The sequence below is a fragment of the Microbacterium oleivorans genome, assembly GCF_001691565.1.
Taxonomy (GTDB): domain Bacteria; phylum Actinomycetota; class Actinomycetes; order Actinomycetales; family Microbacteriaceae; genus Microbacterium; species Microbacterium oleivorans_B.
Map to the genome: position 1 here is coordinate 1,154,766 of NZ_MAYO01000003.1, position 56,490 is coordinate 1,211,255.

Below are 56,490 nucleotides of genomic sequence, written 5' to 3' on the forward strand. Positions count from 1 at the left end.
GTCACGCTCTTCGCTCGACTCCCGAACGAGACGGCACGCAACGAACAGAAGATCGTTGTCGGGCTCGTCACCACGGGCTTCGAGGTGGAGTCCCCATCCTAGACCACAAGGTCATGTTCTCTCTAGGAGAGCTTTGGGATGGATTTGGTTCTCCGCTTGAGGGGGCCGGAGGCCTTTCGGTCTCTCGCTCTTCCCTGTGGGGCGAACAAGTAATAAGTTACGCGGCTCCTGCAGGTCGGGCAAATCACGCCCGCATCCCGGGCGTGTCGCGCATGTTTCCGGGCGGGAACGCGAGAGGCCGCCCTCCCCTCCTCGGGTGGGCGGCCTCTCGCGCGTCGAACGTCAGGAGACGAACACGCCGGCCATCGTCTTCTTGCCGCGTCGAAGAACCGAGACACCACCGGGCAGCGATCCCGTGATGGCGTGTCCTTCATCGACGACCTTGACTCCGTCTACCGACACACCGCCTTGCGAGATCGCCCGTCGGGCTTCGCTCGCGCTGGAGACCAGACCGGTTTCCAGGAGCGCCTGCACGACCGGGATCTCCCCGTCGGTCGCAACGTGCGGCAATTCCTCGAGTGCGGAGCGAAGCGTCGGTGCATCGAGGGACGTGAGGTCGCCCTGCCCGAAGAGTGCATCGGATGCGGCGGCGACGGCAGTCGCGGCATCCATTCCGTGCACCGTCGTCGTCACCTCCATCGCGAGACGACGCTGAGCAGCGCGACGGAACGGCTCAGCGGCGACGAGACGCTCGTACTCCTCGATCTCGGCGCGAGTGAGAAATGTGAACACCTTGAGGCGGGCGACGACGTCGGCGTCGTCGGTGTTCAGCCAGAACTGGTACATCCGGTACGGGCTGCACATGTCGGCGTCCAGCCAGACCGCGTTGCCTTCGCTCTTACCGAACTTCGTCCCGTCGCTGTTGGTGATCAGCGGCGTGCCGATGGCGTGGACCGACGTCCCTTCGACGCGGTGGATCAGATCCGTGCCGCTCGTCAGGTTGCCCCACTGGTCGCTGCCGCCGGTCTGCAGGACACAGCCGTACTGGCGGTAAAGCTCGAGGTAGTCCATCCCCTGCAGAATCTGGTAGCTGAACTCGGTGTAGCTGATGCCCGCATCGGAGTTGAGGCGAGCCGCGACGGCATCCTTCTTCAGCATCGTGCCGACCCGGTAGTGCTTACCGACCTCGCGGAGGAAGTCGATCGCGCTCATCGGCGCCGTCCAGTCGAGGTTGTTGACGAGTCGGGCGGCGTTGTCGCCCTCGAAGCTCAGGAACCGTTCGACTTGACCGCGCAACCGTTCCACCCACTCCGTGACCGTCTCGCGGGTGTTGAGCGTGCGCTCCGCCGTCGGCCGCGGATCGCCGATGAGGCCGGTGGATCCGCCGACCAAGCCGAGCGGCTTGTGGCCGGCGAGCTGCAGACGCCGCAGCAGCAGGAGCTGGACGAGGTTGCCGAGATGCAGGCTCGGGGCCGTCGGGTCGAAGCCGCAGTAGTACGTGATCGGACCGCCCGAAAGGAGTTCGCGAAGCGATGCTTCGTCAGTCGACACGTGCACGAGACCACGCCAGACGATCTCGTCCCACACATTCGCGAAGGACGGGTCGTTGGCGGGCGCGAGAGCCGTCAGTTCGGCGCTCCTTACGGATTCAGACACGTCTTCCAGGCTATCAGCGGGGTTCCCGCCGATCAGTCCGGCGACACCTCGTCGTACAGGCCGATGATGTTGCCCTCGGAGTCGCGCAGGTACACCCATCGCGACCGCTCATCGAGGGGCTGGATATCGCCCATCTGCTCGCCGCCCGCGGCCACCGCGAGCGCAACCGTGTCTTCGATGCGCTCGACGGTGAAGACGACGGTGGGATGCGGCAGCACGCCCCGCACGTGCAGGTCCCCGTTCACCCCTTCGCCGTCGGGCTGCTCGATCGTCCCCATGTCGTCGCCCCAGGGGGTGTAGTCGAAGCCGAGCACGTCCTTGTAGAAGGCCTGGGCGCGAGGCATATCGTCGACCGGGATTTCGAAGTGTTCCATTTTCGCCATGAACAGAGGCAAGCAGATCCCCGCATCCGCGGCAAGGTTCAGGCGGCGGTGCCCCACCACAGGAGGAACGCGGCGCCGAGCGCGGTCACCCAGCTGACGAGACTGCCGATCAGGAAGTACTCCGCCCGCGTGCCGAGGTCGGTGTCGCGCGAGATCTCGGGAAAGCGCACGATTCCTTTCGCGGCGAGTACGGCGGCGAGGAGCGTGAACGCGCCGGTGGCCGTCAGGGCGAACACGAGAACGCGCTCGAGCGGACCGATCAGGCGCCCGCCCTTGAGGATCGTCGGGGCATCGGCGGCGACCTCGCCGCCGCGCAACGCCGCGCGGACGACGACGTTGCCCGACTCGCTCAGGAACACCAACGCACCGAGCACGAAGACGCCGACGTCGAGACTCACCGCGCCCAGGGGGGAACCCGTCGGCCAGAGCGCTCCGAGGGGACCCTGATCCGCGCGTACTCCGACCACCGCCACGGCGCTGAGGGACACGAGCGCGACGACGATCAGAGGCCACAGACCGGCTCGGCCGCCCGTCGATCCCGGGGTGGCGACCACCCACATCACAGCGAGACCGGCCGCCGCGAGCGCCCAGACCGCGGCATCCGCTCCCGCTGCCCCGACGAACACGACGAGGAACGCCACGACGTAGAGCAGAGTCCTCAGCCGCGTCGGCGCGTGGCGTCGGATGAGGTCGGCGAGGCCGACGGCGAGGAGGACGATGCCGGCGCCGATCACGACGGATCCTTCGCGAGGTCGGAGAAGCCTGCGACGAGGGCAGCCGAGCCGGCGGCGGAGAGCGCCTGGGAGACCGCCGGTTGGCTGATCCCTTCGGCATCCGCCAACTCTCGCTGGGTCCGTCCGAGACACCGACCGTAGGTGAGACGGCGAGTGCGGCCCGTCATCGCCGACACGAGCTCGTCCCGCGCAAGGAGGTACGCGTTGGCGAAGGCGATGCGATCGGTCATGACGGCATCCTGTCCCGCTTCGGTCGCGATCCGAGTGCGCGCGTGCGGCACGGCGCGGTCCTGCAGTCGGTGCGCCTGCTCGATCGCGGCTCGCGCCGCCCACCATCCGGGCCCGTCGGTGATGGCTTCGTCGACGGGCTCGACCGCGCCGACACCGAGCCCGAATCGAAGCTCGACGCCGTCGGGGAGATGCAACTGCAGCAGCAGCAGGGAGGTCAATGCGGACGCCAGGCCGGGGTACACCGCTTGGAACTCGTCACCGACCGTGGCCGTCAGCGGCGATGCAGCGACCGGGTGGTCGGCGTGGACCTGCTGCGCCGAGGCGACGATCGCGCGCTGCGCTCCGGCGCGATCGGTCAGCGCACGAGAACCGACGATGTCCGCGATGACGGCGACGCGAGAGGGCATGGAGGCATGGTATGTCGCTTATCTCTCGACCGCAATAAGCCTATGACTTATCTTGATGCGGATATAAGCGAAGAAGATCAGACCCGGAGATCGCGAGCCAGGTCCTGCACCCGCGACACCAGCGCCGCGCGCTGCTCTCCCACCCGGACGGGGGCGGTGCCGCCGACGCCGTCGCGGCTCGCCACCGAGCCCTCGACCGTCAGAACGTCCCGCACCGCGGGGATCAGATGGGGCGAGACTTGGGCGAGGAGCGCGTCATCCGCATCCTCGAGACCGATGCCGAGCTGCTCGCACGCCTGCACCAGCGCACCGGAGATCTCGTGAGCGTCGCGGAACGGCACCCCCTGCTTGACGAGCCAATCCGCCACGTCGGTCGCCAACGAGAATCCCTCCGGAGCGGATGCCGTCATCCGGTCGGTGTCGAAGCGGAGGGTCGCGATCATCCCCGCGAACGCGGGAAGCAGCACCTCGAGGGTCGTCACCGAGTCGAAGATGGGCTCCTTGTCCTCCTGCAGATCGCGGTTGTATGCCAGCGGGAGTGCCTTCAGAGTTGCGAGCAGACCCGTGAGGTTGCCGATCAGACGGCCCGACTTCCCCCGGGCGAGCTCGGCGATGTCGGGGTTCTTCTTCTGCGGCATGATGCTCGACCCCGTCGAGAACCCGTCGTCCAGGCGCACGAAGGAGAACTCCCGCGTGTTCCAGATGATGATGTCCTCGGCGAAACGCGAGATGTCGACGCCGATCATGGCGGCGATGAACGCGAACTCCGCCACCACGTCGCGCGCCGACGTCCCGTCCATCGAGTTCTCGGCCGGTCGCGCCAGTCCTAGGTCCTGTGCGACGGCGTGGGCGTCGAGCCCGAACGTCGCACCGGCGAGCGCTCCCCCGCCGTAGGGCGAGACCGATGCGCGGGCCGTCCAATCACGCAGCCGTTCGAGATCGCGCACGAGAGGCCAGGCGTGCGCCTGGAGGTGGTGAGCGAGCAGCACCGGCTGCGCATGCTGGAGGTGGGTCCGCCCCGGCATGATCGCCGTGGAGTGGGCCTCGGCCTGGGCAACGATCGCGTCGATGACGCGGACGATGTCACGAGCGATCACGCGCGAGTGGTCGAGGAGGAACAGGCGCACCAGGGTCGCGATCTGGTCGTTGCGGCTGCGACCGGCGCGGAGCTTGCCCCCCAGCTCGGGCCCGACCTCACGGATCAACGCGGCCTCGAGGGCTCCGTGGACGTCCTCGTCGGACGCCACGGCGACCAGGTCGCCAGACCGCACGGCGTCACCCAGCGCGTCCAACCCGGTGTGCATCCGCGCCTCTTCCTCGGCGGTGAGGTATCCGGCGGCGGAGAGGGCACGCGCGTGGGCGTGCGAACCTGCCAGGTCGTAGTGGGCCAGAGCCCAGTCGAAGTGCGTGGATCGACTCAGTTCGACGAGCTCCGGAGACGGGCCGGTGGCGAAACGTCCGCCCCACAAAGCACCCTGATTCGTCGCGTCGTTCTTGCTCTCACTCACGTGACCACCCTATCGGCGGGGTCGAGGTGCCATCCGGGCACCAGCTTTCGCGAGAGGAAGGCCAGCCCGCGTTCCAGGGGGCCTCGGCCGTTCAGGAGAGCCCACGACGTGCAGAAGACGACCGCTCCGAGGCAGAACCACCAGAAGAGACCGAGCTCACGGAACGCCGTGAGGTCGGTCGTGTCGTCGAAGACGCCGAGCGCGACGACGGCCCAGACGACGACCTGCCCCACGTAGGCCGTCAACGGCATGGAGCCCACGGCGCGCAAGGGGGCGACGAGCCACGTGATCGGCGTGCGACACAGGAGCAAGCAGGCTCCGAGGATCGCCAGGGCGAATCCCCCCGACCCGATGACTTCCGCGAGACCGCCGCTGTGAGCCTGTGCGGAGAAGACCGCCTCTCCGTAGGTCCCCGGCAATGCCATCCCTGTCACCTCCGCGACGATCGAGATGATGCCGCCGACGACCAGCGCGGCCACTCCCGCCGCGAGGATCGTCACCTGAACCGTCGTGCTGCGCAGATCGGTCCGTCCGAGTGCGATGCCGGCAACGATGAAGGCGATCCACAGCGGGAACGGGTACGCCCACCCCGTGAAGAGGAACAGGTCGCGCCCGGACTCCCCGTCCCACATCGGAAGCGCATCGAGGAACGGGAGAACCCACGGCATCACGAGCGCAACCGATGCCGCGATGGCCCAGAGCGTGCGGATCGACAGCGCGAGGAGCGGAAGCGCGAGGAGGAACAGGATGCCGTAGGCCTGGAGGATGACGTAGATCGGCACTCCCGACAGCGTGAGGATCACCCCGATCAGCCACAGCGCGACGGCGCGGACGGCGAGACGCCTGCGGCTCACGCCCAGCCGTGCGCCGCGATGCGGCATCCGCCCACCGGTCATGAGCGCGATGGAGACTCCCGCGAGGGTGGCGAAGAGGATCGACGATCGGCCGTTGACGAGGTCCACCCACGTCGACGGCTCCGTCAGAGCGACGGGCTCCTCGATGGTGAGAAGGTGCGCGGCGAGCATGCCGAAGACGGCGAGCGCCCGGGCCAGGTCGAGGCCGTGGAGCCTGGCGGGGCCGTTCCAGCTCAGCCAGGCGCGGTTCAGCTCTGCCGCAGCAGCCACACCAGCAGCGCTTTCTGCGCGTGCAGGCGGTTCTCCGCCTCGTCCCAGACGACACTCTGCGGCCCGTCGATGACCTCGGCGTCCACTTCGTACCCGCGATCTGCGGGAAGGCAGTGGATGAACACGGCGTCGTCCTGAGCGAGTGTCATCGTCTCCTGCGTCACCTTGTAGGAGCCGAGGTCCCGCAGGCGCGCGATCTTCTCCTCTTCCTTGCCCATCGACACCCACGTGTCGGTGACGATCACGTCGGCGCCGGCTGCCGCCTCGTTCGGGTCGGTGTAGAGCGTCAGCGAGCCGCCGGTCTCGGCCGCCCGGCGGTCGGCGTCGGCGACGACGTCCGCGCGGGGCGCATAGTCCTCGGGCGAGGCGATGCGGACGTGCATCCCCGCCGTGACGCCCGCGAGCGCGTACGAGTGCGCCATGTTGGAGAGTCCGTCGCCGAAGAAGGCGAGAGTGAGCCCCTTCAGTTCGCCCTTGTGCTCGCGGATCGTGAGCAGGTCGGCAAGCAGCTGGCAGGGGTGGAAGTCGTCGCTCAGGGCGTTGACGACGGGGACGCGGGTGCCTCTGGCCATCTCCTCGAGCCCGGCCTGCGCGTAGGTGCGCCACACGATCGCCGCGACCTGGCGCTCGAGCACGCGGGCGGTGTCGGACGGCGTCTCCTTGCCGCCGAGCTGGCTGTTCGCGGTCGAGATGATGAGCGGAGAGCCGCCGAGGTCCGCGATACCGACGGCGAAGGACACCCGCGTGCGCGTCGACGACTTGTCGAAGATGACGGCGACGGTCTGCGGGCCTGCGAGCGGCTTCTCCTTCCAGCGGTCGGCCTTCAGCTCGACGGCGAGGTCGAGGATCTCGGCCTGCTCGGCGGGGGTCAGGTCGTCGTCGCGCAGAAGGTGGCGGGTCATGCGGAAGCCTCCGGGGTGTCCTGGGTCGTATCGTCGAGCATGAGGGCGTCCTCGACCGTAGCGAGGGCGCGGGCGAACAGCGTCTGGAACTCGTCGATCTCGACGTCTCCGATGGTGAGCGCCGGAGCGAGACGGATCGTCGCGTCGTTGGCGGCGTTGATGATCAGACCGTGCTGTTGAGCCGCGGCGACCACGGCGCCGGCGACGGGATGCCGGAGGGCGACGCCGATGAGCAGGCCCTGGCCGCGGCATCCCTCGACCAGATCGGACCCGATCGCGTCCACCGCGTCGCGGATCTGATGCCCGCGCTCGGTCGCAGCCTCGACGAGCCCCGCGCTCTCGATCTCATCGAGGACGGCCGAGGCGACGGCTGTCGCGAGCGGATTGCCGCCGAACGTGGAGCCGTGGGTGCCCGGATAGAAGAGGTCGCTCGCGGCGCCGAAGGTGATAAGAGCGCCGATCGGGATGCCGTTGCCGATCCCCTTCGCGACGGTGATGGCGTCGGGGGTGATCCCGGTGTGCTGGAACGCGAACCAGGCCCCCGTGCGCCCGGCGCCCGTCTGGATCTCGTCGATGATCAGCAGCGCGCCGTGCCGCCGCGTGATCTCCCGCGCCGCGGCGAGATAGCCCTCGGGGAGTTCGAGGACACCGGCTTCGCCCTTGATCGGCTCGACGAACAGCGCCGCGACGCGATCGTCGATGGCCGCTTCGAGCGCCTCGATCGTAGAGTCGAGGAACTCGACGCCGGGGACCATCGGCTCGAACGGTCGCTGCATCGCGGGCTTGCCGGTGAGGGCGAGCGTTCCCATGGTGCGGCCGTGGAAGGCGTTCTTCAGTGCCAGGATGCGGGGCCGGTCCGTGCCGCCGTGGAGGCGGGCGAGCTTGAAGGCTGCCTCGTTCGCTTCGGCGCCGGAGTTGCCGAAGTAGACGCGACCGGTCTCGCCCGTGCCGGCGAGGCGCTTCAGCCGTGCCGCCAGGCCGAGCTGGGGCGGAGTGGCGAAATAGTTCGAGACGTGCCCCAGAGTCGCCGCCTGGTCGGCGACGGCCTGCACGAAGACGGGGTGGGCGTGGCCGAGGGAGATCACTGCGATGCCGCCCAGGAAGTCGAGGTAGCGGGTGCCCTCGTCGTCCCACAGGTGCGCACCTTCGCCGCGCACGAGCAGAGCGAACCGGTCACCCGAGTTGAGGACGAGGTCGCGCGACGCGTCGTCCTTCCAGCCCAACGTCGTCTGCACGGTCATCCCGCCACCACCTCTGTTCCGATCCCGCGTTGTGTGAAGAGCTCCACCAGCACCGAGTGGGGTTGACGTCCGTCGATGATGGCCGCGCGGTCGACGCCGCCGTCGACCGCGTCGAGGCAGGCCTGCATCTTCGGGATCATCCCCGATTCGAGGCTGGGCAGCATCGTGCGCAGCTCCGTCGACGTCAGGTGCGAGACGAGCGAATCGCGGTTCGGCCAGTCGGCGTACAGGCCCGCCACATCGGTGAGGACGACCAGCTTGACCGCGCCCAGCGCGACGGCGAGCGCCGCAGCTGCGGCATCCGCGTTCACGTTCAGGGAGCTGCCGGGTTCGTCGACGTCGGGCGCGATCGATGAGACGACGGGCACCCGATCGGCCGCGAGATGGTCGAGGATCGGCTGCGGATCGACGCCGACGACGTCGCCGACGTGCCCGAGGTCGTGCTCGGCCCCGTCGACCACGACACCGCGGCGGCGGCCCCGGAAGAGCCCGGCGTCCTCCCCCGACATCCCGGTGGCGAATGAGCCGTGCGCGTTGATCCGCGACACGAGCTGAGGGTTGATCTGTCCGGCGAGCACCATGCGGACGACCCCGATCGCCTCGGTGCTCGTGACGCGGTAGCCGCCCTTGAACTCACTGGGTATGTCGAGCCGGTCGAGCATCTTCGAGATCTGCGGCCCGCCGCCGTGCACGACCACCGGCTTCACGCCGACGTGGTGCAGATAGGCGATGTCCTCCGCGAAGGCGGCCTGCAACTCCTCGCTGACCATCGCGTTGCCGCCGTACTTGATGACGACGATCTGATCGCGGAAGCGTTTGAGCCAGGGCAGGGATTCGACGAGGACCGCGGCCTTGCCGGCGGCCTCCTCGGGTGTGGTCTGCTGGATGTCGGTCATGACGAGTAGGCGCTGTTCTCGTGGACGTAGTCGTGGGTGAGGTCGTTGGTGCGGATCGTCGCCGCCGCCTGGCCGACACGCAGGTCGACGAGGATGCGCGTCTCGCGCGGGGTCAAGTCGACCTCCTCGCGGGGACGGTCGGGACCACCCGCAGTGCACACACGCACCTCGTTGAAGGACACGTCGACGTCGTAGGGGTCGAAGGCAGCGTCGGTCGTCCCGATCGCGGCGAGGACGCGGCCCCAGTTGGGGTCGTTGCCGAAGATGGCAGCTTTGAAGAGGTTGTTGCGCGCGATGGAACGGCCGACCGCGACCGCATCGTCCTCGCTCGTTGCGCCGACGACCTCGATCGTGATGTCGTGGCTCGCGCCCTCGGCATCGCCCTGCAGCTGCACGGCGAGGTCGAGGCACAGCTCGGTGAGGGCCAGCGCGAACGAAGCAGGCTCGGGACGGATGCCGCTGGCTCCGCTGGCGAGGAGCGTCACCTGGTCGTTCGTCGACATGCAGCCGTCGGAGTCGAGCCGGTCGAAGCTCACCCGGGTGGCCTGACGCAATGCGGTGTCGGCCGCGGCGGCATCCAGGTCGGCATCGGTGGTGATGACGACGAGCATCGTCGCCAGGCCCGGCGCGAGCATGCCGGCGCCCTTCGCCATGCCGCCGATCGTCCAGCCGTCGCGCGAGACCACGGACCGCTTCGGGCGCGAGTCGGTGGTCATGATGGCGAGGGATGCCGCCTCTCCCCCGTCGGCGGAGAGGGCGTCGACACACCTTCCGACGCCGTCGAGGACCTTACCGCGGAAGATCTCGTCGCCGGTGCCGATGAGACCGGTCGAGCAGACGAGCACGTCACCGGCGCCGACGCCGAGGAGCTCGGCGGCCTTCTCGGCGGTCTGATGCGTGGTCTGGAATCCGAACGCGCCGGTGAAGCAGTTCGCTCCCCCGGAGTTCAGGACGATCGCCTCGACGACACCGTCCCCGATGACCTGCTGCGACCACAGGATCGGGTTGGCCTTGGCGCGGTTGGTGGTGAAGACGGCCGCACCGACCTTCTTGGGCCCACGGTTCACGACGACGGCGACGTCGTTCGCGCCGCTCGACTTGAGGCCTGCGGCGACGCCGGCCGCCTCGAATCCCTGTGCTGCCGTGACGCTCACGGTGCCACCCCGTTCACGCTCAGGCCCGTCGTCTCGGGGAGACCGAGGGCGATGTTCATCGATTGGATCGCGGCACCGGCGGTGCCCTTGACGAGATTGTCGACGGCGGCGACGACGACGACGCGTCCGGCGGCGCGGTCGATCGCGAGTCCGAGGAGGGCCGTGTTGGCACCCAGCACATCGGCCGTCCGCGGAAACGACCCCTCGGGCAGAAGGTGGACGAACGGCTCGTCGGCGTACGCGGACTCCCACGCGTCGCGGATCTGCGCGTCGGTGGCACCGGGGGCGATCGGAGCGGTCGAGGTGGCGAGGATGCCGCGGGACATGGGGACGAGCACCGGGGTGAACGAGATCCGGATGTCGGACGCGGCGGGTGCGGCGGCGGCGAGCGCCTGCCGGATCTCGGGGATGTGCCGGTGCGTGCCGCCGACGGCGTACGGGTTGGCGGTCCCGAGGATCTCGGACGCGAGGAGGTTCGTCTTGAGGCTCTTGCCCGCCCCGGAGGGCCCGACGGCGAGCACCGTCACGATGTCGCCCGGGTCGATGACGCCGGCGGCGACGCCGGGGGCGAGGCTCAACGAGACGGTGGAGGCGTTGCAGCCGGGGGCCGCGATGCGCCTCGCGCCGACGAGGGCGCCACGTTGCTTTGCCCCTCCGACCGCGAGTTCGGGCACCCCGTAGGCCCACGGCTCGGAGAACGCGCCCCCGTAGAACGCGTCCCACGCGGAGGGGTCCGTGAGGCGGTGGTCGGCCCCGGCATCGATGACGAGCGGAACATCCTCGAGCATCTCGGTGTACTGCGCGGACTGGCCGTGCGGCAGGGCGAGGAAGACGACGTCGTGACCGGAGAGGACCTCGGGGGTCGTGTCCTGCAGGGTCAGGTGCGCGAGCGAGCGCAGGTGCGGCTGGTGGTCGATGAGGGGCTGCCCGGCGTTGGAGTGCGCCGTGACGGTGCGGATCTCGACGTCGGGGTGCGACGCGAGGAGGCGGAGGATCTCGCCGCCCGCATAGCCGGAAGCGCCGGAGACGGCGACCGAGAAGGTCATGGGTTCAACCTTATTGTCTGGGGTGGATGGGCCGAGGACGGCGACACCTGCGGCTCGATCCGCGAAGTGCGGAGAGCGGGAGGGGTCGCCTAGCGTCGGCGGTCGCCCAGACGTCGACGCGCGCGGACCACCGTCGAGACGGTGAGGGTCGCGGGCGAGGACATACCGCGACGGTATCGTCGCGGCATCCGTCGTCGCAAATCGAGCTCAGCGCTGCGCGCGCAATGCCTCGATGAGGGCGAGCTCCTCGGCGCGTTCGAGACCGGCGGCCCGTGACCGCGCGACGCCGCGGGCCCGCTCGTCCGCGAGGACGCAGTCGATCGTCTCGGACAGGGGACGGATGCCGCCGCCCGCCGCCCGGTAGGCGGCACCGCTCCGCGACGCGAACCCCGGCACGTCGGCCGGGAGCCAGAGCGGGAGCGACCGCGGTCCCGCCCAGAAGGCGACGCCGTGGCGTTCGAGCCAGTCGGCGGGAGCGGTCAGCACCTCCCCGGTGTGGCCGGCGGCCTCTCGCGCGAGGGTGAGGACGCCGGCGAGGGGGTGGGAGTGACCGACCGCGTCGACGACGCCGTCGAATCCGCGCGCGCCCGATGCGACGACGAAGGACACGAGGTCGTCGACGTCGATCACCTGCGCGCGGAGGTCCGGGCCTTCGGGGACGAGAACGGGCTCCGTGCCGGCGGCGGCGAACCGCGCCGGCCAGTAGCCGAACCGGTCCGTCGGGTCTCCCGGTCCCACGATCAGCCCGGGGCGAATGATCGAGACACGAGCGCCGAGCCCCGCGGCGGCCCGCTCTGCCGTCACTTTGGCGCGGGCGTGATCAACGGGGTCGTCCTCGCCGAGCGGTTCGACCAGGTCCGCGTCCTCGTCGGCGCCCGGGGTGCTCGCGTCGGCGTAGACCGACACGCTGGAGAGGTACGTCGCATGCGGCGAACGGTCTCCGAGAACGGATGCCGCATGGGCGACGTGCGCCGGCACGGAGGAGACATCGACGATCTCATCCCATTCTGTGCCGACGAGTGCGTCGTAGGCGCCGGACAGCCCGCGATCGGTGACGACGAGGTCGGCGCCATCGGGAGCGGAGCGGCCGCCGCGAGCTGTCACCGTCACTCGCGCGCCACGGTCGATCCAGGCCTCCGCGATGCGCCGGCCCACCCATCCGGTGCCGCCCAGGACGAGGACCCGATCGCTCATGACGGCAGCGCCCGGATGCGCTCGAGAAGTTCAGGACCGGACCGGTCGAACGTGCGGCCTCCGATGACCACACCGAGCGCTGCGACCCCTCCGCCGACCACGAGCCCGGTCGCAAGGGTCGCCCACCCCCAGGAACCGACGCCCTGGACCATTCCGGTTGTCGCCAGGATGAGGACGGGGACCGACAGCACGGCGATGACGGCCCACACCACGAACACCAGCAGGCCGCCGACGAAGGTCTGCCCGGGAACACTCTTGAACGGGCTGTCCCCCGGAGCGGCGACAGGCGTGATGATCATCGCGGATGTCACAGCGGCGACGCCGTACCCGGTGAGGAGGACGCCGAGGGCGGCGCCGAGGACGAGCGGCAGACGGGCGGCATCCCCGCCCGCGACGCTTGTGACGACCGACAGGACGACCACCAGCGGGATGCCGACGCACGCCGATCCGAGCAGGCGTCCGAGGCGATCGTCCCGCCCCCGGACGCCGGTGGCCAGGACGGTGGCATAGGCCGAGCCGTCGTAGGAGACGTCGCTGTACCCCGCGATCGCGAGCACGAACGCCACGAGCACGGGCGACGCGGCGAAGAGGAACCCGTCCACGCCGCTGACGAAGGCGAACAGGATCGGGAAGATCGGGACCACCAACAGCTGGCGGAGATATCGCGGATCGCGGAGCCACGCGCTGAGCGATCGGGCCCAGGTCGCACCGACGCCGCCGGTCGGCATGACCCCGAACAGCCCGAGCCTGCCGGCGGCGACCTGCCGGCTCGACGGGCGGGGCGGCGACGCGGTCGCTCCGCCGACCGCACGCGACCAGCCCCACCACAGGACACTGAGACTGGCGAGGGCGATGGCGGCGCGTGCGAGCGCGATGAGCCCGTCCCCGGCAGCGAGTGCGGGAGCAACGCCCCAGGCGGCTCCGAGGGGCGTCCAGGGGAGGACCGCCGCGGCGGCACCGAGCCGTTCCCCGAGCGATCCGTCACCGCCGTCGAGCAGGCTCAGGACACCGGTGATGATGGGACCGGCGAGCATCGCCACGACGAGCACGACCGTGCCGATGAGCTCGCGCCAGCGACGGTTGCCGCCGACGCCCTCGGACAGTTCGGCGACGAGGCGGGAGGCGACGACGCAGATCCCCACGCCGACCAGCGCGGCGGCAAGACCCGCCAGGGCGGCGAGCGGCCACCGCGCCCACAGGATCACCGAGGTCAGGGCGACGAGGGTCGTCACGATTCCCGGGATGCCGGTCGCCCCCGTTCCGGCGAGCGCGAGCATCGTCTGACGACGGGTGAACGGGAAGGGCGCGAGACGCCGCGCGTCGATCGACGTGTCCATCCCGGCCACCACGATCGGTCCGACGATCCATCCGAGCACGAGCGCGCTGCCGGCGATGATGCTGACGCCCGCTGACGCCTCGAGCGACCCGAACAGGCTGAGCGAGACGATGCCGGCGACGACGGAGACCAGGATGCCGAAGCCCCACAGGACGCCGAAGATGAAGCCGACGAGCTGCCAGGGCCGACGGGCGAGCGTGTTGAAGAGCGCGCGATAGCGGAGCTTCAGGACTGTCGCAACCACTGCGGCCCCTCGCTCGTGTGACGGCCGCCGACCAGCTCGACGAAGCGGTCCTGCAGGCTGCGCCCGGCTCGGACCTCTTCGACCGTGCCCGCGGCGAGGACGCGTCCGGCTGCGATGACCGCGACGTGGTCGCACATGCGCTGCACGAGGTCCATGGAGTGGCTCGAGACGATGACCGATCCGCCCGAGGCGGTGTAGCTGCGGAGCACGTCCTCGATGTTCGCCGCCGACACAGGGTCAACGGACTCGAACGGTTCGTCGAGGACGAGCAGGCGGGGCGCGTGGACGAGGGCGCAGGCCAGCGCGACCTTCTTGGTCATGCCGGCGGAATAGTCCGCGACGACGGTGCCCGCCGCCGGACGCAGGTCCATGAGGTCGAGCAGATCCGACACCCGCGGCGCGATATCGGCCCGCGGCAGGCCGAACATCATCGCGGTGTAGGTGATCAGCTGCTCGCCGGTGAGGCGGTCGAAGAGGCGGTTCCCGTCGGACAGGTTGCCGATCACGCGCTTGGCGGCGACAGGGTCCCGCCACACGTCGATGCCGTGCACCCAGGCGCCGCCCGCGTCGGGCCGCAGGAGCCCTGTCGCCATGGACAGCGTGGTGGTCTTACCTGCCCCGTTCGGGCCGACGAGCCCGTAGAAGGACCCGGCGGGCACGGACAGATCGATGCCGGCGACGGCCGGTGTCGACCCGAACTGCTTCACGAGTCCGGAGAGCTGAAGGGCGGGAACGCTCTGTTGCTGGCTCACCCCGGCGAGCCTAGCGAACCGCGGTGTCGCGATGTCGACGCCACCTGGCAGGGTGAGGGGATGCTGCGCACGCTCGCCGTCTCCGGCTACCGATCCCTCCGCGACATCGTGCTGCCCCTGGGCGAGCTCACGGTCGTCACCGGTCCGAACGGGTCCGGCAAATCCAACCTCTACCGCGCACTGCGGCTTCTGGCTGCGGCCGCGCGCGGTGACCTGGTGGGGGCGGTCGCACGCGAAGGGGGTCTGCCCTCGCTCCTGTGGGCAGGACCGGAGGACGGGGGCGATCACGGCACCGTGCGGCGGAATCCGATCGCGGTGCAGCTCGGGTTCGCGTCTGACGAGCTCGGGTACCTCGTAGATCTCGGTATTCCGCAGGCGTCGCAGGACAGCGTGTTCGCCCGCGATCCCGAGATCAAGCGTGAACAGGTCTTCGCCGGCCCTCTCGCAAAACCCGCGACGCTCCTCATCGACCGGCTGCGCACCCAGACGCGGGTCCGCGACGAGGCGTGGGTCACCCTCGACCAGAAGCTCGCGCCGTTCGAGAGCATCATCACCGATCTGGCCGATGGCGACACCGCTCCGGAGCTCCTGGGGCTCCGGCGGATCATGAACGGCTGGCGCTTCTACGACCACTTCCGGGTGGACGCGGATGCCCCTGCCCGGCGTCCCCAGGTCGGTACGCGGTCGCCCCTCCTCGCCCATGACGGGTCCAACCTTGCCGCCGTCTGGGCCACGGTCCACGACATGGGCTTCGGCCACCAGCTCGACCGTGCGGTCGACGAGGCCTTTCCCGGCAGTCGCGTTCGCGTCGAGGCGACGGGCGGCGTGCTCCGGTTGACGGTGCGGCAGCCGGGGCTGCTCCGCCCCCTGGACGCGGCCGAACTCTCGGACGGGACCCTCCGTTACCTGCTCCTGTGCGCGGCGCTCCTGCCCGCCAGGCCCGCACCCCTCACGGTCCTCAACGAGCCGGAGTCGAGCCTTCACCCGAGCCTGCTCGAACCGTTGGCGCATCTCGTGCGGGCGGCATCCGAGCAGACGCAGGTCATCCTGGTGTCGCACGCGTCCGGGCTCGTCGACGCGATACCCGATGCCAACCGGGTCTCTCTCGAGCGGTACAGCAACGGCACGGCCGTCGAGGGATCGGGCCGATTGGACGGCCCGCCGTGGAACTGGGGCAAGCGCTGAGCAGTCCCCTCGACGGATAGCGTTACGGGATGCCGCCACTCGCCGTCCCCGGTCCGATCCCGACGCGCTCCGGGCCCGTCACGGGCCTCCGCGACGGCGACGTCATCCGCTACCGGGGAATCCCCTACGCGACCGCCGCCCGCGGAGAGGCGCCCGTGGCGGCGCAGGCCGGACGCACAGTGCTCAGCGCGGTGACTCCGGCACCTGCCTGTCCGCAGCCGTCGTCGCGGATCCTCGACACCCTCCTGGAGGGCGCCCTCGACGGTGTGAGCCAGTCGGAGGACTGCCAGCGCCTGTCGATCACGCTGCCGGCGGACCTCGATCCCCGTGAGGTCGTTCCCGTCATCGTCTGGTTCCACGGCGGCGGATACACGACCGGTGCCGGCGATCTCGAGATCTACGATCCCCGCGCCCTCGTCGCCGAACAGCGCGTCATCGTCGTCGCCGTGACCTCACGGCTCGGGCTGCTGGGCTTCGGCGGCGGCGGATCCGGGCCGAGGCACCCGCACGACGGACCGCCCGCCAACCTTGGCCTGCTCGATCAGGTCGAGGCGCTGCGCTGGATCCACGCGTCGATAGGCGCGTTCGGCGGGGATCCGGCAACCCTCACCGCGATGGGTCAGTCCGCGGGCGCCGACGCGATCCTGCACCTTTTGATCAGCGAGGGGGCGCGCGGACTCATCCGCCGGGCCATCGTGCAAAGCCCGCCCCTCGGTGTCACCGTCGGGCGGGAGCGCATGTTCCGAGCGATGGCGCGCGTGACGCGGGCGCTCGCCCCCGACGCCGCGACCGATGCGGTGCTTCAGCGGCAAGCCGGGGCGGAGCGCGCCTCCTGGGCCTTCGGCATCCGTTCGGGGCTTCCGTGGGGCCCGCGCTACGGGCACGCTCCCCTCCCGACCGAAGCGCAGCGGGATGCCGCGTGGCAGGCAGTCGCATCGGACGTCGACCTGCTCATCGGCACCACCCGGGACGAGATCGCGATGTATCTGCCGGCGCTCCCCGTGGTCGCGCCGCTCCTGCGGGTCCCCGTGCTGGGCCGGGGTCTTCGAGCGCTGCTCATGCGCGCGATGGTGGCTCCGCTGACCCGCGTCGTCTACACGCGGCCCGTGCGCGCATTCGTCGATCGCCACCGAGCGGCGGGCGGTCGCGCCGTTCGGTACCTGCTGGAGGCCGCGCCGGCATCCAGCCCGATCGGAGTGGGCCACACCGTGGATGTCCCGCTGGTGCTCGGCACCCGGGATGCCTGGACGCGAACAAGCCTCGTCCCACCCGAGGCCTGGGCCGAGGTCGACGCCCGCGGGCCCGCGGTGCGCCGGGTCTGGGCCGACTTCGCGCGGACCGGCAAGGTCGCACCCGACGCGGATGCCGACGCCTGCGGCATGCGCTTCGATCGCGGCTGACCGCGCACGCCCCGCAGGGCGGCCGGCTCAGTCGCGGATCGCCGCTCCGTGCCGCTCGGCCGCGACGGCGACGCCGGCGAGCTTCGCGTCCGTGGCCTCCGAAGCGGTCAGCGTGCGGTCGTCGGCGCGGAAGCGCAGGGCGAACGTGAGGCTCTTCGAGCCGTTCGGCAGACCGGTGCCCCGGTAGTCGTCCACGAGGCGGATGTCCTCGAGGAGAGGGCCGGCCCCGTCCACGAGCGCATCGCGCACCTCACCGGCGGTGAGGTCGGCGGGCACGACGAGCGAGACGTCCTGCGTGGCGGCCGGGTAGGTCGCGAGCGAGGGTGCGGCATCCGGTGCGGGCGTGAGGGCGAGCACCGCGTCGAGGTCGATCTCTGCGACGAAGACGCGGCCGTGCAGGTCGGCGGCCTCCACGACGGCGGGGAGCAGCTCGCCGACGTAGCCGACCTCGGTCTCCCCGACGAAGAGCGATCCGGCGCGTCCGGGGTGAAGAGCCGCGCGCTGCGACTGACGGACATCGATCGCGACGCCTGCCGACGCGGCGATCGTCTGGACTGCGCCGAGCGCATCGGCGAGGTCGAAGGCGACCGCCGGCTGGCCGGGGCGCTTCGCCTGGGCGTTGCCGTGCAGCAGGACGGCGACGTTCCGCGGCTGCGGCGGGATCGACGCGTGCAGGGCGACGAGCGTGGCTTCATCGGGCAGCTGCGCGAGCGGCGGCACGGTCGTGGTGCCGTACTCGACGCCCTCCACCGGCGCGAACACCGTGCCGGTCTCGAAGAGGGCGATGTCGGTGAAACCGCGCGACGCGTTGCGGTGTGCGATCTGCAGGAGCCCAGGCAGCAGCGAGCGACGGAGGAACGGCGCCTGACCGTCGAGCGGGTTCGCGAGACGGATCGACGGGACGTGATCCCCCGACGGCGAGCCGTGGAGGTCGTTCTGCTCCTCGGTCGTGAACGGGAACGCGACGACCTCGACGTGACCGGAGGCAGCCAACGCATTGGCGACGCGACGGCGTCCGCGCTGCGCCGCCGTGAGGCCGCGGCCTGAGGGCGGCGTCGGAAGGATCGAGGGGATCCGGTCGAGCCCGTGCAGGCGCGCCACTTCTTCTGCGAGCGTCCACCGGTCGGTGAGGTCGGGGCGCCACGAGGGCGGGATGACCTCCCAGCCGCCGTCGCCGTCGATGACCTCGCACCCGATGGTCTCGAGCGCGTCGACGATCTCTTCGGGCGTGTAGTCGACGCCGATCAGGCCGCCGACGAACGACTCGGGGAGGTCGACGGACGGGACGAACACCTCGGCGAAGAGGGCGCCGCCCGTGGTCGTGTCGAGCGTGCCGCCGGCGAGGTCGACCATCAGGTCGGCGACGCGCCGCGCCGCGACGAACGGGATGAGCGGATCGACGCCGCGCTCGAAGCGGCGGGATGCCTCACTGGGGAGCTTGTGACGACGCGCGCTCCGCGCGATCGACACCGGGTCGAAGATGGCCGCCTCGATGAGGACGTTGCGCGTGGCATCCCCCATCTCGGTCTTGCCGCCGCCCATGACGCCCGCCAGGCCGATGGGTCCGGACTCATCGGTGATGAGCAAGTCCTCGGCGTCGAGCGTGCGCTCCTTGCCATCGAGGGTCGTGAGCTTCTCCCCCGCCGACGCGCGGCGGACGGTGATGCCGCCCGTGAGCGTGTCGAGGTCGTAGCCGTGGATCGGGTTGCCGAGTTCGAGCATCACGTAGTTGGTGATGTCGATCAGGATGCCGAGGGAGCGGATGCCGGCGAGCGACAGGCGCGCGGTCATCCAGGGCGGCGTCGGCCGCGATGGGTCGACATCGCGCACGATGCGCACGACGAACTCGCTCGCACCGGGCTTGCCGTGGATCGGAGCCGTGTCGTCGACGGTGACGTCGAACCCGCCGGTGGGCTGCTCGAGCTCCTCGAAGGGGCGAAGCCCGGGGTCGGTGAACGTGCCGCCGGTCGCGTGCGCGTACTCGCGCGCGGCGCCACGGATCGAGAGGGCGTACCCCCGGTCGGGCGTGACGTTGATGTCGACGGCGACGTCATCGAGTCCGAGGAGGGCGATCGCGTCGGTCCCGACCTCGGGGTCGAGGCCCAGTTCCGTCAGGCGGAGGATGCCGGAGTGCTCGTCGCCCAGGCCGAGCTCCTTGGCGGAGGCGATCATGCCGTCCGAGACGTGACCGTACGTCTTCCGCGCCGCGATCGGGAACGGGCCGGGGAGCACGGCTCCCGGCAGCGTCACGACGACCTTGTCGCCCTCGAAGAAGTTCCCGGCGCCGCAGACGATGCCGCGGACACCGCCGTTCGCCTCGCCGACGTCGACCTGGCACCACCGGATGGTCTTGCCGTTGGACTGCGGTTCCGCGTCGAACGAGACGACGCGTCCGACGACGATCGGACCGGTGAGGTCGAACGCGTGGACGTCCTCCTCCTCGAAGCCGACCGAGACGAAGGAGGCGAGGACGTCCTCGGGGGTCGTGCCTTCGGCCACGTCGACGTACTCGCCGAGCCAAGAGAGCGGGACGCGCATCAGACCACCATTCCGAACTGCTCGCTGAAGCGGACATCGCCCTCGGCCATGTCGCGCATGTCCTGCACATCGCTGCGGAACATCAGGGTCCGCTCGATGCCCATACCGAAGGCGAAGCCCGAGTAGACCTCGGGGTCGATGCCGGCGGCGCGGAGGACGTTGGGGTTCACCATCCCGCATCCGCCCCACTCGATCCAGCGCGCGCCACCGGGGAAGGTGGGGTGCCAGAGGTCGAGCTCGGCGGACGGCTCGGTGAAGGGGAAGTAGTTGGTGCGGAACCGGGTCTTCGCCTCGGCACCGAAGAGGACCTTCGCCGCGTGGTCGAGGGTGCCCTTGAGGTGCGCCATCGTGATGCCCTTGTCGATCACGAGCCCTTCGAACTGCGTGAAGGCGGGCAGGTGCGTCGCGTCGAACTCGTCCGTGCGGTAGACCCGGCCCGGGCAGAGGATGTAGATCGGCACGTCGCGCTCGAGCATCGAGCGGACCTGCACCGGGCTCGTGTGCGTGCGCATGACCAGGTGCCGGGCGACCGGGTCGACGAAGAACGTGTCCTGCATCTGACGAGCCGGGTGATCAGGCGCGAAATTGAGGGCGTCGAAGTTGAACCATTCGTGCTCGAGTTCGGGCCCCTCCGCAATCTCCCAGCCCATGCCGACGAAGAGGTCGGCGATCTCCTCCTGGAGGAGGGAGATGGGATGCCGCGCCCCGACACGCCCGCGCGGGGCGATCGCGGTGATGTCGACGCGCTCTGCGTCGAGCTTCGCGGCGGTCTCCGCCGCGGCGAGCTCGGCCTCGCGTGCCGCGAGGGCCTGGTTGACGCGCCCGCGGGCCTGGCCGACGAGCTTGCCGAGGGCGGCCTTCTGGTCGTTCGGGACGTTCCGCAGCTGCGCGTTCAGCCCGGCGAGGGGCGACCCCTCCGCGGTGTGAGCCGATCGTGCTGCTTTGAGCGCGGCGGTGTCGGGTGCGGCGGCGAAGGCTGCCAGCGCGTCCGAGACGGCGGCATCCACCGCCTCGGGGGTGATCTCGGGTGCGTCGGACACGAGAGACGAGTCTACCGGCGGGCCGGAGTGCGGCCCGCCGGTAGGAAGTCAGAACCCCCGGCCGGTACCCGAGTCCTTCGAGCTCGCCCTCAATTGAGTGGCGATGAGCTCGGTGTCGGTCCTCTCCTGAAGAGGCCGAGCGGGCGCCGCGCCGGGGGTGCCCGGAGTGCGGCTGAGACGCTTCTCCACCAGCTTGGCCACACCGGACAGTGCCAGACACAGACCGATGTAGATGATCCCTGCGACGATCGTCGCCTGCACGATGGGTCGGTCGAGCGAGTTCTGCGAGCCGAGGTACTTCGCGTAGAAGAGGAGTTCCTCATACGTGATGATGAAGCCGAGAGCGGTGTCCTTCAACGTCACCACGAGCTGAGCGATGATCACCGGCATCATGGCCCGGATCGCCTGCGGCAGGAGGACGAGGCGCATGACGCCCGACTTGCCGAGGCCGAGGGCATAGCCAGCCTCGGATTGTCCTCGCGGGAGCGATTCGACCCCTGCGCGGATGACCTCGGCGAGCACCGAACCGTTGTAGACGATCAGGGCGATGACGACGACCCAGTACCCCTCGATCCGAACGCCGAGTACCGGCATCCCGTAGTAGAGGAGGAACATCGTCACGAGCACGGGCACCGCGCGCAGGAATTCGACGACGGCGGCGACCGGGACACGCACCCACGCGTGATCCGACAGACGACCGATCGCGAGGATGAATCCGAGGGCGAGCGCTCCGACCGCTGCGACGGCGAAGGCCGCCAGCGTCCGACCCGCGGCCATCAGGAACTGCTCCCAGATGCGAGTGTAGGTGAAAGCGTTCCACTTCTCCGCCGAGAACTGTCCGGTCACGGCGAGGCGCCAGACGAGGAAGCCGATGACGGCCGCCACCACGAGGACAACAACCACACCGATGATGCGGTTGCGTGCAATCGCCCGGGGGCCGGGGACGTCGTAAAGGACGCTGCTGCTCATCGCGCCACCTTCCATCGGTTCTCGAGTGTCCGCTGACCCCACGAGAGAAGCACGACAAGGGCGACGAAGATGACCATGACGCAGATGATGACGACGAGCTGGTTCTCGCCGCGCTCGCTCAGCCAATCGCGGGCGGAGCCGAGGTTCATGACCGAGAACCCGGCAGCGACGGTCGTGTTCTTCAGGAGTGCGATGAAGACGCTCATCATCGGGGGGATGACGGATCGGAACGCCTGCGGGAGCACGACGAGCGACATGACCTGCCCGAAGGTCAACCCCAGCGCGCGAGCGGCTTCCGCCTGCCCCACGGGCACGGTGTTGATCCCAGACCGAACGGTCTCTGCGACATAGGTGGCCGTGTAGATCCCCAGGGCTGCGACGGCGAACGCGACCTGAACGCCTCCGCTCGACCTGATGTCGAGGAGAGGCGGAAGCGTGAAGGCGAAGCCGAAGAAGACGAGCGTGAGGGGGGTGTTCCGGATGGTGTTGACGTACGCCGTGCCGACCGCGCGCGCGATGGGAACGGGCGAGACGCGCATCGCGCCCACGATGATCCCGAGGATCAGCGCGAGAAGCCCTCCACCGAAGAACAGCACCAGGGTGCCTCGGAGCGCTTCTCCCCAGAAATCGAGGTTGTCGGTGATGACGCCCATGCGGTCCTTTCGAACGTCTCAAGAAGGGGAACCCCGGGGGGCGAATCAACGCCGCCCCGGGGTATCAGGTCAGTCGACCTGGGGCTGCGTGGCCTCGACGCCAGCCGGCTCGAGGTACTTCTCGTACAGGGCGGTCCAGACGTCGCCGCCATCCGTGAACAACGTGTTGATGTGATCCTTGAGGACCGTGTCGCCGTCTGCGAGGCCCACTCCGTAGCGCTCCTCGCTGAAGGGCTTACCGGCGAGCTTGAGCTTGTCCTTGTCCTCCGCGACGTAGCCGGCGAGAATCGCCTCATCCGTCGTGATGGCGTCGACCTGACCGTTCAGCAGCTGCTCGACGCACTCGGAGTACGTCTGACGCTCCGTGACCTCGCCGTTGTACTCGTCACGGATGCGCTGCAGCGGGGTGGAACCCGTCACCGAGCACGTGACCTTGTCCTTGAGGTCATCCGGACCGTTGATCGAGTCGTCATCGGCCGCGACGAGCAGACCCTGCCCCGTGATGAAGTAGGGGCCCGCGAAGTCGATGACCTCGTCGCGTGCGTCCGTCATCGAGTAGGTGCCGACGTAGTAGTCGATGTTTCCGTTGACGATCTCCTGCTCACGATTGGCGGAGGGGATCGTCTGGAAGTCGATCTGGTCCTCGTCGAACCCGAGGGATGCCGCGATCCAGCGTGCGATGTCGACGTCGAAGCCCGTGCGCTCACCGGAGACGGCGTCCTCGTAGCCGAGGCCGGGCTGGTCGCTCTTGACACCGACGACGATCTTGTCGGCCTTCGACGCGCGGTCGAACGTCGGGCTGCCGTCGAGCTTCACGTCGCTCGCGACCTCCCACAGGCCCTTCGTGTCGTCGTCGCCGCCGGCGGCGCCGCCGGGGCTGGCGGGGCTGCCGCTGTTGCAGCCGGCGAGTGCGAGTGCCGCGATCGCGATGCCGGCGAAGGCGCCGGCGAGTCGTGTCTTACGCATGTGATCCTCCTGGTTTCGTGTCTTTCGTCGTTCGTCGCGCCGGTGCAGGGCGCGGACGTCTCAATGGGTGATGAGCTTGGAGAGGAAGTCCTTCGCGCGGTCGCTCTTGGGGTTCGTGAAGAACTCCTGCGGAGCCGCCTCCTCGACGATCAGCCCGTCGGCCATGAAGACCACGCGGTCCGCGGCCTTCCGTGCGAAGCCCATCTCGTGGGTGACGACGATCATCGTCATCCCGTCCTGCGCGAGGCCGACCATGACGTCGAGGACCTCGTTGATCATCTCGGGGTCGAGTGCGGAGGTCGGCTCATCGAAGAGCATCACCTTCGGCTTCATCGCCAGGGCGCGGGCGATCGCGACACGCTGCTGCTGACCGCCCGAGAGCTGGGCCGGCAGCTTGTCGGCCTGGTGCCCCACGCCCACCCGGTCGAGGAGCTCACGGGCGAGCTTGTCGGCATCCGCCTTCTTCATGCCCTTGACCCTGATCGGGCCGAGCGTGACGTTCTCGAGGATCGTCAGATGCGAGAACAGGTTGAACGACTGGAAGACCATGCCGACATCGGCGCGCAGCGCCGCCAGCGCCTTGCCCTCGGCGGGGAGGTCCGCTCCGTCGATCGTGATCGAACCGCTCGTGATCGTCTCGAGGCGGTTGATCGTCCGGCACAGCGTCGACTTGCCCGACCCGGACGGACCGACGACGACGACGACCTCGCCGCGGTTGACCGACAGGTCGATGTCGGTGAGGGCCTGGAAGTCGCCGTAGTGCTTCTGCACGTTCGTCAGGACGACGAGCGGCTCGCCTCGGCGGACGTCGATGTTCGACGTGCGCGGCGCAGGGTCGGCAGCAGGAGTGGTCATGATCCGACCCTATGGGTCATGACGACCCGAGACCCGCCTGGTTGCGCGGGGTTTACAGTTCCGTAATCATTCGGAGTCGTTGCCGGCGCGCTGCGCGAAGGCGGACTCGTAGAGACACACGCTCGCCGCCGTCGCAAGGTTCAGCGACTCCGCCCGGCCGTAGATCGGGAGTCGGAGCGACAGGTCGACGAGGGCGAGGGCCTCATCATCGAGCCCTCGTGCCTCGTTGCCGAAGACCCAGGCCGTCGGTTCGGAGAGCGTCGCACGGTGGTCGACGAAGTCCTCTCCCCCGACGTCGGCGGCAACGATCCGCAGCCCGGCCGAGCGGGCACGGCCCGCGGCATCAGCCAGTTCGATACCGACGGACACCGGAAGGTGGAAGAGCGAACCGGTCGTCGCGCGGACGACCTTGGGGTTGAAGGGATCGACCGTCCTGCCGGTGAGGATGACCGCGTCGGCACCGACGGCATCCGCTGCTCGGATGATCGTGCCGAGATTGCCGGGGTCCCGCACCTCTTCGCAGATGACGATGAGCTTCGGATCATCGGCGAAGATGTCGCGCACCGATGTCGGCACCTGGCGAGCCACGGCGATGATCCCCTGCGGGGTGACGGTGTCGGCCATCGCTTCGATGACTGCCTCGCTCGCGAACTCGACGTCGACGTCCGCATCGGATGCCGCATCGCGAATGTCCTGGTGCTTCTCCCATGCCGACGGGGTCGCGTACAGCTCGACGAGGGTGTCGGGCCGCCACACGAGGGCCTCACGTGCGGCCTGCGGACCTTCGAGCAGGTAGAGCCCGGTCTCTTGACGGGCTGCGCGCTTGGTCAGCTTCGCAACGGCGCGGACACGCGGCGATCGGGGGTTCTCGAGCACGTTCTCAGTGTAGGGCGCGGGTACGGCGGGCATGCGAAAGGGCGCCCTCCGAAGAGGGCGCCCTTTCTCAGAAGGTGACGCGATCAGGCCTTGGGGGCGTTGACGTCAGCCGGCAGCGCGGCCTTGGCGGTCGCGACGAGCGACGCGAAGACGGCGGGCTCGTTCACCGCGAGCTCAGCGAGCATACGACGGTCGACCTGGACACCCGCGAGGCCGAGGCCCTGGATGAAGCGGTTGTACGTGATGCCGTTCTGGCGAGCGGCGGCGTTGATGCGCTGGATCCAGAGGCGGCGGAAGTCGCCCTTGCGCTTGCGACGGTCGCGGTACGCGTAGACGAGCGAGTGGGTGACCTGCTCCTTCGCCTTGCGGTACAGGCGCGAACGCTGTCCGCGGTAACCGGAGGCGCGCTCGAGGATGACGCGACGCTTCTTGTGGGCGTTGACAGCCCGCTTGACTCTAGCCATTTCTTCTACTTCCTAAATCTGCGTCGGCGATCAGATGCCGAGGAGCTTCTTGGCGACCTTGGCGTCACCCTTGGCCAGGACCTGCTCCTGGTCGAGGCGGCGCGTGCGACGGGTCGCCTTGCCCTCGAGGTTGTGGCGCAGGTTGGCCTGCTGCTTCATCAGCTTGCCGCTGCCGGTGACCTTGAAACGCTTCTTGGCACCCGAGTGGGTCTTCTGCTTCGGCATATCTCTTCCTTCGTTGGGGATCCCGCGGACGGGAGTCTGTGGTGCGCTTACTCCGCCGGAGCGGAAGCGGGGGTCTGTTCGTCGTCGGCCTGTCCACCGCGCGCATCGCGCGCCGCCTGCTTCGACGCCGCGCGAACGGCGTTCTGCTCGGTCTTGACCTCGGACTTGTTCTTGTGAGGGGCTACCACCATCACCATGTTGCGGCCGTCGATCGTGGGGTTGGACTCCACGGTGCCGAACTCGGCCACATCCTCGGCGAACTTGCGGAGGAGGCGGACACCCTGCTCGGGACGCGACTGCTCGCGACCGCGGAAGAGGATCATCGCCTTCACCTTGTCGCCCGCCTGGAGGAACCCCTCCGCGCGCTTGAGTTTGGTTATGTAGTCGTGCGCCTCGATCTTCAGACGGAACCGGACCTCCTTGAGGACGGTGTTCGCCTGATTGCGCCGCGCTTCCTTGGCCTTCTGCGCAGCCTCGTACTTGAACTTGCCGTAATCCATGATCTTGACCACGGGGGGCTTCGAGTTCGGGGCTACCTCGACGAGATCGAGGTCGGCCTCCTGGGCCAGGCGCATGGCCACCTCGATGCGGACGACGCCGACCTGTTCACCCGCGGGTCCGACGAGGCGGACCTCGGGGACGCGGATGCGGTCATTGGTGCGGGGATCGCTGATGCGGAACTCCTCTTCGTGCGATGGACGGCCTCCGGTGACACGGAAAATGTGTCGCCGGGCGGAAGATCGTCACGTCCACCCCGCACGATGCATGCATCGGCGTTCTGTTCTGCACCCTGGACAACCTCGACGAGCGAGGCGGAGTGCGAGACCCGGTAGCCTGGAGCGGCAAGCGCGGGTGGGATGTGATCCTCTTTCGACACGGAGCAGAACACTCCGGTGCCCGCAGAAGTCTAGCAGAGAGCAGCACGTGAGCACTATTCCGGCCGACCACAGCGATCACGACCCCCAGCGCCTCTCGCGTTGGGACGAGCAGGAACGGGTCGCACAGTCCGCCACCCGAGACATCGCCGACGTCCCCGCGGTCGAGGTGATCACGACGACATCGGTCCACCTCATGAGCGCCGCCGCCGTCAAGCTCGGCCTCGCGGACGACCCCGACCAGCAGAAGGACCTCGACGAGGCCCGCAAGCTGATCAATGCCCTCGCGGGCCTGATCACCGCCGCCGCCCCCGAGGTGAGCGACATGCACGCCCGCTCGCTCCGCGACGGGCTGCGCACGCTGCAGCTCGCCTTCCGCGAGGCGTCGTCGATCCCCGACCCCATCGGTAAGGGACCCGGCGAGAAGTGGACCGGACCCGTCAACTGACACCGATGCGAAGGGGGATGCCGAGCGGCATCCCCCTTCGTCTTCGTCAGGCGCGGACGAGCTTGACCGTCAGCGAGTCCACGAGGACCGCGACACGGTCGTCGGTCGCCCATCTCGACGCGAGGCGCTGGAGGATGGCGTCGAGTGCCGCCTGGTCGAGACCGTCGACGAGGTGCAGACTGACGACGAGCTCGGGACCGCGCAGACGCGAGTGCGGATCGCCTGACGACACCGACAGGTCGAGGACGCCGAGTTCGGTGCCGATGGACTCCTGAAGCCCGGCGAAGACGTCTGGCGACACGTGCGGCGGCTCCCACGCCTGCCCCTGCCCGATCGCCCAGACGGCGGGGCGGCGGAGGACGAATTCCGTGTCGCTGCCCGGGTCGATGACGATGAGGTCGGTGTCGTCGGCCGCCGCAGACAACGCGGTACGGACGCCGTCGGCGGGGACCGGGCGGGCAGCGGCATCCCATTGAGACATGGTCGCGACCGACGTGAACACGGGGAGCACACGTCGTCCGTCGGGAGCCGCGACCGTCACGATCGACAGCTCTTGCGTCTTGTCGACCTTCAGCCCCGTCGGCCCGACACCCTCCTCGCCCTTCTCCGCGACGAGAGGGATGAGCAGGCGAGCCTCACGGTAGGCGTCGACGACGGCATCCGCCGATCCTTCGCCGGCGTGGAACGCAGTCAGCGCGGCGAGGAGGGCCGGATCGGCACTCCCGTCGTCGCCGCTGTGCGGATTGGCCTGGAAGCTGCGCCCCTCCCAGGGGACGCCCGCCGAGTCGGCTGCGTGGCCGGAGTGAGGGTCAGTGTCCGGCGACATCCAGCGCCTCGGCCAGCGTGAACGCGCCGGCGTAGAGAGCCTTGCCCACGATCGCACCCTCGACTCCGAGCGGCACGAGTTCGCGCAGAGCGACGATGTCGTCGAGGCTCGAGATGCCGCCCGAGGCGACGACGGGCTTGTCCGTACGCACGGCGACCTCGCGCAGCAGCTCGATGTTCGGACCCTGCAGGGTGCCGTCCTTCGTCACATCGGTCAGCACGTAGCGGCTGCAGCCGGCGTCCTCGAGACGGTCGAGGACCTGCCAGAGATCGCCGCCGTCGCGGGTCCAGCCCCGCGCGGCGAGGGTCGTGCCGCGCACGTCGAGTCCGACCGCGATCGCCTCGCCGTAGCGGAGGATGACGTCGGCCGCCCACTCGGGGTTCTCGAGCGCCGCAGTGCCGAGGTTGATACGGGTCGCACCCGAGTCGAGGGCGGCGTCGAGCGACTCGTCGTCACGGATGCCGCCGGAGAGCTCGACCTTCACACCGCGGAGCGACTTGATGACCTTGCGCATGAGGGACGCGTTGGAGCCGCGACCGAAAGCGGCGTCGAGGTCCACGAGGTGGATCCACTCCGCACCCTGTCGCGCCCACTCCTGCGCAGCATCGACGGGATCGCCGTAGCTCGTCTCGGTGCCGGCCTCACCCTGCGTCAGTCGGACGGCTTTACCGTCGGCGACGTCCACAGCGGGCAGCAGGGTCAGTTCGGGCGTGGATGCGAATTCGTTCATGGCTCCGGATGGGACGGTGTGCTCGCCGGGCGCGCGCACAAGGGGACAGGTTACTCCGACGCGGGGAGCGAGGAGATCCAGTTCGAGAGCAGGCGGATGCCGGCAGCCCCCGACTTCTCGGGGTGGAACTGCGTGGCCGAGAGAGGACCGTTCTCGACGGCGGCGAGGAACGGCCGCCCGTAGTCGCACCAGGTCAGCACCGGTTCGCGGAACGGCTTGATGACGTCGAGTGTCCAGTCCTGCGCCCCGTAGGAGTGGACGAAGTAGAACCGCTCGTCCTCGAGACCCGCGAACAGCGTCGATCCTGCCCCGGTGCGGACCGTGTTCCACCCCATGTGAGGGAGGACAGGAGCCTGGAGCTCGGTGACCGACCCCGGCCACTCCCCCAGACCCTGCGTGTCCACGCCGCGCTCGACGCCGAGCTCGAACATGACTTGCATCCCGACGCAGATGCCGAGGACCGGCATTCCTCCCGCCAGGCGACGACCGATCAGCTCGTCGCCCCGGCTCGCGCGGAGCGCAGACATGACGGCGGAGAAGGCGCCGACACCCGGGACGAGGAGGCCGGCGGCGTCGGCGATCAGCCCACGGTCCTTCGTCAGCCGAGCGTCCGCCCCCGCCTCGACGAGCGCCTTGACCGCGGAGTGGACGTTGCCCGATCCATAGTCGAGGACCGCGACCACCGGCGCTGACGTCACAGGGCGCCCTTCGTGCTCGGGATGCCCTGAACGAGCGGGTCGATCGCCTTCGCCTGGCGGAACGCGCGGGCGAACGCCTTGTACTCCGCTTCGGCGATGTGGTGCGGATCGCGTCCGGCGACCAGCGTGATGTGAACGGTCAGGCCGGCGTGGAAGGCGATGGCCTCGAAGGTGTGGCGCACGAGCGAGCCGGTGAAGTGGCCGCCGATGAGGTGGAACTCGTAGCCCTCGGGTTCGCCCGTGTGGACGAGGTAGGGCCGGCCGCTGATGTCGACGACCGCTTGCGCGAGCGCCTCATCGAGCGGAACGAGAGCGTCGCCGTAGCGCGAGATGCCCGCCTTGTCGCCGAGCGCCTGACGGATGGCCTGCCCCAACACGATCGCCGTGTCCTCGACGGTGTGGTGGGCGTCGATGTGGGTGTCCCCGCTCGCACGGACGGTGAGGTCGATGAGCGAGTGCTTGGCGAAAGCCGTGAGCAGGTGGTCGAAGAAGGGAACAGTCGTCTCGATCGTGCTGCGGCCGGTGCCGTCGAGATCCAGCTCGAGGTCGATCGTCGACTCGCTGGTCGCACGCCGGACGGCGGCGGTGCGGGGCGCGGGGGTGCTCATGCACCGAGTCTATCGACGCCCGGCATCCGTCCCGCCCGCGTGACGACGCGGTGGGACTCAGAGCGACGCGAGCGCTTCGAGGAACGCCGTCGACTCCTCTTCGCTTCCGGCAGACACCCGCAGTGTGTGCGGCAGACCGACGTCACGGACCAGGATGCCGCGTTCGTACAGACCCTCCCAGGTCGCCTGCGGATCCTTCACCCCGCCGAAGAGGACGAAGTTCGACCAGCTCTCGTAGGGCGAATAGCCGAGCGCGGAGAGCGTCGCCGAGATGCGGTTGCGCTGGGCGACGATGTCGTCCACCATCCCCAGCATGGTCGGCGCGTGCCGGAGAGCCGCGGTCGCGGCCGCCTGCGTGAGCGCGCTCAGGTGGTATGGCAGGCGGACGAGCCGGAGAGCGTCGATGACCGCCGGGTCGGCGGCGAGATAACCGACGCGCGCACCGGCGAAGGCGAACGCCTTGCTCATCGTCCGCGACACGACCAGACGCTCGCGCCCAGGCAGGAGCGCGAGGGCGGACGGCTCGTCGCGCGGGGCGAACTCCTGGTACGCCTCGTCGACGATGACGATACCTCGCGACGCCTCGTAGACGGCCTCGATGACGTCGAGGCGCAGCGGCGTGCCGGTCGGGTTGTTCGGCGCACAGAGGAACACGACGTCGGGCTGTGCTCGGTCGATCTGTTCCGCGGCGTCCGAGGCCGTGAGCGTGAAGTCCTCGCCACGCGTACCGCTCACGTAGGTCGCACCGGTCGCGCCCGTGAGGAGGGGGTACATCGAATAGGTGGGCGTGAAGCCGAAGGCCGTCCGCCCAGGCCCCGCGAAAGCCTGGAGGAGGTGATGCAGCACCTCGTTCGAGCCGTTCGCCGCCCAGATCTGCTCCGCCTGAAGGCCGTGCCCCAGGTACTCGGCGAATCCTTCACGCAGTCCGGTGAACTCGCGGTCGGGGTACCGGTTGATGTCTCGGAGCGCCTGCGCGACCGCATCGAGGATGTCGTCCGCGACGTCCTCGGGAACCGGGTGGGTGTTCTCGTTGACGTTCAGCGTCACGGGGAGTGACGCCTGCGGAGCCCCGTAAGGGATCTGCCCGCGCAGGTCGTCGCGAAGGGGTAGGTCGTCGAGACTCGCACTCACCCCGCCATCGTAAGACGTCGCGCCGACTACTCGGCCGCCAGGGCGGTGTAGCTGGTCGGGATGGCGAGCGACTGCCCCGCGTCGACCACCGACGAAGGCAAGGCGTTCAGGCGCACGATGTCGTCGATGACGTCACGGGGATCGCTGTCGGGAGCGACGTCCCGCGCGATCGTCCAGAGCGAGTCGCCCGGGTGCACCGTGACCGTCTCGAACGTCCCTGCTGCAGACCCCGCATCGCCGCTGGCGAGCGCGCCACCGCTGGAGAGGATGCCGACACCCAGCGCCACGACAGCCGGCAGCGCCGCGAACGTCGCGATGACACGACGACCGCGCGTCGTGAGCCGCAGACGCGTGCGGACGACGGGGCGGGCGGATGCGGGGGTGATGGTGGTGTTCGAGTTCATGGTGTCCTCCTCCTCGGGGCGACCCCGGTCAGATGAGATCTTCGCCCCCGCCCGTCGGCCGGGACGAGCGGGTGCGAAGTTCTCTTCCGAATCTATCTTCGATATTCGTACACTGTCAAGGGAGCGGTTATCCGCAGATCGATCGAAGACGACACGCGGTCGGCTGCGGCCCGATCTCATCGACACCGGATACGGTTTCGATGACCAGAGCCCATCACCAACCTCCGACATTCGAAGGCGAGTGCCCCCGGCTCGACGTCCGACGCCGGGGATCGGCGGGGACGCGGGACCGTGAAAGGAACGACATGAGCGACAAGCCGCAGACGCGTCGGCGAAAGAGCCTGAGCGACAAGCAGCTCGCGATCCTCGAGGTGATCCAACGGTCGATCGCTCGGTACGGGTATCCGCCGAGCATGCGGGAGATCGGCGACGCGGTCGGCCTGAAATCGCTCTCGAGCGTCACGCACCAGCTCAACCAGCTCGAGCTGAGCGGCTACCTCCGTCGCGATCCCGGCAAGACCCGCGCGATGGAGGTCCTCATCGACCTCCCGGGCGCCGCCGGCGAGAACCCGGCCGACACGGCACCTACCGTGGGCGACGCCGCGATGGTCCCGCTGGTCGGGCGCATCGCAGCCGGAATACCGATCACCGCCGAGCAGCAGGTGGAGGAGATCTTCCCCCTGCCCCGTCAGCTCGTCGGCAAGGGCGACTTGTTCATGTTGAAGGTGTCGGGTGATTCGATGATCGACGCGGCGATCTGCGACGGCGACTGGGTCGTCGTGCGTTCGCAGGCGGACGCGTCCAACGGCGAGATCGTCGCGGCGATGCTCGACGGCGAAGCCACGGTCAAGACCTTCCGCCAGCGCGACGGACACACGTGGCTCCTCCCCCGCAACTCCGCCTTCGAACCGATCCTCGGCGACGATGCCGTCGTGCTCGGCAAGGTCGTCGCGGTACTCCGCGCCGTGTGATCCCGAGGACGCCACCGCGTAGCGTGAGGGCATGACGACGATCGCTCCGTACGGTTCGTGGATCTCACCCCTGTCGGCTGCGGACGCTTCGACCGCCTCGGCCCGCTACGACGGCGCGCGCTTCGTCGGCGACGAGGTCTGGTGGGGTGAGTCACTGCCCGATCAGGGCGGCCGCTCGTCCGTCAGGCGCTCGGTCGACGGTGAGGTCGAGGATCTCCTCCCCTCCCCGTGGAGCGCACGCTCCCGCGTGCACGAGTACGGCGGCGGATCCTGGACGACCGATGAGGGCGGTCGGCTCTTCTTCGTCGAGAAGTCCGATCAGCGCGTTTGGGCCCTGAAGATCGGCGAAGAGCCGACGGCGCTCACCCCCGACGACCCGCAGGCCCGGCACGGCGGCCTGCGGTGGCAGCACGGTGCGCTGCTCGCGATCCGCGAAGTGCACGACGGCAGTCCCGTTCCGCGGCGTTCGATCGTGTCCATCCCCCTCGACGGCGGCGACGTGCGCGAGATCGTCGCGGGGAGCGACTTCGTCGCGCAACCGGCGCTGTCCGCAGACGGTACGCAACTCGCCTGGGTTGCGTGGGACCACCCCGACATGCCCTGGGATCGCACGCAGGTCCGGGTCGGCGATGTCGCCGACGGCGTCGTGACGACCTGGCGCTCGGTCACGTCGGGCGATACCGCGGCGCTGCAACCCGAGTGGGATGCATCCGGTCGGCTCGTCTACGTCGACGACCCGGTGGGCGGGCCCTACGCCGGTCGGTGGAACCTCTGGCGGCGGGACGCGGCATCCGATCCGCCCGCGGAGCCCGTCGCGCCGGCGGACGCCGACACCGGCGGCGGGCTGTGGGTTCTCGGTGTCCGGTGGTACGCACTCCTGCAGGACGGCGACATCGTCGCGGTCCGGACGCACGGGGCCGACGAGGTGGTACGCATCGACCCCGGCGGGGCCGTCCGAGCTACCGGCATCCCCGTCCGCTCGCGCGCGGTGGTCGAGGACGTCCGCGGATCCCGCGTGCTCGTGTCGGGGATGGCACCCGGGGTCACCGGGATCTGGCAGCTCGACGGTGAAAGCGACGTGACGCTGGTCGTGGGCTCGCGCTCGGCACTCGGCGACGAATGGATGCCGCCGGCGCGGCCGTTCACCGTGCGCGGTCGCCACGGCGAGGTGCACGCCTTCGACCACCCGCCGACCAACCCCGACCACACGGCCCCCGAGGGTGAACTGCCGCCCTACATCGCCCTCGTGCACGGCGGGCCGACCGCCCACGTCGGGGGCGTTGCCGACAGCAGGATCACCTTTTTCACGAGCCGGGGCATCGGCGTCGTCGAGGTGAACTACGGCGGCTCGACCGGCTACGGGCGGGAGTACCGCGACCGGCTCCGCGGTCAGTGGGGTGTGGTGGATCGCGACGACGTCGCGGCCGCGGCATCCGGCCTCGCCGCAGAGGGTCGAGCGGATGCCGCGCGCCTGGCGATCGCGGGAAGCTCGGCCGGCGGTTGGACCGTGCTGGCGGCCCTCGTCGGCACCGACGTCTTCGCCGCGGGGATCTCCCGCTACGGCGTCGGCGACGCCCGCCTGCTCGCCACCGACACCCATGACTTCGAGGCCCGCTACCTCGACGGTCTCATCGGGCCGCTCCCCGCGGCGGAGGCGTTGTACCTGGAGCGATCACCGCTCAGCCACACGGAGGGCTTCCGCGTGCCGGTGCTGCTCCTGCAGGGAACGGACGACGCGGTCGTGCCGCCGACGCAGGCGGACGCCATCCGGGATGCCCTCGCCGAACGCGGCGTGCCCCACGCCTACGTCCTGTACGACGGCGAGGGGCACGGGTTCCGACGAGCGGAGACCGTCGTGCACGCGCTCGAATCCGAGCTGGCCTTCCTCGGTCAGGTGTTCGGCTTCGAGACCCCCGGAGTCCCCGCGATCGCGCTCAGCTGAGGTCGTCAGCGCGCGTAGGGCGCGAGTTCCGCAGCCAGCCGCTCCGATACGTGGGCGTGGACGGCCGTACCGCCCTCCTCGTGACGGGTGGACAGGATATGACCGGATTCGTGGACCGCGCTGACGAGGTCACCACGGTCGTACGGGACGAGCGCGTGGACCTCGACGGCCGGCAGAGGCAGGGCGTCCTCGATCGTCGCACGCAGCTCGACGATGCCTTCGCCGGTGCGGGACGAGACGAAGTGCGCCTTCGGCTCGAGGCCGCGCAGCACGAGGCGCGTATCCGGATCGATCAGGTCGGCCTTGTTGAAGACGACGATCTCATTCGTCGATCGCGCCCCCACATCGCCCATGACGTCGCGGACGGTCGCCAGCTGTGCGGCGGGGTCGGGGTGCGAGCCGTCGACGACGTGCACGATGACGTCCGCGTCGCCGACCTCCTCGAGCGTCGACCGGAACGCCTCGACCAACTGGTGCGGGAGGTTGCGGACGAACCCGACGGTGTCGGTGAGCGTGTAGACCCGTCCGTCGGCCGCCTGCGCGCGACGGACGGTGGCATCCAGCGTCGCGAACAGGGCGTTCTCGACGAGGACGCCCGCGCTCGTCAGCTTGTTGAGCAGGCTCGACTTGCCGGCATTCGTGTACCCGGCGATCGCGACCGACGGGATCGTGTTGCGCTTGCGTTCAGCGCGCTTGGCCTCTCGGGCGGGCTTGTAGTCGCGGATCTGGCGCCGCAGCATGGCCATCCGTGTGCGGATGCGTCGGCGGTCGAGCTCGATCTTCGTCTCACCAGGACCACGCGACCCCATGCCGGCACCGCCCGCGCCGACCTGGCCACCGGCCTGTCGGCTCATCGAGTCACCCCAGCCGCGCAGGCGCGGGAGGAGGTACTCGAGCTGTGCGAGTTCGACCTGCGCCTTGCCTTCACGGCTCTTCGCGTGCTGGCTGAAGATATCGAGGATGACGGTGGTCCGGTCGATCACCTTGACCTTAACGACGTCCTCGAGGGCGCGGCGCTGGCTGGGTGCGAGCTCGGTGTCGGCGATGACAGTGTCGGCTCCCACGGCGACGACGAGGTCGCGGAGCTCCGCCGCCTTGCCACGGCCGATGTAGGTCGCGGGGTCAGGATGCGGACGACGCTGGAGCACGCCGTCGAGGACGACGGCACCGGCGGTCTCGGCGAGCGCGGCGAGCTCGCGCAGCGAGTTCTCGGCATCCTCCGTCGATCCCTGCGGGTAGACGCCCACGAGGACGACGTTCTCCAGCCGCAGCTGGCGGTACTCGACCTCGGTGACGTCCTCGAGCTCGGTGGACAGCCCGGGGACGCGGCGGAGCGCCGCGCGCTCTTCGCGGTCCCACTGGTCGCCGTCCGTGTCGCCGTAGGCGACGGTGCTCTCGTCCTGCAGCGCCTGTGCGGCGCCGAACACGCGCACCCCCGAACGCGACTCTGCTCGCGCGAGCACGCGGTCGACCGGGTCCACCGGCTCGTCCGTCGTGGCAGGGGTGGTGGTGTCTGTCATGTGTTCCTTTCGCGGCCTCGCGGCCATCCGTGCACTCTAGCTTCCCGCGGCTCGTACCGCCTCCGCTACGCTCGTCGCATGGGGAGCGATCATTACTTCAGCGCGTCCCCGTCCAGCTCCGAGAATCTCCGCCGCATCCGTGTGTCCCTCGCCGGTCGCGACGTCGAGGTGACGACGGCGGGCGGGGTGTTCAGTCCCGACCACGTGGATGGCGGAACGTCGGTGCTTCTGGCGAACACTCCCCCGCCCCCGGCGGGCGGTCATCTCTTGGACCTCGGATGCGGCTGGGGCCCCATCGCGCTGTCGCTCGCCATCGACGCACCTCATGCGACGGTCTGGGCCGTCGACGTCAACGAACGAGCACTCGACCTCGTCCGCCGCAACGCCGCGGAACTCGGCCTCGACAATGTCAACGCCGTGCTGCCCGAGGATGTTCCGAGCGATCTCGCCTTCCGCACCATTCGCTCCAATCCGCCCATCCGCGTCGGTAAAGACGTGCTGCACGGACTCCTGCAGACGTGGATCCCCCGACTGGCGGAGCGCAGTGACGCCTGGCTGGTCGTGCAGCGGAACCTCGGTTCCGATTCGCTGCAGCGGTGGCTCGCGGCATCCCTCGATCGCGGCTACACCGTCACGCGGGCGGCGACCGGGCGGGGATTCCGAGTGCTGAAGGTCCGCCGCCACGGCACGCCCGCGACGGGGACGATCACCCTTCCCTGAACGGCGTCAGGCGAGCGCGATCTCACCCGAGAACACGAGCGATGCGGGGCCGGAGAGCAGGACGCGTTCACCGGCATCCGTCCGCACGACGCGCACCCCGAGGCGCCCGCCGGGGACATCCACGGTCCACCGATCCGGCGCGCCGGCGCCCGCCCAGTGCCGGACGGCCAAGGCGGATGCCGCGACCCCGGTCCCGCACGAGAGCGTCTCACCGACGCCGCGCTCGAACACGCGCATCCGGATCGCGCCGACACCATCGGTGATGAGGGGCTCTTCGGGCACGACGAACTCGACGTTCGCGCCGGCCGCCGGTACGGGGTCGAGAATGGGCTGAACGGTCAGATCGAGCCCGTCGAGTTCGGCGATGCTCGAGAGGGCGACGACGACGTGGGGGTTCCCGACGTCGATGCCGAGGCCCGGGCGCGCGATCTTCAGACCGTGGGCGCGTACGAGGACCTCGTCGGAGGTCGGACGCCACAGACCGAGGTCGACTTCGAAGCCGTTGTCGGCGAGCGTGACGGTCTTCGTTCCCGCTCGCGTGCCGATGCGCAGGGTCTCGCCGGCGCCCAGCGTCGCATATCCCGCGCTCAGGAGGTACTTCACGAAGACGCGGACGCCGTTGCCGCACATCTCGGCGACGGAGCCGTCGGCGTTGCGGTAGTCCATGAACCACTCGGCGTCGGGAGTCTCTGCACCCGCGTCGATGGCCGTCGACCGGACGACCCGCAGCAGCCCGTCGGCTCCGATCCCGAAGCGTCGATCGGTCAGTGCGGCGATCTGCTCGCCGGTCAGGTGCAGCGAGCCGTCAGGGTCGGCGACCACGACGAAGTCGTTGCCCGTCCCGTGGCCCTTCGTGAATGCGATCGTCGACACCCGCTCAGTCTAGGCGCGGGTGGATGCCGCTTCGCCGGTCAGGACGAGGGTCGCGCACTCCGGAGCCCCACGTCCATGAGATCCAATGACCACGCAACGCTCTCCTCGACATCGACGTCCATCCGGAAGCCGTGCGCGGCATCCAGGACGGCGAACCCGTGGAGGACGCTCCGGAGCATGCGGATGGCGTGGACGTGCTCCCCTCTCGGCAGACCGTAGCTGTCGAACACTCCCCCGAGAGCGTCGAGGCTGTCGCGGAGCGCGAGAGCGAGCGGGTCGTCATCAGCGGACGGCTCGGCAGCGGCGGTCGCCGCGTATCGCCCGGGGTGCGCCTGCGCGTAGCGCCGGAACGCGACGGCCACGTCGGCGAGCGCGGGTGCACCCCGGTGTTCCGACAGCGCCAGGCGGAACACCTCCGCGAGGTCCCGCGCGGCGAGGGTCGCCACCCGATGGATGAGCTCGACGAGTCCGCCCGGGACGTGCTTGTAGAGCGAGGGCGGACGGACGCCCACCCGCTCCGCCAGCGCCGTCATCGTGAGGGCCGGGAGCCCCTGCTCGTCGATCAGGTCGGCTGCCGCACGCGTCACCGCGTCGACATCGAGGCCCGCCCTAGGCACCGGCCGCTCCCGTCTCGATCGAGAAGGCCGATCTCAGGAACGGGACGGTGAGCTCGACGACCTCGCTCGGCCGTTCGACGTGCGGATAGTGCCCGGCCCCGTCGATGACCGCCAGCCGACCGATGCCGGGCTGGAGCGCGGCGATGACCCCTTCTCCCTCGGCCCGGGGGTCCGCCCAGTCCGGGTCGGCCGTGCCCATCACCACGAGGACCGGCACGGTCACGTGCGGGAGCTGTTCCCCCGCATCGGCGGGACTTGTTTGCCCCATGGCCCGGAGCGCGGCCATGCGCGCGGGATCGTGGAGGTGACGGGCGGTACGGGCCTGCTCCTCGGTCCAGTCGGCGGGCTTCTGAGGAATGGCGAGGTCGAGGTAGCGGAGCCACGCGGGCACACTCCCCCGAAGCATCATGGCCGCCAGGCGCGTCATGCCCTTTCGGTGACGGGAGTGGCGGATCAGGCCGATCAGGTCGAACCGCTGCGCGCGGGTGAACGGGGCGAGCTCGACGACGCCGACGACGTCCTGGGGGGCGCGGGCGGCGGCGACCGTCGCAGCTCCTCCGCTGATCGACTGGCCGACGATGACCGCAGGCCCGCCCAGGTGACGGATGACGGCGAGGAGGTCGCCGGCGATGTCGCTGCGACCGTAGCTCGCCCACGTGGCGCTCGACTCGCCGCATCCGCGGATGTCGACGTTGGCCACGCGGAATCCTGCCGCGACAAGAGACGGAACCACGAAGCGATAGGAGCGGCGGGAGTCACCCATCCCGTGCGCCAGAACCACGAGGGGCCCCTCCCCGGTCACGTCGAACGCGATCTCTCCGCCTTGGACCTGGATCTTCTCGACCATCGGCGTCTCCTTCGCATCATGTTCGATACCGAAAGGCTACGGCTATTAGCTTTAGCTTGTCAAGCTGTCCAGCAGACGGATGCCGGGAGTCCCGGCATCCACCCATCGGAGTCCGGGATACCTCTTGAACCACGAGACCTGACGCCGCGCGTACCGGCGCGTGAGCAGCTGGGTCTCGGCGACGGCCTCTTCTTCGCCCATGCGGCCCGCCAGCTGAGCGAGCGCCTGCGCGTAACCGATGGCGCGGGGCGCGGTCGGACCGGACTCGAGGCCCCGGGCCCGGAGTCCGTCGACCTCTGCCAGCAGGCCGTCCCGCCACATCGCCCGGACCCGCTCGTCGAGGCGCTCGACCAGCTCTGCACGGTCCAGGTGGACACCGACGAGTTCGGTGGCGGGATGCCACAGCACCGGCACCTCGGGAAGCGCAGCGCCGTGGGTCTCCGCCCCTTGGAGGAGCACCTCGAGAGCCCGGATGACGCGCCGACCGTTGCGCGGATCGAGCCTGTCGGCTGCTCCCGGATCGACCTGGCGGATCCGCTCGATCAGCACCTCGGCACCGAGCTCGTCGAGATCCGCCTCGAGTCGTGCGCGCAGCGCAGGGTCACGGGGCGGGAAGCGGAAGTCGAAGACGACGCTCGAGACGTAGAGCCCCGACCCCCCGACGAGGATCGCGTCGGCACCGCGGTCGAAGATGTCGCGGATCGTCGCGCGCGCTCTCTCCTGGTAGACGGCGACGGCGACGTCCTCGGTCACGTCGAACTCGTCGAACAGATGATGCGGGATGCCGCGCCGCTCCGACACCGGGAGCTTGGCCGTCCCGATATCCATGCCGCGGTACAGCTGCATGGCATCGGCGTTGACGATCTCCGCCCGCCGACCACCGCGGATGAGCTCCTCGACGAGCTCCAGCGACAGCGAGGTCTTACCCGTCCCGGTCGCCCCGACGATCGCCCAGAGGCGCTCCGCGCCCACGAGGTCAGAGTCCGGGCGTCGCGGTGCGGATCATCGGGAGGCCGAGCGACACAGCGCGCGGACCGTCACCAGCGGGAGCCGGGACGCCGCAGGAGTCGGCCTGCGCCCGGTCCCACGCGTCGCCGGCGCGCGTGCGGCGGATGCGCAGCGGCGCGCCGCCCGAGCTGTCGGCGAGGAGGTGGAACGGGGCGGCGTGCGTGACGACCGTCGTGACCACGTCGCCGGGCCGCGGTGTCGGGGACCCCTCGGGGACCTCGAAGTGGACGAGGCGGTTGTCCTCGGCCCTGCCGGTCAGACGGTGGGTCGCGGCATCCTTCTTGCCCTCACCGGTGGAGACGAGGACCTCGACGGTGCGTCCGAGCTGAGCCTGGTTCTCCTCGAGGGAGATCCGTTCCTGGAGGGCGACGAGGCGGTTGTACCGCTCCTGGACGACCTCCTTCGGGACCTGGTCGGGCATCGTGGCGGCGGGTGTGCCCTCGCGGATCGAGTACTGGAAGGTGAAGGCACCTGCGAAGCGAGCCTGCTCGACGACGCTCATCGTGTCCTCGAAATCCGCGTCGGTCTCACCCGGGAAGCCGACGATGATGTCGGTCGAGATCGCCGCGTGGGGCATCCTCTCGCGTACGCGGTCGAGGATGCCGAGGAACCGCTCGCTGCGGTACGACCGCCGCATCGCCTTGAGGATTCGGTCCGACCCCGACTGCAACGGCATGTGCAGCTGCGGCATGACCGCGGGGGTCTCGGCCATCGCGTCGATGACGTCGTCGGTGAAGGCCGCGGGATGCGGGCTCGTGAAGCGGATCCGCTCCAGTCCCGGGATCTCGCCCGCAGCGCGGAGGAGCTTGCTGAACGCCTGGCGGTCGCCGAATTCGACGCCGTAGCTGTTCACGTTCTGGCCGAGCAGCGTGACCTCGATCGCCCCGTCGTCGACGAGCAGGCGTATCTCGTTCAGGATGTCGCCGGGACGACGGTCCTTCTCCTTGCCGCGCAGGCTCGGGACGATGCAGAACGTGCAGGTGTTGTTGCAGCCGACCGAGATCGAGACCCAGCCGCTGTGCGCCGAATCGCGCTTGGTGGGAAGCGTCGACGGGAACACCTCGAGCGACTCGAGGATTTCGAGCTCCGCCTCGCCGTTGTGTCGGGCGCGCTCGAGCAGGCTCGGGAGGGACCCCATGTTGTGGGTGCCGAAGACCACGTCGACCCAGGGCGCCTTCTGCTGGACGGCATCCTTGTCCATCTGGGCCAGGCAGCCGCCGACCGCGATCTGCATTCCGTCGTGCTTGTCCTTGCGGCTCTTCAGGTGTCCGAGGGTGCCGTAGAGCTTGCCCGCCGCGTTGTCGCGGACGGCGCAGGTGTTGATGACGACGACGTCGGCCTCGGCGCCCGCGTCGGCGCGGATGTAGCCGGCCGACTCGAGGGAACCCGACAGACGCTCCGAGTCGTGGACGTTCATCTGGCACCCGAACGTCCGCACCTCGTAGGTGCGGACGTGACCGTCGGCGGCGACGGCTGCGTCGGACGGGGCGATGAGAGTGGGGGCAGCGGAAGGGCTGGTCATGATCAGCCCATTCTACGAGCCGCCTCGCCACGGGATGCCCCGCGTGGCGTCAACGAAGGAGCGAGCGGATGCGGGCGGCCGAGATGGCGCTGAAGGTGACCGCGACGGCGATGAGCACTGTCACGGCGAGCCAGACGGGGACCATGTTCGAACCGACGAAGAGATCGATCCCGTAGATCTCCTTGAGGTCGCTGACAGCGCCGCTGTCACCGCCGGCGAGAGCGGTGATCGTCTCATCGGTGAACGGCCGGCGCAGGAGCATGGCTCCCTGGGCGAACGGGAGTGCGTTGATGGTCGACGCCACGCCATCGGGGAGCGACCCGACCGGGATGTACGAGCCCGCGACGAACCCGAGGACGGTACCCACAACCGTGGAGAACGCGGAGTACGCGCCGGTCGTCTTGAGGAAGGAGGCGCCGAAGGCTCCGAGGGAGGTGAAAGCGACGCAGCAGAGCACCATCGCACCGCTCGCCTGCAGAATCTCGAGAGGACCGAGCCATGTGTCGCGGACCAGTCCGAGCTCGAGCACGGTGAGGGCCAGGATGATGCCGGACATGATGATCGCCACGGACACCGAGGACAGCAGGTACCCGAGGACCAGCTGCGATCGACGGATCGGCGCGACGAGGAAATCGGCGAACCGTCCCGAGGCGCGATCGTCCACGAACACGGAGATCGCGCCGACCCCCGAGGTGACGGTCGTGAGCAGGACGATGCCCGACAGCATCCAACTGTCGACGAACGCCTCGATTTCGCCGCGGGACGCGCGCGGCAGAGTGCGCTCGAGGCCGTCGACTTGCAGCCGCGACAGGAAGAGCGTGTAGAGGAGGAAGAGGATGAGTCCGCTCAGCAGCGAGAAGAAGACGTTCATCCGGTCGCGGAAGAACAGCGTCAGGTTGCGGCGCACGATCGCCGCGATGATGTTCACGCCGCGTCCTCGGCCATCTCGCCGCGACCGGTGAGGGCGAGGAAGACATCGTCCATCCGGCCGTGCCGGAACTCGAAGTCCAGAACGTCCTCGCCATGATCGGTCAGAAGATGTCGAGCCGTCTGCGCGTCGGGGACCTCGATCGTGAGGATGTCGCCGTCGCGGCTCGAGCTCAGCCCGCCGCGGGTGGCGAGAGCGGACAGCGTGTCGGGGTCGCGCGTCGTGACCGTGAGGACGCTGCGACTGTGACGTGCCCGCAGCTCTGTGGGCGTTCCGCTCGCCACGACGCGGCCCGCGTCGATGATGGTGACCTGATCCGCCTCTTCCGTCTCGGCCATGTAATGGGTGGTCAGGAAGACGGTGAGACCGTGCTCGGATCGCAACCGATCGATCGCCCTCCACACCGCCACACGGCTGGCCGGATCGAGCCCTGCCGTCGGCTCGTCGAGGAACAGGGTCGACGGTTCGTGCATGAGCGCCCGCGCGATGTCGGCTCGGCGACGCTGTCCGCCCGACAGCCGCCCATAGGGACGATCGAGGAACTCGCCGAGTTCGATGAGGAGGGAGAGTTCGGCCAGCCTCGTGGCGAAGCGCCGACGGTCGATGAGGGAGAGTGTGGCACGTAGCGCCAGATTCTCCCGAACGGTGAGGTCGTCATCGAGCAACGATCGTTGGAAGACGACACCGATCCGCGACCGGACCCGTTCGCTGTGCGTCGACACGTCGTAGCCCGCGACGCGGACGGTTCCGGCGTCGGCGCTCAGCAGCGTCGTGAGGCATCCGATCGTCGTGGACTTCCCGGCACCGTTCGCACCGAGGAAGGCGAACAGCTGGCCGTCCGGGACGGCGAAGGAGACGCCGTCGACCGCGGTGACGGTCTTGTACGACTTCACGAGACCGTCGACCTCGATCATCATGCGCACACTCCTCCGGCCGCGCCCGGCGCGCGTAGGGCGAGTCTGTCAGATGGAGGCGACCGTGGTCACGGTTCGAAGCGAACCCCGTGCCGCGGCGGTGCACTGGTCTCGTCGAGCGCACGACGAGCCACCGACAGGGCGACGGAGCCGTACCCTCGCCGGGCCAGCTGCCCGGCGAGACGCCGGAGGGCCGTATCGCGGTCGAGGCCTTCGAGCCCCCGGGCCTTGGACCGTGCGAACTCGAGAGCTCGCTCGGCCTCGTCATCGGGGAGTTGGTCGAGCGCCTCGTCGATCACCTCACGGGGGATGCCGCGCTGCGACAAACCCTGTGCGATCGCCATCCGCCCCTGCGCTTTGCGAGACGTCGCCTTGTCGATCAGCTGCTCGGCGAGGGCGGCGTCGTCGAGGTACCCGAGCGAGACGAACCGCTCGACGATGCCCTCGAGCTCTGCCTCATCGAGATCGTGTTCTCGGAGCACCGATCGAGCCTCGCGAAGCGAGAGAGATCGTGTCCGGAGCTTGCGCAGAAGGATCCGCTCTGCCACTGCCGCGGGCGCATCCTCGCCCGCGGGGGCGACGACGGGGATGGTCCCCGTCGCCGGGTGCGCCGCACGAGCCGCGGACCTCTCGGATGCGGCACGCTCGGCGATCCACGTCGCGTGCCACGGCTGCGAGTCAACAGCGTCGCCTGCGGCGGACCGTCCGTCGTCCGCGGCGTCTGCCCGCCGTCCGAACAGCGGGATGACGGGGGCGAGCGAGTCCCGCTCGCCCCCGTTCGAGTCCGTCATGATCAGGCCGGGCGGCGAGCCGTCAGCTCGTCCGACACCGCGGCATCATCGGCGGCGGCCTTCGGCTGCCCGATCCCGAGCTTCTGCTTGATCTTCGTCTCGATCTCGGCAGCGACGTCGGTGTTCTTCAGCAGGAAGTTGCGCGAGTTCTCCTTACCCTGACCGAGCTGCTCGCCCTCGTATGTGTACCAGGCTCCCGACTTCTTCACGATGCCGTGCTCGACACCGAAGTCGATGAGGCTTCCCTCGCGGGAGATGCCGACACCGTAGAGGATGTCGAACTCGGCCTGCTTGAAGGGCGGCGCCATCTTGTTCTTGACGACCTTCACTCGGGTGCGGTTACCGACCGCCTCGGACCCGTCCTTCAAGGTCTCGATCCGCCGGATGTCGAGTCGCACGGAGGCGTAGAACTTGAGCGCCTTACCTCCGGCGGTGGTCTCGGGCGAGCCGAAGAACACGCCGATCTTCTCGCGGAGCTGGTTGATGAAGATCGCCGTGGTCTTGGTCTGGTTCAGACCACCGGTGATCTTGCGGAGAGCCTGCGACATGAGGCGGGCCTGGAGACCCACGTGCGAGTCACCCATCTCACCCTTGATCTCGGCTTCCGGAACGAGAGCCGCGACGGAGTCGATGACGACCAGGTCGATCGCGCCGGAGCGGATGAGCATGTCGGCGATCTCGAGCGCCTGCTCACCAGTGTCGGGCTGCGAGACGAGGAGGGCATCGATGTCGACGCCCAGCTTCTCGGCGTAGCTCGGGTCGAGTGCGTGCTCGGCGTCGATGAACGCGGCGATGCCGCCGGCACGCTGCGTGTTCGCGATCGCGTGGAGGGTCAGCGTCGTCTTACCCGAGGACTCCGGCCCGTAGATCTCGACGACGCGACCGCGCGGGATCCCGCCGATGCCGAGCGCGACGTCGAGGGCGATCGACCCGGTCGGGATGACCTCGACCGGTGCGCGCTCGTCGCTCCCGAGTCGCATGATCGATCCCTTGCCGAACTGGCGATCGATCTGGGCGAGGGCCGATTCGAGGGCCTTCTCGCGGTCTGCAGGTGAGGGCATGTCGTGCTCCTTGATACTCGCGGTTCCGTCGCCCGTAGGCTGTCGCGCTCGTCACCGACGGATCGGATGCTGCGACAGGGCGTGGGTGTCATCTGACGACATTCACGTTAGGAGGGGGCTCCGACATCGCTGACGGATCCAGCCCTTACGTGAACGACGTGTCTACGACACCCGTTGTGCAGGAGACTACGCCCGTGTCGAACGCATCTTCGATACGACACGCCGAGTCAACGACGCGGATCGAGCCTCCCGGCACCGTGCCGGCGGTTCACGGGAACGTCGGTCTCGGCGCAGAGGGCGTGCCAGACCTCACGCGGCGCGACACCTGCGGCCAGCGCTTCCTGGGCGGTGCGATTGCCGACGCCCGTCAACACCAGGTCGGAGACGAGGGCAGCGCCTCCCGACCCGAACTCGTCGGCGACGGCACGATCGAACTCGCTGTGACGCATCGCGCGATCAGCGCAGCGACAGCTCGGGGGCGGGGACGTCGTCGCCCAGCGACGCGAGATCGTCGGGAACGACGTCGGAGAGCGAGTGCAATCCCTCGAGCACCGAGATACGCTCGCCGACCTCGCGCATGATCGCGGAGATCGGGACGTCGAGGGCCTCGGCCACCGCGGCGAGGATTTCGCTCGACGCTTCCTTCTGACCGCGCTCGACCTCGCTGAGGTAACCGAGGGCGACGCTCGCCTTGCCCGACACCTGCCGGAGGGTGTGACCCTTCTGCAGACGGAAGTCGCGGAGCACGTCACCGATCTCTTGACGAACCAGGATCATGCGTGGGCCCTCCCTCTGCTGCGATCCACCGAAGCCCTTACGGGGGAACCACGGTACAACACGTTCGCTGTCACCCTAGACCCCGAGCGCTGGGGAATGGATGGGAATCACCGAGCCGTAACGTGCTCGGAACACGCGCTATTCCCGGCTCAGAGGGCCTCGACCGCAAGAGCGATGGCACGCGCGGCCGCCGCCGTGCGGATCTCGTCGCGGTCGCCCGACAGTGCGAGCGATTCGACCCGCGACCCCAACGGAGTGGACACCGCGATGTGGACGGTGCCGACCGGTTGCCCGTCGGAGGAGACGGGACCCGCGATCCCCGTCGTCGCGATACCCACGTCTGCAGGCTCACCCTCTCCGACAGCGCGGCGAACCCCCTCCGCCATCTGACGAGCGACGCGCGGATGGACCGGGCCATGCGCCTCCAGGAGGGTGCCGTCGACCCCCAGCAGGCGCTCCTTGAGATCGGTCGCGTATGCGACGATGCCACCCCGGAAGACCGCCGACGCACCCGAGACGGAGACGACGGATGCCGCGACCAGGCCACCGGTCAACGACTCCGCCACCCCGAGCGTCCACCCCAGCTCCTTGAGCCGTTCGACCAAGCGTTCCGAATCCGATCGAGGGCCCCGCGCGACGGCGGTCTCCTCGAGCTCGTCCGGCAGCTCGCTCGGCGTCCGCCGCATCATGCGCTCCGGACCCGGCGGCCGCGGATGGCCGTCACCACGTAGTCGACGCCGCTGGCGACCGTGAGCAGCACGGCGATCGTCATCGCGATGGTGTTGACCACGTGGATCCACTCCCCCACGACCGTCCACAGCGGCAGCAGTGCGAGCGCCAGCGCAACCGCCTGCGCGACCGTCTTCAGCTTGCCCATCCACGCGGCTGCGACCACGTGGTCCGTGGCCACGACGAGGCGGTGCACGGTGATGCCCAGTTCACGCAGGAGCACCAGGACGACCACCCATACCGGCAACTCGCCGAGGATCGAGAGGACCACGAACGCGCACCCCGTCAGCACCTTGTCGGCGATGGGGTCGAGCAGCTTGCCGAGGTCGGTGACGATCTCGTAGCGGCGGGCGAGGTATCCGTCGATGCCGTCCGTCGCGATGGCGACGATGAAGAGCACACCGGCCCACCACCGCAGGGCCCCGTCCACGCCCCCGTCGGCGAGGAGGAGCCACACGAACACGGGTGCGCACAGGATGCGCACGATAGTGATGGCGTTGGGCAGCTGCCGCGGGATCGTCACGGGACGAGCCTATCGAGCCGCACAGTCGGCGTCAGTCTCGACCGGTGAGACCCCAGGCATCCTCATCACCCTCGGACTCGACGACCTCGTATCCCTCGTACTGCTCCGTGACCGCGTCGGGGCCGTACGGATCCGTCGCGACGGCCGCTGCCGCGGGAGCGGCGGCAGGAGCGGCGTCCTCGGGGGGCTCTTCACCTCGCAGGCGGGCCAGAACGGCGGGGAGCTCGTCGGGCGTCACCAGCACGTCGCGAGCCTTCGACCCCTCGGAGGGACCGACGATCTCGCGCGCTTCGAGGAGGTCCATGAGTCGACCGGCCTTGGCGAACCCGACGCGGAGCTTGCGCTGCAGCATCGAGGTCGAGCCGAACTGGGTCGTGATGATCTGCTCGGCCGCAGCGAGGAGGAGCTCGAGGTCGTCGCCGATGTCGGCGTCGATCTCCTTCTTCTCCACGATCGCCTCGACGTCCTTGCGGTACTCGGGACGCGCCTGGTTCTTGACGTGACTGACGACCTTCTCGATCTCCTTCTCGGCCACCCAGGCGCCCTGCACCCGGACCGCCTTGGACGCGCCCATGGGGAGGAAGAGACCGTCACCCTGACCGATGAGACGATCGGCGCCGGGCTGGTCGAGGATGACGCGCGAGTCGGTCACACTCGTCACCGCGAAGGCGAGGCGCGACGGCACGTTCGCCTTGATGAGGCCGGTGACGACGTCGACGGACGGTCGCTGCGTCGCGAGGACGAGGTGGATGCCGGAGGCACGCGCGAGCTGCGTGATGCGAACGATCGAATCCTCGACGTCGCGGGGGGCGACCATCATGAGGTCGGCGAGCTCGTCGACGACGACGAGAAGGTAGGGGTAGGGCTTCAGGACGCGCTCACTGCCCGCGGGGAGCTGGATCTCGTTCGCGACGACGGCCCGGTTGAAGTCGTCGATGTGACGGAAGCCGAACGACGCGAGGTCGTCGTACCGCATGTCCATCTCCTTCACGACCCACTGCAGCGCCTCGGCCGCCTTCTTGGGGTTCGTGATGATCGGCGTGATGAGGTGCGGTACGCCGGCGTAGGACGTCAGCTCGACGCGCTTCGGGTCGATGAGGACCATGCGGACGTCCGACGGCTTCGCGCGCATCAGGAGGCTCGTGATCATCGAGTTCACGAAGCTCGACTTTCCCGAGCCGGTCGAGCCGGCGACGAGAAGGTGGGGCATCTTCGCGAGGTTCGCGACGACGTACCCACCGCCGACGTCCTTTCCGATGCCGATCGTCATCGGGTGCGTCGCCTGCTGCGCGTTGGGCGAGCGCAGGACGTCGCCGAGCGTGACGATCTCGCGGTCGGTGTTCGGGATCTCCACGCCGATCGCGCTCTTGCCGGGGATCGGCGCGAGGATGCGGACCTCGTTGGACGCGACCGCGTAGGCGATGTTGTTGGTCAGAGCGGTGATCCGCTCGACCTTGACGCCGGACCCGAGAGCGATCTCGTACTGGGTCACTGTCGGACCGCGCGAGAACCCGGTCACCTTCGCATCGATAGAGAACTGCTCGAAGACGCCCATGATGGCGCGGACCATCGCGTCGTTCGCCTCGGAACGGGCCTTGTGCGGAGTACCGGCCGCAAGCGCATCGGCGGACGGAAGGCGGTAGTCGGCGGCATCCGGGTCGACGGAGTCGAGGTTCGCGGCCACGAAGTCCGGCACCGGCGGGATGGGCGGTGCGTCAGGCGTGGCGTCGCGCTTGCGCCCCGGCGTGCGCGGGGCGGGGGGCGCGATGATCTCGGTGACCGCGTCGGGCATGACGGCGGGCGTCGGCGTGGTGACGGGGTTGTCGAAGCTGCCGTCACCGCTCGCTTCGAGCAGCGCGGTGAGGTCGTCGGCGCCGAGTCCGCCGTCGGCGTCCTCCTCGCGGCCCGACTTGTTGCGACGCCACCACGGCAGCGAGTCGCCATCGTCGTCGGGGGCGTCGAAGGCGACCGTGGGGCCGGTCTCGCCCTTCGCGAGAGCTGCGTCGCGCTCGGGACGCTCGGCACCGAACATCCAGGCGTACAGGTCTCCGAGGCGCTGACCGATGCGGTTCGGCGGTGTCTTCGTGAGGATGAGGACGCTCAGGAGCGCCAGCAGACCGAGGACGATGCCCGCGCCGATCTCGGTCATGACCGTGAGCGGCTCGCCGATCGCCCACCCGAACAACCCGCCCGCGCCGCTCAGCGCGGCGAGACCCTGGCTCGGCTGCGGGCGCCCCCCGGCGACGTGACAGAAGCCCGCCACCACGAGGACGAAGAGTCCCGCGCCGATGCCGATCCGACCGTTGTCATGGACGGACGGCGGATGCCGGAACAGCCACCCGGCGAGCAGCAGAAGGATGACCGGGAAGATGAACGCTTCCCGGCCGATGAGGGCACCGACGCTGTAGGCGCTGATATTCGTGCCCACATCCGTGCCGATGAGGAACCACTCCACGACGGCGCCGGCGACGGCCATGAGGACGAGCAGGAAAGGGAATCCGTCGCGTCGCTGATCCTTCTCCAGGGACTCCGACCCGAACGCACGGAACATGCCCCCGGCGACGTGCGCGAGTCCCAGCCACGCGCGGACGACGACGGGGGGACGGTCGACATCGTCGACGTAGCGGCGCGGGGCCGGCTCGGCCTTGCGCTTCGGGGTCGGTTCGGCCTTCTTGGCCCGCGCCGAGGAGCCCGACGCGGACGCGCGGGGTTTGCTGGTCGGACTGCTGCTCCTGGGCATAGCTTCCACGGTATGCGGCATGTCCGACATGTCGCCGGATTGACGCGGGTTTCGGCGTCAGCCGAGGCTCTTGACCATCGTGTCGCGCCCGATCCCGCTCCGCGTCACCGCGAAGCCCTCGGTCCGGTACAGCACCTGGGCGAAGTTGCCGCGCTCCACCGACAGGCAGATGCGCGCGCGGCCCTCCGCGCGCGCAGCATCGCACAGCCGTCGCAGGAGGGCGCGGCCGACTCCGTGCGATCGCCAGAGCGGCTTCACGCCGATGATGAGCTCCGGAACGCCGATTCCCACGTACCCGGACCCCGGGTCGGTGCGCGGCAGGGTGCGATACCAGGCCGCCCCGATCTCCTCCGCCCCGACGACGGCGACGAAGCCGACGTCCCCGGGACGCATCCATCCCGCGAGGTATCGGCTGTGATCGGGGTCTGCGAGCACCTCATGACGCGGACGCGGCGGCCCCTGACGCCAGTTGGCGGCCTCGACGACCATGTCGCCCAGGAAGACGCCGTCGGCCTGCGTGGCAGGGCGGAGCGTCCAGGACTCGGGCATGCCGGAATGCTAGAGGCCGCGCGAGCCCGTCACCGGGTCAGGCCTCGATGACCATCGGCACGATCATCGGGCGGCGACGCAGCGACTGGTTCACCCAGCGCCCGATCGTGCGACGGACGACCTGCTGCAGGGCGTGCTGGTCGCGGACGCCCGACTGGGCGGCCTCGGTCAGCGCCTGCGCGATCTTGGGCTTCACCGAGTCGAACACGGCGTCGTCCTCCGCGAATCCGCGAGCGTGGATCTCGGGACCCGTGATGATGCGGCCGGACGCGGCATCCACCACCACGATGACGGAGATGAAACCTTCCTCGCCGAGGATGCGACGGTCCTTGAGGTCGGCATCCGTGATCTCGCCGACGGACGAGCCGTCGACGTAGACGAAGCCGAGGTCGAGCTGGCCGGCAACGGTCGCGACGCCGTCCTTCAGGTCGATGACGGTGCCGTTCTCGGCGATGATCGTGTTCTCGGCGGGGATGCCGCTGTCCTGGGCGAGCTTCGCGTTCGCCATCAGGTGGCGGTACTCACCGTGGACGGGCAGCACGTTCTTCGGCTTCAGGATGTTGTAGCAGTAGAGCAGCTCGCCCGCCGCCGCGTGCCCCGAGACGTGGACCTTCGCGTTCGCCTTGTGGACCACGTTGGCGCCGAGCTTCGTCAGGCCGTCGATCACGCGGTACACCGCGTTCTCGTTGCCCGGGATGAGGCTCGAGGCGAGGATCACGGTGTCGCCCTCCCCCGGCTCGATCGCGTGGTCGAGATTGGCCATGCGGGACAGGACAGCCATCGGCTCGCCCTGGGATCCCGTGGACATGTAGACGATGCGGTCGTCGGGCAGGTCCTTCGCCTTCTTGTAATCGATGAGCACGCCGTCGGGAACGGTGAGGTAGCCCAGCTGCTCGGCGATCGTCATGTTGCGGACCATCGAGCGGCCGAGGAACGCGACGCGACGACCGTGCGCGGCGGCCGCGTCGATGACCTGCTGCACACGGTGGATGTGGCTCGAGAAGCTCGCGACGATCACGCGACGCGGCGCCTTGCCGATGACCTGGTCGAGCACCGGGCCGATCGCCCGTTCGAGCGGCGTGAAACCGGGGACATCCGCATTCGTCGAGTCGACGAGGAACATGTCGACGCCCTCTTCGCCGAGCCGCGCGAACGCGCGCAGGTCGGTGAGGCGGCCGTCGAGGGGCAGCTGGTCCATCTTGAAGTCACCCGTCGCCAGCACGAGGCCTGCCGGGGTACGGATGCCGACCGCCAGGGCGTCGGGGATGGAGTGGTTGACCGCGACGAACTCGAGGTCGAACGGCCCCACCTGTTCGCGCTGGCCCTCCTTGACCGTGAGCGTGTACGGCTTGATCCGGTGTTCCTTGAGCTTCGCCTCGACGAGCGCGAGGGTCAACTGCGACCCGATGAGGGGGATGTCGCCCTTGCGCTTGAGGAGGTACGGGACCGCTCCGATGTGGTCCTCGTGGCCGTGAGTCAGGACGACGCCGACGATGTCGTCGAGCCGGCCCCGGATCGCCTCGAAGTCGGGGAGGATCAGGTCGACACCGGGCTGATGCTCCTCGGGGAAGAGCACGCCGCAGTCGACGATCAGCAGCTTGCCGTCGAACTCGAAGACGGTCATGTTGCGACCGATCTCACCGAGTCCGCCGACGGGGGTCACCCGGAGGGTTCCGGGAGCGAGCTTGGCGGGGGCGGAGACGGTATTTGTCATCGAGTAGTTCCATGCACCTTCGGGAGGGCGCCGCCGGCAGCGGCATTGCGATCAGGTCGGAAGTTGGAGAAGTCGGCGCCGTCGACGTCCCTCACGAGCGCGAGTTCGTCCTCGATGAGGGCGGCCTCCCACTCCTCCGGGCCCACGAGCGGCAGGCGCACGCGCGGGCTCGAGATGCGGCCGAGGCCGTGAAGGATGTATTTCGCGCTGACGGTGCCCGGCACGTGCGTCATGACGGCGCGGACGAGGGGTTCGAGCTTCTGGTGCGCGGCGGTCGCCGTCGCGAGGTCACCGCGGTTGACGGCATCCACCATCACGCGGTACGGAGCGGACGTGATGTTCGCCGTGACGCCGATCAGGCCGGCGGCTCCGATGGAGAGGTGGGGCAGGATGTTCGCGTCGTCGCCCGAGAAGTAGAGCAGGTCGGTCTGATTCAGAACCCGGCTGACCTCGCTGAAGTTCCCCTTGGCGTCCTTCACCGCGAGGATGTTCGGGTGCTTGGCGAGGCGGAGGATCGTCTCGTAGTTGATGGGCACGCCGGTCCGGCCGGGGATGTCGTAGAGGATCACCGGCAGGTCGGTGGCGTCCGCGACGAGGCGGAAGTGCGTCAGGATCCCTGCCTGCGTGGGCTTGTTGTAGTACGGCGTGACGATCATGATGCCGTCGGCGCCGGCCTTCTCGCTCGCCTTGTAGAGCTCGATCGCGTGCGCGGTCTCGTTCGAGCCGCCGCCCGTGATGATCTTGGCGCGCCCGGACGAGACGGACTTGCCCACCTCGACGAGCTTCAGCTTCTCGGCATCCGTCAGTGTGCTCGTCTCACCGGTGGTCCCCGTGACGACGATGCCGTCGGCACCGCCCGTGATGACGTCGTCGATGTGCTTCTCTACGGCCGGCCAATCGACCTCGCCGTCGGCCGTCATCGGAGTGACGAGCGCGACCAGCACCTGACCGAACGGATTGGCGGAGTGCGTCATGGTTCCCAGGGTACCGGTCGCCGTCCGTCGGCCGTGTTCGATGTGGCGCGGACTGCGGCGGTGGTGCACGGGAGGTGTGGCGGATGACGGATGCACGACTGCTGGTGCAGGTGTCATCTCAGGTCGGTTCAATGAAGTCACCGGCACCGTGCGCCGTGCATCCGTCACCGGAGGCGAGCTAGGGCGGCGAGGATCGCGCGCTCGACGCGGGGCCAGTCGTAGACGATCAGCGCGTAGTCGAAACGAAGGGTCTCGTAGCCGGCGGCGGCGGCCTCTGCATCGCGAACGAGATCACGATGACGCAGGGACGGGCCGTCGTGGTTGAGTCGGCCGTCCACTTCCAGGACGATACGACCGGCGAGGACGAAATCGACCCGTCCGACGCGCGCGATGAGCACCTGGCATTCCAGCGGGATGCCGAGTCGCGACAGACGCAGCCGAAGCAGGGATTCGATACCGCTTTCGGCGTCCGGCCGAGCGATGTCGACGAGATATCGGAAGCGTGCCGGAAGGCCCTGACGCACGAGAGCCCGGTCGGCGCTCGTCAGCAGACCCATGTGCCACGCCGACTCGAAGGAGACGAAGAACGCTTCGGATCCGAGACAGCGAGCCGACTGGATGAGCGCCTGCACGACGGAGACGACACCGAAGGCAGCCCTGCCGTCCTCCCGGTGCGTGACGCACCGGCATCCGTCGTGTCGGTGCACTCGGGCATCGGGACCCACCCACACGTGCAGGCGTTCCGGGTCCTCCAGTGTCCAGACTCCGTGGTGACGCAGGGCGGATGCGCAGCAGAGTTCGCCCCCGTGCGCCGCGGCGGCACGAACCGTCGGGTCGAGGTAGGACACGGCGTAGACCCCGTTCCTCATCCGATCGACACGTCCCCGCGCGACCGCTCGAGCGAGCTGGGCACCCGTCGCACCGCGGCGGCGCAGTTGTGACGATCGGGCGATGCCCCCGAGGACTCGGAGATGGTGGGCAATGGTCGCGGCGTCCATCCTCCGAGCCTGTTCATCCCAGTATCGGCGCCGTGGAGGTCTCGGCTCGCAGTGGAGATCGCGAGCTCGGCGGGAGTTGGGGAGAGGGCGACGAATGCACGACCGGTGGGGGCGGTGTCGCCTCGCGCTCCCCCGCTCACCACTCGCGCACCGACGCTCGTGCATTCGCATCACCGAGGCCGGGCGCACGGCGGCGAGGCGAGGCGCGGCGGCGCGGCGGGCACCGGACCGGTCTATTGCGTCAGCGGCCGCGGGAGGCGGCGGCCACCACGAGCCGGTCGGGCAGCAGGCGGGACACGGCGACGAGCACCTTGTACCGGAGGGACGGGATGCTGACCGGTCGGCCGTGCGCGGCATCCCTCAACGACGCGCGCACCACCTGCGGGGCGGTCAGCCACATCCAGGGGGCGACACCCTCCTGCCCCGGCGGGAGACCGAGCCGCTCGTGGAAGTTCGTGTGCACGAAGCCGGGGCAGACGGCCGTCACGGTCACGCCCTTCGGCGCGTAGACCGCGTTCGCCCAGCGGCTGAAGCTCACCACCCACGCCTTCGCCGCACCGTACGTCCCCCGCGGGATGAGACCCGCCACGGAGGCGATGTTCAGGATGCGGCCCCGGCCACGCGCGAGCATGCCGGGGAGAGCCGCACGAGTCAGGCGCATCGTGACCTCGACGTGCAACTCGAGATGACGCGCCTCATCCTCGACGTCGCTCGCCGCGAATCCGAGCGACAGCCCGTAACCGGCGCTGTTGACGAGGAGGTCGACGCCCCGCTCGAGGCGCTCCTCGACACGGCGACGCTGGTCGGGATCCAGGAGGTCCGCGACGAGGACCTCAGCGCGCCCGCCGCGTTCCTCGATCTCGGCGGCCAGCGTGGTGAGCGCACGCTCGTCGCGGGCGACGAGGACGACGTCCGCGCCGCGGGCGGACAGCTGACGGGCGTACTCCGCTCCGATCCCGGAGCTCGCCCCGGTCACGAGGGCTGTGCGAGTCATGCGCGCCAGCCTAGGAGAGGGTCAGGGGGCGACGCGACCGTTCGCGTTGAAGGCCGCGTACGTCAGCGGCATCAGGTCGCGCCAGACGTTCTCCATCTTCTCGGCGCACATCTCGATCTCGCGCTGCGGGAATGACGGGAAGTGCGTGCCCTCGCGCGTGGTGCGGAGCGAGAGGAAGTTCATGAGCGACCGCGCGTTCACCGTGACGTACATCGACGACATGATGTTCAGCGGCAGGACGATGCGGGCGACCTCGCGGGCGATGCCGGAGTCCAGCATCCGCTGGTAGCTCTCGAACGCGGCGACGGATGCCTCCCGCGTCTCGCGGGCGACGAGATCGACCTGCTCCTCGGAGCCGGGGAGGAACTGGTACGCGCCGGGCTTGCCGACCTGGACCAGGTTCCGCTCGGGCGCGGGGACGTAGAACACGGGGCGCAGCTCGCGGTAGCGGCCCGACTCCTCGTTGTACGACGCCATCCGGTGCCGCATGAACTCGCGGAACACGAAGATCGGCGCCTGCACGTAGAAGGTCATCGAGTTGTGCTCGAACGGCGAACCGTGCCGGTCGCGCATCAGGTAGTTGATGAGGCCGCGATCACGGCCCGTCGCCTCGGACCCGTCGGCGGCCGCCGCGAGGGTCTGCTCTCCCTGCGTCGAGACGCGCGCCGCGAAGAGCACATCGCTGTCGGATGCGGACGAGCGCACCAACTCGACCGTGACATCGCTGCGGAACTCGATCTCGGGGCTTTCGGGGCGCTCACTCACGGCTCACACACTACCCGCCGGTGCTGTCGTGGATGACGCAGGGCGACGCGCGCCATCACGCGCAGGACTACTGTGGAGCGGTCATGGATCTCCTCCCCGCCATCCTCGTGCTGACCGCGCTCCTCGTGGTCACCGTCGGCATCGGTCTGACCCTGCGGTGGCGGCAGAATCGGCCGCGTCCGTTCGACCCGCGGGAGGTCATCGAACCGACCCGTCTGGGAGCCGAGCGACTCGGCGAGACCGCGACGCTCCTGCAGTTCAGCACCGAGATGTGCAGTCGGTGCCCCGGTGTCCACCGCACGCTGCGCGAGATC

58 protein-coding genes (1 of these 58 cut by a window edge) are annotated in these 56,490 nt (G+C 69.3%); 7 read left to right on the forward strand and 51 right to left on the reverse strand.

Going from position 1 to position 56,490, the window contains the following annotated elements:
- Positions 1-342: 342 nt before the first annotated feature.
- The 14 genes from tyrS to BBA86_RS08360 all read right to left on the reverse strand — a co-directional run bounded on the left by tyrS (position 343) and on the right by BBA86_RS08360 (position 14,808).
- Entirely contained in the window at positions 343-1,656 is a 1,314-nt protein-coding gene (tyrS, locus tag BBA86_RS08295; protein ID WP_065571134.1) for a tyrosine--tRNA ligase, read from the reverse strand.
- A 32-nt stretch (positions 1,657-1,688) separates the two neighbouring features.
- Complete coding sequence (locus tag BBA86_RS08300; protein ID WP_223247054.1) at positions 1,689-2,096, reverse strand: VOC family protein; 408 nt, start codon at positions 2,094-2,096, stop codon at positions 1,689-1,691.
- Positions 2,078-2,773, reverse strand: coding sequence for a hypothetical protein (locus tag BBA86_RS08305; protein WP_065571136.1), 696 nt, complete (start codon positions 2,771-2,773; stop codon positions 2,078-2,080). The genes BBA86_RS08300 and BBA86_RS08305 overlap by 19 nt, the downstream gene beginning before the upstream one ends.
- Positions 2,770-3,411, reverse strand: a complete 642-nt coding sequence (locus BBA86_RS08310) for a SatD family protein (protein WP_065571137.1) — start codon at positions 3,409-3,411, stop codon at positions 2,770-2,772. The genes BBA86_RS08305 and BBA86_RS08310 overlap by 4 nt, the downstream gene beginning before the upstream one ends.
- A gap of 77 nt (positions 3,412-3,488) precedes the next feature.
- Complete coding sequence (argH, locus tag BBA86_RS08315) at positions 3,489-4,919, reverse strand: argininosuccinate lyase (RefSeq protein WP_065571138.1); 1,431 nt, start codon at positions 4,917-4,919, stop codon at positions 3,489-3,491.
- Complete coding sequence (locus BBA86_RS08320; RefSeq protein ID WP_083199509.1) at positions 4,916-6,043, reverse strand: DUF418 domain-containing protein; 1,128 nt, start codon at positions 6,041-6,043, stop codon at positions 4,916-4,918. Before BBA86_RS08320 ends, argH begins: the two co-directional genes overlap by 4 nt.
- A complete protein-coding gene (gene argF, locus BBA86_RS08325) occupies positions 6,022-6,945 on the reverse strand; it encodes an ornithine carbamoyltransferase (protein ID WP_065571139.1) in 924 nt (307 codons plus the stop codon). The genes BBA86_RS08320 and argF overlap by 22 nt, the downstream gene beginning before the upstream one ends.
- A complete protein-coding gene (locus BBA86_RS08330; protein ID WP_065571140.1) occupies positions 6,942-8,186 on the reverse strand; it encodes an acetylornithine transaminase in 1,245 nt (414 codons plus the stop codon). The genes argF and BBA86_RS08330 overlap by 4 nt, the downstream gene beginning before the upstream one ends.
- A complete protein-coding gene (gene argB, locus BBA86_RS08335) occupies positions 8,183-9,082 on the reverse strand; it encodes an acetylglutamate kinase (RefSeq protein ID WP_065571141.1) in 900 nt (299 codons plus the stop codon). Before argB ends, BBA86_RS08330 begins: the two co-directional genes overlap by 4 nt.
- Positions 9,079-10,236, reverse strand: a complete 1,158-nt coding sequence (gene argJ / locus BBA86_RS08340) for a bifunctional glutamate N-acetyltransferase/amino-acid acetyltransferase ArgJ (protein ID WP_065571142.1) — start codon at positions 10,234-10,236, stop codon at positions 9,079-9,081. The genes argB and argJ overlap by 4 nt, the downstream gene beginning before the upstream one ends.
- The gene (argC, locus tag BBA86_RS08345; RefSeq protein WP_065571143.1) at positions 10,233-11,282 is read right to left on the reverse strand and encodes an N-acetyl-gamma-glutamyl-phosphate reductase; all 1,050 of its coding nucleotides are present in this window, start codon (positions 11,280-11,282) and stop codon (positions 10,233-10,235) included. The genes argJ and argC overlap by 4 nt, the downstream gene beginning before the upstream one ends.
- Positions 11,283-11,489: 207 nt before the next feature.
- Positions 11,490-12,476: an NAD-dependent epimerase/dehydratase family protein gene (locus BBA86_RS08350; protein ID WP_065571144.1), complete on the reverse strand. Its 987-nt coding sequence runs from the start codon at positions 12,474-12,476 to the stop codon at positions 11,490-11,492.
- Positions 12,473-14,056 carry a hypothetical protein gene (locus BBA86_RS08355; protein WP_065571145.1) on the reverse strand — a complete coding sequence of 528 codons (1,584 nt, stop codon included), beginning with the start codon at positions 14,054-14,056 and terminating at the stop codon, positions 12,473-12,475. Before BBA86_RS08355 ends, BBA86_RS08350 begins: the two co-directional genes overlap by 4 nt.
- Complete coding sequence (locus BBA86_RS08360) at positions 14,038-14,808, reverse strand: ABC transporter ATP-binding protein (protein WP_065571146.1); 771 nt, start codon at positions 14,806-14,808, stop codon at positions 14,038-14,040. Before BBA86_RS08360 ends, BBA86_RS08355 begins: the two co-directional genes overlap by 19 nt.
- 60 nt (positions 14,809-14,868) lie before the next feature.
- Here BBA86_RS08360 and BBA86_RS08365 point away from each other — a divergent pair, with 60 nt between their 5' ends.
- Positions 14,869-15,993, forward strand: a complete 1,125-nt coding sequence (locus tag BBA86_RS08365) for an AAA family ATPase (protein WP_065571147.1) — start codon at positions 14,869-14,871, stop codon at positions 15,991-15,993.
- 29 nt (positions 15,994-16,022) lie between these two features.
- Entirely contained in the window at positions 16,023-17,393 is a 1,371-nt protein-coding gene (locus BBA86_RS08370) for a carboxylesterase family protein (RefSeq protein WP_065571148.1), read from the forward strand.
- Positions 17,394-17,420: 27 nt separating this feature from the next.
- Here BBA86_RS08370 and pheT read toward each other — a convergent pair whose 3' ends face one another.
- From pheT to infC, 10 genes are all read right to left on the reverse strand, one after another.
- Positions 17,421-19,931: a phenylalanine--tRNA ligase subunit beta gene (gene pheT / locus BBA86_RS08375; protein ID WP_065571149.1), complete on the reverse strand. Its 2,511-nt coding sequence runs from the start codon at positions 19,929-19,931 to the stop codon at positions 17,421-17,423.
- The gene (pheS, locus tag BBA86_RS08380) at positions 19,931-20,971 is read right to left on the reverse strand and encodes a phenylalanine--tRNA ligase subunit alpha (RefSeq protein ID WP_065571150.1); all 1,041 of its coding nucleotides are present in this window, start codon (positions 20,969-20,971) and stop codon (positions 19,931-19,933) included. Before pheS ends, pheT begins: the two co-directional genes overlap by 1 nt.
- Before the next feature lie 48 nt (positions 20,972-21,019).
- Positions 21,020-21,940, reverse strand: coding sequence for an amino acid ABC transporter permease (locus BBA86_RS08385; protein ID WP_065572230.1), 921 nt, complete (start codon positions 21,938-21,940; stop codon positions 21,020-21,022).
- Positions 21,937-22,593 carry an amino acid ABC transporter permease gene (locus BBA86_RS08390; protein ID WP_065571151.1) on the reverse strand — a complete coding sequence of 219 codons (657 nt, stop codon included), beginning with the start codon at positions 22,591-22,593 and terminating at the stop codon, positions 21,937-21,939. The genes BBA86_RS08385 and BBA86_RS08390 overlap by 4 nt, the downstream gene beginning before the upstream one ends.
- Before the next feature lie 69 nt (positions 22,594-22,662).
- Positions 22,663-23,559 carry a glutamate ABC transporter substrate-binding protein gene (locus tag BBA86_RS08395; RefSeq protein ID WP_065571152.1) on the reverse strand — a complete coding sequence of 299 codons (897 nt, stop codon included), beginning with the start codon at positions 23,557-23,559 and terminating at the stop codon, positions 22,663-22,665.
- Between the two features lie 60 nt (positions 23,560-23,619).
- Entirely contained in the window at positions 23,620-24,414 is a 795-nt protein-coding gene (locus BBA86_RS08400; protein ID WP_065571153.1) for an amino acid ABC transporter ATP-binding protein, read from the reverse strand.
- 66 nt (positions 24,415-24,480) lie between these two features.
- Positions 24,481-25,290, reverse strand: coding sequence for a TrmH family RNA methyltransferase (locus BBA86_RS08405; RefSeq protein ID WP_065572231.1), 810 nt, complete (start codon positions 25,288-25,290; stop codon positions 24,481-24,483).
- A gap of 83 nt (positions 25,291-25,373) precedes the next feature.
- On the reverse strand, positions 25,374-25,754 hold the full coding sequence (rplT, locus tag BBA86_RS08410) for a 50S ribosomal protein L20 (RefSeq protein WP_064003211.1): 381 nt from the start codon (positions 25,752-25,754) through the stop codon (positions 25,374-25,376).
- A gap of 30 nt (positions 25,755-25,784) precedes the next feature.
- Complete coding sequence (gene rpmI / locus BBA86_RS08415; protein ID WP_018187228.1) at positions 25,785-25,979, reverse strand: 50S ribosomal protein L35; 195 nt, start codon at positions 25,977-25,979, stop codon at positions 25,785-25,787.
- A 47-nt stretch (positions 25,980-26,026) separates the two neighbouring features.
- Positions 26,027-26,653, reverse strand: a complete 627-nt coding sequence (infC, locus tag BBA86_RS08420) for a translation initiation factor IF-3 (protein ID WP_091362298.1) — start codon at positions 26,651-26,653, stop codon at positions 26,027-26,029.
- A 250-nt stretch (positions 26,654-26,903) separates the two neighbouring features.
- On the opposite strand from infC, the gene BBA86_RS08425 reads away from it, so the two are divergent.
- Positions 26,904-27,302: a DUF1844 domain-containing protein gene (locus tag BBA86_RS08425; RefSeq protein WP_065571154.1), complete on the forward strand. Its 399-nt coding sequence runs from the start codon at positions 26,904-26,906 to the stop codon at positions 27,300-27,302.
- Positions 27,303-27,348: 46 nt separating this feature from the next.
- Here BBA86_RS08425 and BBA86_RS08430 read toward each other — a convergent pair whose 3' ends face one another.
- Genes BBA86_RS08430 through BBA86_RS08455 form a run of 6 tightly spaced genes read right to left on the reverse strand, consistent with a single transcriptional unit; the run spans position 27,349 to position 31,699 of the window.
- The gene (locus BBA86_RS08430) at positions 27,349-28,128 is read right to left on the reverse strand and encodes an SseB family protein (RefSeq protein ID WP_065571155.1); all 780 of its coding nucleotides are present in this window, start codon (positions 28,126-28,128) and stop codon (positions 27,349-27,351) included.
- Positions 28,112-28,858, reverse strand: coding sequence for a bifunctional 1-(5-phosphoribosyl)-5-((5-phosphoribosylamino)methylideneamino)imidazole-4-carboxamide isomerase/phosphoribosylanthranilate isomerase PriA (gene priA, locus BBA86_RS08435; protein ID WP_065571156.1), 747 nt, complete (start codon positions 28,856-28,858; stop codon positions 28,112-28,114). Before priA ends, BBA86_RS08430 begins: the two co-directional genes overlap by 17 nt.
- A gap of 50 nt (positions 28,859-28,908) precedes the next feature.
- Complete coding sequence (gene hisH, locus BBA86_RS08440) at positions 28,909-29,556, reverse strand: imidazole glycerol phosphate synthase subunit HisH (RefSeq protein ID WP_065571157.1); 648 nt, start codon at positions 29,554-29,556, stop codon at positions 28,909-28,911.
- Entirely contained in the window at positions 29,553-30,164 is a 612-nt protein-coding gene (hisB, locus tag BBA86_RS08445) for an imidazoleglycerol-phosphate dehydratase HisB (RefSeq protein WP_065571158.1), read from the reverse strand. The genes hisH and hisB overlap by 4 nt, the downstream gene beginning before the upstream one ends.
- A gap of 57 nt (positions 30,165-30,221) precedes the next feature.
- Complete coding sequence (locus tag BBA86_RS08450) at positions 30,222-31,295, reverse strand: histidinol-phosphate transaminase (protein ID WP_065571159.1); 1,074 nt, start codon at positions 31,293-31,295, stop codon at positions 30,222-30,224.
- A 26-nt stretch (positions 31,296-31,321) separates the two neighbouring features.
- Positions 31,322-31,699, reverse strand: a complete 378-nt coding sequence (locus tag BBA86_RS08455; RefSeq protein ID WP_065571160.1) for a LysM peptidoglycan-binding domain-containing protein — start codon at positions 31,697-31,699, stop codon at positions 31,322-31,324.
- Positions 31,700-32,004: 305 nt separating this feature from the next.
- Between BBA86_RS08455 and lexA the strand changes: the two genes are divergently transcribed.
- Both lexA and BBA86_RS08465 read left to right on the forward strand, forming a co-directional pair.
- Positions 32,005-32,670 (forward strand): transcriptional repressor LexA, encoded by a 666-nt coding sequence (lexA, locus tag BBA86_RS08460; RefSeq protein WP_065571161.1) that lies wholly within the window; start codon positions 32,005-32,007, stop codon positions 32,668-32,670.
- Between the two features lie 31 nt (positions 32,671-32,701).
- Positions 32,702-34,612 (forward strand): prolyl oligopeptidase family serine peptidase, encoded by a 1,911-nt coding sequence (locus BBA86_RS08465; RefSeq protein WP_065571162.1) that lies wholly within the window; start codon positions 32,702-32,704, stop codon positions 34,610-34,612.
- 5 nt (positions 34,613-34,617) lie between these two features.
- Here the strand turns inward: BBA86_RS08465 and hflX are convergent, their stop codons facing one another.
- The gene (hflX, locus tag BBA86_RS08470) at positions 34,618-35,928 is read right to left on the reverse strand and encodes a GTPase HflX (RefSeq protein WP_411267698.1); all 1,311 of its coding nucleotides are present in this window, start codon (positions 35,926-35,928) and stop codon (positions 34,618-34,620) included.
- A gap of 282 nt (positions 35,929-36,210) precedes the next feature.
- Between hflX and BBA86_RS08475 the strand changes: the two genes are divergently transcribed.
- Positions 36,211-36,852 carry a class I SAM-dependent methyltransferase gene (locus tag BBA86_RS08475; RefSeq protein WP_065571164.1) on the forward strand — a complete coding sequence of 214 codons (642 nt, stop codon included), beginning with the start codon at positions 36,211-36,213 and terminating at the stop codon, positions 36,850-36,852.
- A 6-nt stretch (positions 36,853-36,858) separates the two neighbouring features.
- On the opposite strand, the gene dapF is transcribed toward BBA86_RS08475, so the two are convergent.
- From dapF to thyX, 20 genes are all read right to left on the reverse strand, one after another.
- Complete coding sequence (gene dapF / locus BBA86_RS08480) at positions 36,859-37,725, reverse strand: diaminopimelate epimerase (RefSeq protein ID WP_065571165.1); 867 nt, start codon at positions 37,723-37,725, stop codon at positions 36,859-36,861.
- 38 nt (positions 37,726-37,763) lie between these two features.
- Positions 37,764-38,342 carry a TetR/AcrR family transcriptional regulator gene (locus BBA86_RS08485; protein ID WP_065571166.1) on the reverse strand — a complete coding sequence of 193 codons (579 nt, stop codon included), beginning with the start codon at positions 38,340-38,342 and terminating at the stop codon, positions 37,764-37,766.
- Positions 38,335-39,189: an alpha/beta fold hydrolase gene (locus BBA86_RS08490; protein WP_065571167.1), complete on the reverse strand. Its 855-nt coding sequence runs from the start codon at positions 39,187-39,189 to the stop codon at positions 38,335-38,337. The genes BBA86_RS08485 and BBA86_RS08490 overlap by 8 nt, the downstream gene beginning before the upstream one ends.
- Positions 39,190-39,240: 51 nt before the next feature.
- Entirely contained in the window at positions 39,241-40,161 is a 921-nt protein-coding gene (gene miaA, locus BBA86_RS08495) for a tRNA (adenosine(37)-N6)-dimethylallyltransferase MiaA (RefSeq protein ID WP_065571168.1), read from the reverse strand.
- A 4-nt stretch (positions 40,162-40,165) separates the two neighbouring features.
- The gene (gene miaB / locus BBA86_RS08500; RefSeq protein WP_065571169.1) at positions 40,166-41,719 is read right to left on the reverse strand and encodes a tRNA (N6-isopentenyl adenosine(37)-C2)-methylthiotransferase MiaB; all 1,554 of its coding nucleotides are present in this window, start codon (positions 41,717-41,719) and stop codon (positions 40,166-40,168) included.
- A gap of 49 nt (positions 41,720-41,768) precedes the next feature.
- Entirely contained in the window at positions 41,769-42,647 is an 879-nt protein-coding gene (locus BBA86_RS08505; RefSeq protein WP_065571170.1) for an ABC transporter permease, read from the reverse strand.
- Positions 42,644-43,564 (reverse strand): ABC transporter ATP-binding protein, encoded by a 921-nt coding sequence (locus tag BBA86_RS08510; RefSeq protein WP_065571171.1) that lies wholly within the window; start codon positions 43,562-43,564, stop codon positions 42,644-42,646. The genes BBA86_RS08505 and BBA86_RS08510 overlap by 4 nt, the downstream gene beginning before the upstream one ends.
- A gap of 65 nt (positions 43,565-43,629) precedes the next feature.
- Positions 43,630-44,352: a regulatory protein RecX gene (locus tag BBA86_RS08515; RefSeq protein WP_065571172.1), complete on the reverse strand. Its 723-nt coding sequence runs from the start codon at positions 44,350-44,352 to the stop codon at positions 43,630-43,632.
- 2 nt (positions 44,353-44,354) lie between these two features.
- Positions 44,355-45,413 (reverse strand): recombinase RecA, encoded by a 1,059-nt coding sequence (gene recA, locus BBA86_RS08520; protein ID WP_065571173.1) that lies wholly within the window; start codon positions 45,411-45,413, stop codon positions 44,355-44,357.
- Positions 45,414-45,640: 227 nt separating this feature from the next.
- Complete coding sequence (locus tag BBA86_RS08525) at positions 45,641-45,862, reverse strand: DUF3046 domain-containing protein (RefSeq protein WP_065571174.1); 222 nt, start codon at positions 45,860-45,862, stop codon at positions 45,641-45,643.
- A gap of 7 nt (positions 45,863-45,869) precedes the next feature.
- The gene (locus BBA86_RS08530) at positions 45,870-46,190 is read right to left on the reverse strand and encodes a helix-turn-helix domain-containing protein (RefSeq protein WP_065571175.1); all 321 of its coding nucleotides are present in this window, start codon (positions 46,188-46,190) and stop codon (positions 45,870-45,872) included.
- Between the two features lie 149 nt (positions 46,191-46,339).
- Entirely contained in the window at positions 46,340-46,876 is a 537-nt protein-coding gene (locus tag BBA86_RS08535) for a CinA family protein (protein WP_065572232.1), read from the reverse strand.
- Entirely contained in the window at positions 46,876-47,442 is a 567-nt protein-coding gene (gene pgsA, locus BBA86_RS08540) for a CDP-diacylglycerol--glycerol-3-phosphate 3-phosphatidyltransferase (protein WP_065571176.1), read from the reverse strand. The genes BBA86_RS08535 and pgsA overlap by 1 nt, the downstream gene beginning before the upstream one ends.
- Before the next feature lie 31 nt (positions 47,443-47,473).
- The gene (locus tag BBA86_RS08545) at positions 47,474-50,182 is read right to left on the reverse strand and encodes a DNA translocase FtsK (RefSeq protein ID WP_065571177.1); all 2,709 of its coding nucleotides are present in this window, start codon (positions 50,180-50,182) and stop codon (positions 47,474-47,476) included.
- A 57-nt stretch (positions 50,183-50,239) separates the two neighbouring features.
- The gene (locus tag BBA86_RS08550; RefSeq protein ID WP_065571178.1) at positions 50,240-50,731 is read right to left on the reverse strand and encodes a GNAT family N-acetyltransferase; all 492 of its coding nucleotides are present in this window, start codon (positions 50,729-50,731) and stop codon (positions 50,240-50,242) included.
- A gap of 37 nt (positions 50,732-50,768) precedes the next feature.
- A complete protein-coding gene (locus tag BBA86_RS08555) occupies positions 50,769-52,445 on the reverse strand; it encodes a ribonuclease J (RefSeq protein WP_065571179.1) in 1,677 nt (558 codons plus the stop codon).
- Positions 52,442-53,419 carry a 4-hydroxy-tetrahydrodipicolinate synthase gene (dapA, locus tag BBA86_RS08560; RefSeq protein WP_065571180.1) on the reverse strand — a complete coding sequence of 326 codons (978 nt, stop codon included), beginning with the start codon at positions 53,417-53,419 and terminating at the stop codon, positions 52,442-52,444. The genes BBA86_RS08555 and dapA overlap by 4 nt, the downstream gene beginning before the upstream one ends.
- 164 nt (positions 53,420-53,583) lie before the next feature.
- Entirely contained in the window at positions 53,584-54,417 is an 834-nt protein-coding gene (locus tag BBA86_RS08565) for a type IV toxin-antitoxin system AbiEi family antitoxin domain-containing protein (protein ID WP_065571181.1), read from the reverse strand.
- 241 nt (positions 54,418-54,658) lie between these two features.
- Positions 54,659-55,411 carry an SDR family NAD(P)-dependent oxidoreductase gene (locus tag BBA86_RS08570; RefSeq protein ID WP_065571182.1) on the reverse strand — a complete coding sequence of 251 codons (753 nt, stop codon included), beginning with the start codon at positions 55,409-55,411 and terminating at the stop codon, positions 54,659-54,661.
- A gap of 21 nt (positions 55,412-55,432) precedes the next feature.
- On the reverse strand, positions 55,433-56,176 hold the full coding sequence (gene thyX / locus BBA86_RS08575; RefSeq protein WP_065571183.1) for an FAD-dependent thymidylate synthase: 744 nt from the start codon (positions 56,174-56,176) through the stop codon (positions 55,433-55,435).
- An 83-nt stretch (positions 56,177-56,259) separates the two neighbouring features.
- Here thyX and BBA86_RS08580 point away from each other — a divergent pair, with 83 nt between their 5' ends.
- Positions 56,260-56,490 carry the 5' portion of a TlpA family protein disulfide reductase gene (locus BBA86_RS08580; RefSeq protein ID WP_065571184.1) on the forward strand. Its footprint extends 207 nt past the window's final position, so only the first 231 of its 438 coding nucleotides appear in the window; it begins with the start codon at positions 56,260-56,262; its stop codon lies beyond the right edge, outside the window.

What these genes read in the sequence shown, in the direction of transcription:
- BBA86_RS08310 (WP_065571137.1), bottom strand. Translation starts at nt 3,411, where the DNA reads ATGCCCTCTCGCGTCGCCGTCATCGCGGACATCGTCGGTTCTCGTGCG.
- argF (WP_065571139.1), bottom strand. Translation starts at nt 6,945, where the DNA reads ATGACCCGCCACCTTCTGCGCGACGACGACCTGACCCCCGCCGAGCAG.
- BBA86_RS08330 (WP_065571140.1), bottom strand. Translation starts at nt 8,186, where the DNA reads ATGACCGTGCAGACGACGTTGGGCTGGAAGGACGACGCGTCGCGCGAC.
- argB (WP_065571141.1), bottom strand. Translation starts at nt 9,082, where the DNA reads ATGACCGACATCCAGCAGACCACACCCGAGGAGGCCGCCGGCAAGGCC.
- argC (WP_065571143.1), bottom strand. Translation starts at nt 11,282, where the DNA reads ATGACCTTCTCGGTCGCCGTCTCCGGCGCTTCCGGCTATGCGGGCGGC.
- BBA86_RS08350 (WP_065571144.1), bottom strand. Translation starts at nt 12,476, where the DNA reads ATGAGCGATCGGGTCCTCGTCCTGGGCGGCACCGGATGGGTGGGCCGG.
- BBA86_RS08365 (WP_065571147.1), top strand. Translation starts at nt 14,869, where the DNA reads ATGCTGCGCACGCTCGCCGTCTCCGGCTACCGATCCCTCCGCGACATC.
- BBA86_RS08370 (WP_065571148.1), top strand. Translation starts at nt 16,023, where the DNA reads ATGCCGCCACTCGCCGTCCCCGGTCCGATCCCGACGCGCTCCGGGCCC.
- pheT (WP_065571149.1), bottom strand. Translation starts at nt 19,931, where the DNA reads ATGCGCGTCCCGCTCTCTTGGCTCGGCGAGTACGTCGACGTGGCCGAA.
- BBA86_RS08385 (WP_065572230.1), bottom strand. Translation starts at nt 21,940, where the DNA reads ATGAGCAGCAGCGTCCTTTACGACGTCCCCGGCCCCCGGGCGATTGCA.
- BBA86_RS08390 (WP_065571151.1), bottom strand. Translation starts at nt 22,593, where the DNA reads ATGGGCGTCATCACCGACAACCTCGATTTCTGGGGAGAAGCGCTCCGA.
- BBA86_RS08395 (WP_065571152.1), bottom strand. Translation starts at nt 23,559, where the DNA reads ATGCGTAAGACACGACTCGCCGGCGCCTTCGCCGGCATCGCGATCGCG.
- BBA86_RS08400 (WP_065571153.1), bottom strand. Translation starts at nt 24,414, where the DNA reads ATGACCACTCCTGCTGCCGACCCTGCGCCGCGCACGTCGAACATCGAC.
- rplT (WP_064003211.1), bottom strand. Translation starts at nt 25,754, where the DNA reads ATGGCTAGAGTCAAGCGGGCTGTCAACGCCCACAAGAAGCGTCGCGTC.
- rpmI (WP_018187228.1), bottom strand. Translation starts at nt 25,979, where the DNA reads ATGCCGAAGCAGAAGACCCACTCGGGTGCCAAGAAGCGTTTCAAGGTC.
- BBA86_RS08430 (WP_065571155.1), bottom strand. Translation starts at nt 28,128, where the DNA reads ATGTCGCCGGACACTGACCCTCACTCCGGCCACGCAGCCGACTCGGCG.
- priA (WP_065571156.1), bottom strand. Translation starts at nt 28,858, where the DNA reads ATGAACGAATTCGCATCCACGCCCGAACTGACCCTGCTGCCCGCTGTG.
- hisB (WP_065571158.1), bottom strand. Translation starts at nt 30,164, where the DNA reads ATGAGCACCCCCGCGCCCCGCACCGCCGCCGTCCGGCGTGCGACCAGC.
- BBA86_RS08455 (WP_065571160.1), bottom strand. Translation starts at nt 31,699, where the DNA reads ATGAACTCGAACACCACCATCACCCCCGCATCCGCCCGCCCCGTCGTC.
- lexA (WP_065571161.1), top strand. Translation starts at nt 32,005, where the DNA reads ATGAGCGACAAGCCGCAGACGCGTCGGCGAAAGAGCCTGAGCGACAAG.
- BBA86_RS08465 (WP_065571162.1), top strand. Translation starts at nt 32,702, where the DNA reads ATGACGACGATCGCTCCGTACGGTTCGTGGATCTCACCCCTGTCGGCT.
- BBA86_RS08475 (WP_065571164.1), top strand. Translation starts at nt 36,211, where the DNA reads ATGGGGAGCGATCATTACTTCAGCGCGTCCCCGTCCAGCTCCGAGAAT.
- BBA86_RS08490 (WP_065571167.1), bottom strand. Translation starts at nt 39,189, where the DNA reads ATGGTCGAGAAGATCCAGGTCCAAGGCGGAGAGATCGCGTTCGACGTG.
- miaB (WP_065571169.1), bottom strand. Translation starts at nt 41,719, where the DNA reads ATGACCAGCCCTTCCGCTGCCCCCACTCTCATCGCCCCGTCCGACGCA.
- BBA86_RS08510 (WP_065571171.1), bottom strand. Translation starts at nt 43,564, where the DNA reads ATGATGATCGAGGTCGACGGTCTCGTGAAGTCGTACAAGACCGTCACC.
- BBA86_RS08515 (WP_065571172.1), bottom strand. Translation starts at nt 44,352, where the DNA reads ATGACGGACTCGAACGGGGGCGAGCGGGACTCGCTCGCCCCCGTCATC.
- recA (WP_065571173.1), bottom strand. Translation starts at nt 45,413, where the DNA reads ATGCCCTCACCTGCAGACCGCGAGAAGGCCCTCGAATCGGCCCTCGCC.
- BBA86_RS08525 (WP_065571174.1), bottom strand. Translation starts at nt 45,862, where the DNA reads ATGCGTCACAGCGAGTTCGATCGTGCCGTCGCCGACGAGTTCGGGTCG.
- BBA86_RS08530 (WP_065571175.1), bottom strand. Translation starts at nt 46,190, where the DNA reads ATGATCCTGGTTCGTCAAGAGATCGGTGACGTGCTCCGCGACTTCCGT.
- BBA86_RS08535 (WP_065572232.1), bottom strand. Translation starts at nt 46,876, where the DNA reads ATGCGGCGGACGCCGAGCGAGCTGCCGGACGAGCTCGAGGAGACCGCC.
- BBA86_RS08545 (WP_065571177.1), bottom strand. Translation starts at nt 50,182, where the DNA reads ATGCCCAGGAGCAGCAGTCCGACCAGCAAACCCCGCGCGTCCGCGTCG.
- BBA86_RS08550 (WP_065571178.1), bottom strand. Translation starts at nt 50,731, where the DNA reads ATGCCCGAGTCCTGGACGCTCCGCCCTGCCACGCAGGCCGACGGCGTC.
- BBA86_RS08555 (WP_065571179.1), bottom strand. Translation starts at nt 52,445, where the DNA reads ATGACAAATACCGTCTCCGCCCCCGCCAAGCTCGCTCCCGGAACCCTC.
- dapA (WP_065571180.1), bottom strand. Translation starts at nt 53,419, where the DNA reads ATGACGCACTCCGCCAATCCGTTCGGTCAGGTGCTGGTCGCGCTCGTC.
- BBA86_RS08565 (WP_065571181.1), bottom strand. Translation starts at nt 54,417, where the DNA reads ATGGACGCCGCGACCATTGCCCACCATCTCCGAGTCCTCGGGGGCATC.
- BBA86_RS08570 (WP_065571182.1), bottom strand. Translation starts at nt 55,411, where the DNA reads ATGACTCGCACAGCCCTCGTGACCGGGGCGAGCTCCGGGATCGGAGCG.